We start from the raw sequence: 57,671 nt of genomic DNA, 5'->3' as shown, positions 1-57,671 counted from the left end.
ATCACGACGGCGTCGCGGGCCGAGTTCTTGCCAGGCTTGCGCGAGGGCGCCTGCACCGCCAGTTCGGCGATCAGCCGGGCCTGTGTGGCGATCGTGCCCTGGCGCAGCAAAGACGCGAGCGACAGGGTCTGCCCGAGAGTGGACTCGATCGCGTTGAGCAGCCGCACTGCCATCAGCGAACTGCCGCCAAGGGCGAAGAAATCGTCATCGACGCCCGGCTGTTCGATACCGAGCAGCTCTTCCCACAGCGACGACAGCGCGGCCTCGGTCTCGTCGCGCGGCAGGATCTTCTCCGTGCCCGCGCGCTGCAGCGCGGACGCCTGCTCCTGAAGGACGGCGCGATCGATCTTCCCGTTGGCGGTCACCGGCATCTGGTCGATCTCGACCAGCAGGCCCGGCACCATGTAATGAGGCAGCAGGTCGCCGAGGTGTTGGCGGATCGAGGCTTCGATGGCCGCGCCCTCCTTGGCCGCGAGCGGATCGCGCACGAAGAATGCCAGCAACTGCGGCCGGTTGTGCTCGCCGACGCTCCTCACCAGCGACGCCGCGCTGCGCACGCCGGGGCACCGCTCGAGCATCGCATCGACCTCGCCCAGCTCGATACGGTGCCCGAAAATCTTGACCTGAGTGTCGCTGCGCCCCAGGAATTCGAGACGGCCATCGGCCTGATAGCGGCCGAGATCGCCTGTGCGGTAGAGGCGTTCCCCGGTGGCGGGATGCGTAATGAAGCTGGCACCGGTCCGCTCGGGATCCCTGTAATAGCTCTGCGCGAGGCCGATGCCGCCGATGTACAGGTTTCCGGTGGCCCAGGCGGGCTGCGGCTGCAAGGCGTCGTCCAGCACGTGGAAGCTCTGGTTCGACAGCGGCCAGCCGTAGGGAATGCTGCGCCATTTCGGGTCGACGTGGCCGATGACGAAATAGTTCGACCAGATCGACGCTTCCGTGGCGCCGCCGAGACCGACGAGGGCGGCGCGCGGCGCGACACACGCCACGCGGCCCGGCAAGGACACCGGTATCCAGTCGCCGCTCAGCATGATGAGCCGCAATTTCGACAAGACCTCCGGCGCGCGGGCGACGGAATATTCGAGCTGCATTTCCAGCAGGGCCGGCACGCTGTTCCAGACGGTGACGCCGTGCTGCTCGATACTTTGCGCCCAGTCGGCAGGCGACGGACTGCTGCTGTGAGGCGGCAGTACCAAGGTCGCTCCGCAGCCCAGCGTCGCGAAAATGTCGTAGACGGACAGGTCGAAATTGAACGCGGAGAGGCCGAGGACGCGGTCGCGGTCGTCCAGGCCGAATCGCGCGATGACATCCTGGAGGGTGTTGACCGCCCCGCGATGAGTGATCGCCACCCCCTTGGGCTGGCCGGTCGAACCCGACGTGAAGATGACGTAGGCGAGGTCGTCGGGACCCTGAACGCTGGCCAGGGCGACGGGCATGGCCGGCGCTTCGTCCGGCAACGCGTCCTCGAGCACCCGCAACGGGACGCCCTCGGGCGCGCGCAGGGTCGCGACGGCATCGCGCTCGCACAGCACGACCTTCACGCCGGGCTGGTCGATCAGCCATTGTTTGCGCGACAGTGGCAGGTCGTAGGCCACGGGAAGGTACGCCGCGCCGGCCTGCACGGTGCTCATCGCGGCCGCCACCTGTCGCCAGCCCCGGCGAGCGACAATGGCAACCAGATCGTTGCGAGCCACGCCCCACTGGCGCATTTCGCTCGCCAGCCCCGTGGTCCGGCACAGCAATTCGGCGTAGTCGATGCGCCTGTCGGGCGCGACGATGGCCGTCTGCGCCGGATGCTTGCGGCAGGCTTCGATGAAAAAGTCGTGCAGCAGGCCATCAGGCAATGGTCGCGCGGTGTCGTTCGCCGTGTGACGGGCCGCGAGCGAGGGCGGTTGCAGGGTGGGCGAGCAGGAGGCGGGATCGCCGCACCTTAAAATCTGTTGCAGACAACTCTGGTACGTGGCGAACATGTCCTCGATCACGCCGGGCAGGAAGACGCCATCGACATAGTCCCAGTTCAGGACCATAGCGCCCTCCTCCATGTAGGCCTGATGATCCAGCCAGACCTGTGGCGTGTGCATGCTGCCCTCGCCGCGTAGCCAGCCCAGTTCGGACGGTGCTGCCATCGAGCCTTTCTCCAGGCCGAGGGTGCTGGCGAACACCACAGGCATGGCTGGCAGAACCGACGCCGGCCGGTTCATCTGCCGGATCACGTCGACGCCGGACACGTGGCGGTGCTCGATCTCGCGGAACAACTGCTTTTGCAAGGCGGCAGCCCGTTCGCGAAAACCGCCTTCGGCCGCTGGCACTTCCAGCAGCAAGGTATTGCTGAAGTTGCCGATAACCCGGTCGAATCGAGGGTCGTTGGCCGGACGTCCGGATATCAGCAGGTTGAGCGTGAACGACGGACTGCGCGACCAACGCCGCAGAACGTCCGCGAACACGGTGCACAGCACCGCGTTGAGCGTCGCGCCGAGCATCCTGGCCCGTAGCGCGAACTGCTGGACCTCCCCCGGCTCCAGCCGGACCTGACGACGGCGGAAAATCGATTTGTGGGGAATCTCCCCGTGCTCGCGTATCGGCAGGTCCGGCGCCGGGGGCAGCGTCCCCAGCCGGCGGGTCCAGTAGTCGAGGGATTGCCGGTAGGCGAGGCCGAGCCTGGTCGCGTGCTGCTCCTCGACGTACTCGCGGAAGTCGGCTGCCGGTGCGTCGTGCGGCGCGTCGCCCCGGTAGAGGCGCGTCAAGTCGTGGAAGAACACGGCGAGCGAGCGCCCGTCCAGCGTGAGCAGGCGGAACAGGAAGTGGAGCCGGTAGCCGTCGTGGACATGGTCGACAACACAGACGAACTGGCAACCGCTGTCCATCTCCGGCAGATGCGCGTTGAGCGAGTCCTTCCAGCCGGCCACGCGTGCCTCTTGCTCCGCCACGCCGAGGTGCCGGATGTCGCGCACCGGAACCTGACAACGGGCGGGCATCGGCGCGATGGCCTGCGTGCCGTCCGGGAGGATGCGCGTGCGCAGGGCCGGATGCGTCGCCATCAACTGAAGCAGCGTTTGCTCGAGCTTTTGCAGGTCGAGCAGCGCGGCACGGTAGCCGCGATACAGGCAGGCCGCGGTGCCAAGGAGATAGCCGTTCTGCTCGCCGATCCAGTAGGCCTCCTGCATCGGTGTCAGCGGATACGCTTTGCGCTGGACGCCATCGTTGGAGAGGCACGCGAAATCTTGTCGATACATGGTCAGACCTCCTCCGCAGTATCGATGCTCGACCCCTGAACCTCGCCCGCATCGAGAAAGCGGGACAGTTTTTCCAGACTGGGGTAATGCTCGAAGATTTGCGGCACCGTCAGCTTCACGCCGTGCTGCCGGCTGACAGCGTGCGTGAACTCCATCAGGACGATCGAATCGACACCCAGCTCGATGAACGTCGCCTGGGGATCGACGCGGGCCGCATCGACGTGAATCAGCTTGCCGAGCAGCCGGCTCAGCGCATCCGTGGTGCCGAGACTGGAGTCCGCGGCTGATTCGTGCATCGGGGCTGGCGACGGCGCGCTCAGCGGCGTGAGCGACTCGACCGCCTCCTGTGTGACGACGCTGGAAGCCACGGCGCCGCCCTCCTCTGCACTGCAAGCCAGCAGGAGATGCTGTGGCCACGCCTGCGAAGAGTGGCCCACGCCGGGCACCGCGCTGAAGCCTTCGAAGCCGGCTGCGAGCAAGCAGGCGCGCCACTCGTCGACGGACATGAAAGGCAGATTGCGCGCCTTGCGCCGGTCCTGGTAGTGGCCAAAGCTCTCGATGTGCGCCAGTGTCAGCATCTGGATCGGCGTGTTGACGGTGCCCTCGATGAGCATCAGTGCGCCCCCCGGCACCAGGAGCCTGCGCAACTGATGCAGCGTCTCGTCGATGTGCTTGGCGGCATGAATGGCGTTCGCCGCCAGGATCAGGTCGAAGGAGGCCGGTTCGTAGCCTTGCTCGGCAAAACCCTTGTTGATGTCGAACAAGCCGTACTCGATGAACGGCAAGCCGGCAAAGCGCGCCTTGGCGCGGTCCGTGAAGAAGTGCGAGACATCCGTGAAGTGATAGACCACGCCCGTGGCAGGCAGCACTTTGAGAAGCGCCGCGCTGGTGCCGCCAGTGCCGGCGCCCAGCTCCAGGATGCGCATCGGGCGGCGCTGGCGCGTTGCATGGCGGCCGACCATCGCCCGGAGCGCCTCGACCGCGATGTGGTTCTGCATCCGCGACACCGGGTTGAGCTGGTACAGCGCGTCGGCCACTTTCGATTCGCCGTCCGGGAACAGAAGGTCCAGCGGATTCGTCGTGCCCGTGAGCAGCCCGGCCTGGCTGGTGGCGCACTCCTTTACGTAGTCGACGAGCGGCCGGTAGTCCTCGCTCGTGCTGATTTCCGGGAGAAGGCCGGCAACCTGCGTCTTCAGTTGCATCGCGTCGAAGGGCTCAGGGTTGCGGTACAACCCTTCGCCGACGTTCTGCAAATATCCGGCATTGCCGAGCGCCATCAGCCACTGCCCGAGAAGCGGCAGTCGACTCGCCTTGAGCGCGCACCGCTGAGCGATGTCCTGTGCGCACACGGTCTCTCCCGCCTGGCGGAACACGCCCAGTTCCGCCAGCGTGGCCGCCATGACCAGCGGACAAACCTCCACCATTCGCTTCCAGATGGCCTCGAACTTCGCAAGGGAGGACGACTCGACTGCCATGAAGCTGCCCAAGGCCGCTTCGCCGCATTGAACGACCTGCTCCCAGGCCGGGCGCGCGGCGACCGGCATGCTAGCCGAAGGCGCGGTCGCCGCGCGCTGTTTGAACCAATGAGGGACCTTCTCGAATTCGTAGCCCGGCAAGGACACGACCCTGCGTTCCTTTGCCGCCAGAAGCGGGCGCCAGTCGACCTCGTACCCGGCGCCGGCGATCTGCACGAGGCATTCGACCAGGTCCTCGTGATCGTGGCCGGTTTGGCGGAGCAGAGGCAGCCAGCGCGGCCCTGCGCCGTCCTGGCAAGCCTCGCCGATGCCGCACAGCACTGGCCGCGTGCCGATCTCGATGGCGAGCGCGACGTCCGCGCCGGACAACGCATGCAGCGAGTCGGCGAAGCGGACCGGTTCGCGCAGATGGCGCGCGAAATACTGCCCGGTGAGTTTCCTGCCCGGCGCCCAGATTTCGCCGGTCACGTTGGAAATGAATCCGCTGGAGGGAGTCTGGAATTCGATCGCCTCGGCGGCGTGGACCAAGGCAGGCATCACCGGCTCCATCAGGCGCGAGTGGTAAGGCCGTTCGACGCGAAGCTTGCGGTGCTCGATCGAGTGGCGCTCGTCGAGGTAGGCGCAGAACTGTGTCACCGCTTCGATTGAACCCGCCACCACGCAATGATGCTGGCCGTTGATCGCCGCGAGATCCACCGCGATTCCGCTCTGCAGGATAGTCCGGCTGATTGTCTCCTCGTCGGCGAAAACGGCGGCCATCGCACCCGGGGCGATCTGGTTCCCGCACAGGTCTCCGCGCACCGCGACCAGACCGAGCGCCGCTTCGACACTCATCGCCCCGCTGGTCACGAGCGCGGCGTATTCACCGAGGCTGTGACCGAGCGTTACGTCGGCCCGGATGCCGAGGGACGACAGCGTCTGCCCAAGCGCGTACTGCAGCGCGAAGTGCACGGGCTGCGCAAGCGAAGGGCGCGTGAGGTCGATGTCGGCCCGATGGCCGTAAAGCAAAGTCTCGAGCGTAAAACCGAGCTGGGGCGCGAGGATCGCGTCACAGCGGGCCAACGCTTCGCGGAAGGCCGGCAGCTGCTGGAAGAGTCCCCAGCCCGCGTCTTCCAAGGGAATGCCTTGCCCGGAGTAGACGAAGGCGATTCGCGGCGCGCGGCGGGAACCGTGTTCAGTGACGTTCAGGTCCGAGCCGTCAGCCAAGGCCCGCAGCTTCGCCGCGAGCCCAGCCGCGCTGTCGGCTGCGACAGCGAAGCGGGTGTCCTGCAACGCGCGGCGGCAAGTACTCGTGTAGACGAAATCAAGCCAGTCGCGCTCCGGCAGCGACTCCAGATGTGCAGCAAAACGGGCGGCCAGGCGACGCAACGCCGGTTTGTCCCGTGCGCTCATGACGAAGGGCAGGACGGGCGAAGGTTGCTTCTCCACGAAGGTTTGATCGCTGCCGTGGCTGTCGGGCGGCGCGCATTCGGCATCGCCCACCACCACACACGCGTTCGTGCCAGAAAAGCCGAATGCGTTTACCGATGCGTGACGCCGCGCTCCACGTTGGCGAGGCCACGCCACGCCGGTGCGGGGAATCGCGATTCGAGCTCCGAGATCGATCAGCGGATTGAGGTTCGAGAGGTTCCGCTGCACCGGAATCTGGCCGTGGTGCAGTGCCAACAGCGTCTTGATGATCCCCGCCATGCCGGCGGCCGCTTCGAGGTGGCCAACGTTGGCTTTGGCGGAGCCCAGATGGCACACGCGCTCGTCGCCGCTCCGACCCTGCGCCAGGACGCGCGACAAGGCGCGGCATTCGATGGGGTCGCCAAGCGGGGTGCCCGTGCCGTGCGCCTCGACGTACTGGAGCTCGGACGGGTCGAGTTTCGCTTTTGCGAGCGCGCTGAGCACGAGTGCCTCCTGCGCGCTGCCGCTTGGTGCAGTCAGGCCGTTGCTGCGGCCGTCCTGGTTCAACGTGCTGCCGACGATGGCGCCGTAGATGCGGTCACCGTCGGCGACCGCATCCTGATAGCGCTTGAGCACGAGCGCGCCGCAACCCTCGCTGCGCACGTAGCCGTTCGCCGACGCGTCGAACGTCTTGCATTGTCCGTCGGGCGCCAGCATGCCGGCCTTGATGAGCCCTTCATCCCATTCGCTCGCCAGAAGGACGTTGACCGCCCCGACGATGGCCATGCGGCATTCGGCATCTCGAAGGCTGCGGCAAGCGAGGTGAACGGCGGTAAGCGCCGACGAACAGGCGGTGTCCACGACGAAGGACGGCCCGTGCAAGTCGAGCTGATAGGCGATGCGGTTGGCGATGACCGCCAGCACCGATCCTTGACTGCTGTAGGCATCGAGCTCGGCTTGCGTCAGTTGCAGCAAGCCGTAGTCGAAGGCGGACGCACCGAAGAATACGCCCGTGTCGGTGCCGGCGATGGCATCGGGCTTGATGCCCGCGTCCTCGAGCGCATGCCATGCGACCTGCATTGCAATGCGTTGCTGGGGGTCCATGCAGGCAGCTTCGCGGTTCGTGATCGAGAAGAACGCGTTGTCGAACTCGATCAGGTCGTCGAGGAATCCTCCATGGCGCACCGTGCCGTCGCCATGCCGGCGTGAGGTGATGCCACTGCGGCCTTCCGAGAGCAAGTCCCAGTAGGCGGCGAGATTGCCCGCACCCGGAAAGCGGCACGCCATGCCGACGACCACCACGGAATCCGGGTCGCAGGACGCCAGGGCAGCAGTTTTCGCTTGTGGGCGTTCGCCCTCGATCCTGCGGCTCAGGTAATGAGCAAGTTGCCGGATGCTGGGATGGTCATAGAACTCGGTGGGAGAAACCTCGACGTTGAACCGGCTCGCGAGCTCGGTCGCCAGGCTGGCCGCATCGATCGAGCCCAGCCCGTACTCCGAGAACGGGCGATCGGCACGCACGCTCTGCTGCGATACCTGAGAGATTTCCGCAGCCCGACGCGTCAGGAATGCTTCCACTTCGACTGCGCTCGACGGGCACGCAGCCATCGGGGACTGGACTGGCGCCTTGGCGTCGGGGTCGATTTCCCACTTCGCGACGACCCGCAAGCCGCCCTCGAGAAACGCCCGCTTCGACTGGTTGCGCTGGATCTTGCCGCTCGACGTCTTGGCCGTGGTGCCTGGTTGTATCAAGACTATCGCGTACACCGGCAGGTCGAACGCGGCGCCCACTGCGCGGCGGATGGCGCCGAACATCTCGTCGTACGGTCCGCCCCGGTGGGCACGCGTGAGTTCCTGAACGACAACGATCCGCTCCTCGCCATCGCGCGTGACCGGGAAAACGGCGCAACCGCCTGGTGCAAAGCCAGGGTGCGCGCGCCCGATCTCACGCTCGGCGTCCTGCGGATAGTAATTGTCCCCATGCACGATGATGAGGTCCTTGATTCGGCCGGTTGTGAAGAGGTCGCCTTCGTTGACGAATCCCAAGTCACCGGTTCGCAGGAACTGCTGGCCGCCTCGATCGCCTGCCATGGTCGCGCCCATCGTCCGGGCGGTTTCGTCGGGCCTGTTCCAATAGCCGCTGGAAACGCTCCCGCTATGAACCCAGATCTCGCCGATTTCGTCCGGGGCGCATTCGGTCAGGCGTGCGGGATCGACGATCTTCACCGTGGTGCCGTTCAGCGCCTTGCCGCAGGCCACCATGTCGGCTGCCACTTCGCCCGCCTTGGCGAGCCGGACTTCGTTGCACAACAGCGCTTTGGCCGACAGCGACAGCGCGCGAACAGGCTCGTCCCATGTCTGGCATGTGACGAAGCACGTCGCCTCGGCCAGGCCATACCCCGCAGTCATTGCGTTGGATGGAAAGCCATAGCGGCCGAACTTCTCGTTGAATTTGCTCACGGTTTCGACGCTGACCGGTTCGGCAGCATTGAGTGCCATGCGCCAGGACGAAAGGTCCAGGCCTACGCAGTCATGTTCGGAGATCTTTTGACAGCAGTGCCCGTACATGAAGTTGGGGCCCATGCTGTGCGTGCCCTTGAAATCAGAGATCGCCTTCAGCCAGCGCAGCGGCGTCTGGGCGACGGCGACACCGGGCAACAGGCACGCCGATATCGACCGGTACATCGGGAACAGAATCCCGTAGAGAAGGCCGAGATCATGGAAATGTGGCACCCAGGAGATGATTCGGCTGGCGTCGTCATGGCCAAGCCCGTGGTCCCACTGAATCAGATTGTGCAGAATGTTCTGGTGGGACAGCATTACGCCCTTGGGCATGCCAGTCGAACCCGAGGTGTACTGAAGCACAGCGATCGCAGTCGGCGAAGGCATGTCGATGGCGCGGTCGGGAAAAGCGTCCCACCCTTCGAAAGTGTCGACCTCCAGCCACGTCAGATCACTCCATTTCGGGTTTTGCTCGACGAAGGCGCCCGCATTGCCGATGGTCTTGCCTACGCCAAGCACAATCGACGGCTGACAATCGTCCATGAGAACCGACAGGCGCTTGGCCTTGTTCGTATCGCCTGTCAGCGGGACAGGCGCCACGGGGACCGTCGTCACGTTCGCAATGAGGCACGCCAGGAAGGCCTCAACGAATTCCAGACCGGTGGGAAAAACCAGCAGAGCGCGCTTGCCCGACATGCCTTGCTGCTTCAGCCACTCAGCCAGTCCTTTAGCGCGTTGAAGCAGTTCGTAATGCGTCAATGTACGGTCCACGATCTCGCCATCACGCAAGTACGTGTAGGAAGCGGACGTGTCCGGTGTTGTATTGTCGATGAAAACTTCGAGCAAGGTGCGTCTGGTCATGACTTCTCTCCATACTTCAGCAATTCGTGTACGCGGCGTTTAACAGCTGCACTCGGCCCTTTGCCTTCGGCCCCGAAATCCTGGGCTTGCCGCCGCGGACCGGCGACATTGATCAACTCATTGCCTGGCATTCCCCTAACGCGATTCTGCTAACCATGCTTTTAGTCGGCGAGACCAGCTAGTTTTACTAACTACTCTGGATCGTCATCTTTCTTCGCATGACCGAGTCGCTTGCCAATTAACCAAGGCACAGCACCGAGAGATCATCGATTCGCTTTTGATCGATGCGGCCACGACGCCATGTAAAGGACGACTTGCTTGAAACCGGCGTGGTCGACCTAACCCGTCCGGGCGCATCCCGTCTAGCTGCTCTTTGAGGTCATGCGCTTGCTGTGCCGCCGGACGCTCACACTCAACTCCGAGATAATCTCCGACGCCACTTTTATGATCTGGCTCTGGCTGAATCCTGCTATTGTCATTTCGCGATAAAACGACCTGGCGACGATTCTCGCCATCTCATGCGGGCATTCGCCCAAACCGCCCATTTTGGCGATGCTGGCTATTTCCTTTTGCCAGGGCGAAACATAAATAGTCTGTGTCTCTGATCCCGAATGCCGGCTGTCTGCGCGATGCAAGCCGCTCGTCAAAGTGGCTACAATTTCGAGTAACTCCTCTTCTTCTTTATTTACATCCGGTTTGCGGGCTGCTCTTCCTACTTTCATTACACCCGGCTTACCATCTTCAACCGACATGGGCGAAAGGCTGGTTAGACTCTCCGGTAAAAGCCCAGGACTATTCAAATCCCCGACGCTGCTCCCATTACTGGTATATCCGCGTTGTTTCATCGCTTTAATTTCAAAGCGAAGCTTTTCCATCATGCACGCACTTTCACAAGTGGAATTCAGTCCGGTAATCGCGCGCCCTCTGGATGAGGTCATGTCTGACAAACTCCTAAATGCCGGTGCGCGCCTTTTAGGGCAAGCCTGCGCTAACGCGCAACCGGATTGCTTCGCGAGACTAGCCAGCGATATGCCAAGCGTCGATGATATCGAGCTCGTCTCTCAACATGAGGGACCACCGGTTTGATGGGCAACGCTAAAAGATAAACATAAATCTTTAAGACACTCTCCTTAAAATTAGGAACGCTATCTACGATCCAAGGAGCAACGAGATCGCGTTAGGCTCTCTAAGTGTCTCTTTCTCTGAACTTGAGAACATCATCGAATTACCGGGTAAAACCGTATGTGCGCCGCCCAACGTGCGAGGGCCTTTTCTACAGAGCATAAATTTTGGCATCCATATTTATATAACCGCCATCGATAACGTCAGCATTTAGTCGGATAATCCTATATAAAGTGCTTGCAATTCTCGGTGCCCAACATCGGTGAATAAAACGGGTAACGAAAACGCGAATTTCGATCCGAAAAAATCTGAGTCTGTTCTGTGTCAGTGTGGCGATCAATTTCGTAGTACCTATGCGAAATATGTGCCAGGAGGCGCTCCCTCGGCAAACACATCGTCGTCGCTTGATGCACCGATAATCCCTTCCACTTCTCTTGCGGACCGAGCGCCGCCCGAGGCTTCCACGGCGCGGCTTCGCGAGATGGCTTCCATTCTCCGAGCCATCGAGAGGTCGTTGTCCTGCACGATAGCTGCGCACGAGAGAATGCATGTGAACTGCCATCGAAAGTCAATGTGTTGGCGACCTGCGAACAAATAGCTTGCCGTGTGTTGGATGCAGACAGGTACTCAAGTGCGACATTCGGGGCGATCGTGCTATCGGGCGGTGTCAGGCGCTTCGCTCTTGGGCGCCGCAAGAACGGAAGGCTCGCGGCGCGGCATCTGCTTGATGCGCTCGACGGCAAACGGCCTCCACGCGAATATGAAGTGGTGTTGCAGGCGCGCGCGACAGGTTGGTGCGCATCGCGTTGATTCAGGTCTGGGTCGAGCGCGCCTGCGGTCTTGGCAACTTGAGTTGCGGCGGTTCCAGAACCCGATATGACTCAAGCTCCTCCAAGTCGAGCCGGACATGCACCCGTACTCGCGCTGCTGATTTCCAGCGCAGGGTGATGACCGGGCTGCCATCGGCGGGCGACACGACGCAATCGATATCGAAGCCCAGGTCCGCCTTGAGCCTCGCCTCGGATGACACCAGCTCGTTCGACGCGGCCTGGATAGCCTGCACACGGACAAAGTCGATCGTGCCGGCAATGACGATCTGCGTTTGCAGCTTGTCAATCGTCGTGCCTTCTTTGGCGCGCCACGGGTGGTGCTGAAAGACCGTTGCGGTCGTCGGCTGATCGTGCTCGAAATTTATCGAATCGAACAGCACGCGCTGCATCTGCACGCCGCTGACGGGCGGCGGCAAGCAAAACGACGCGCCCTTCACCGACGCGAGAAGCGTCTCGGCGACAGAGGAAACTTTGCCCTGGAATTCGATCATCTTGCCCCCAGCAGGCTCCGGCGTCGGACTTCACCGCGGCCTTCTATTCAGCATAGTCAATCGCTGTGCGCGTTCAACCCGCAAGATGTATGTCCGCTAAAGGTCCTTCTTCCTCGCAACCGGCGATAACCGAACTAACCTGAGTCCTTTGAACCAAGTTTGATTTGATTTCGAGCTAGTCATGCGGATCGAGAACTTGCGCGATGCCAAAATCAATTTTCATAAGTTGCTGCGGATAAAAAGGGGATGCATCGAATCCCTTTTCCGTCGAACTCGTCGCGTTTGCATGGATTGGTTCTAAGAGACAGCAGCCTGTGGCTACCTGTCCGGCGCAGCCGCCCTTTATCGAAAGGCAGCTTTTCGGGCAACCTCTTTCGGCAAGCATTGGACCGACGCGCCGCATTCCGGCTGTTCGAACCCACGGGCTCGCGAAAATCATCCAACGTCGGCTCTGTACATCCAAGACGACGTTGTCCTGCCCCGCACGTCCACACATTCACGGATCAGGCGCTGTCGCGAGGCACTAGACGCCCGAGCAGGCGACTCCGTCGTTCCCGCTGCCCCAGCCATCGCACGGCCTCGCCCACGACGCCGCGTCGGAACAGCATGACGCACGCCACGAACATCACTCCGGTAACAATGCTGACTGATTCGCCCAGCCGCTCAAACCAACCGAGATGCGTGACGTCCGCGAGCCATGTGCCGAACGCGGCAAGCTTCGTCTCGAGCCCGATGACGATCACCGCGCCGGCCACCGGTCCGAGACGCGTGCCGAGTCCACCCAGCAACGTCATGAGAATGACGGTGCCCGACATCGTCCAGTGCACATCGGAAAGCGTGGCGAAGCCGAGCACGAGCGTCTTCATCGCGCCCGCGAGACCCGCGCAAGCCGCCGAGATGACGAACGCCAGCAGCTTGAAGCGATCGACGTCATAGCCGAGCGAGACCGTGCGCGCCTCGTTCTCCCGCAGCGCGCCAAGGATTCTGCCGAACGGAGAATCGATCACGCGGCCGACGAACGCGAACGCCATCGCACCGACAGCCAGCACGACGTAATAGAGCGTGAGGTCATCGTCGAGCGGAACGGCGCCGAACAGCCGTCCGCGCGGTACGCCCTGCATGCCGTCCTCGCCCCCTGTGAATGGCGCCTGTACGCAAAAGAAGTAGATCATCTGGGCGAGTGCGAGCGTGACCATCGCGAAGTAGATGCCTTTGCGCCGGATCGCGAGCAGCCCCATCCCGAAACCAAGTGCTGCTCCGACGCCCGTGCCGAGCAGCAACGCGAACTCCGGTGGCAGACCATGATCGCGCAACGCGCTGCCTGCAACGTAGGCTGCGACGCCGAAGAAGGCGGCATGACCGAACGACAGCAGGCCCACATAGCCGAGCAGCAGGTTCAGCGACGTGGCGAAGAGCGCGAAGCACATCAGCTTCATCAGAAAGACCGGATAGGCGCCGAGCAACGGCGCGGCGGCTAGCACGGCAAGAACGACGACGAATGCAAAGCGGTTATGCATGTGACACCTCACTTCGATTGACCGAACAGCCCGGCGGGACGCACGAGCAGAACCAAAGCCATGACGGCGAACACGACCGTCGCGGACGCCTCCGGATAGAACAGCTTCGTCACGCTTTCGAGTACGCCGAGCGCAAGGCTCGTCAGCACCGACCCGGCAATCGAGCCCATCCCGCCGATCACCACGATCGCGAACACGGTGATGATCACGCTCTGCCCCATTAATGGCGACACCTGGATGACCGGCGCGGCGAGCACGCCGGCCAAGGCTGCGATCGCGACGCCGAAGCCGTAAGTCAACGAGACCATGCGCGGCACGTCGACGCCGAACGCCGCGACGAGGCGCGGATTCTCGGTCGCCGCGCGCAACAGCGCGCCGAGTTGCGTGCGCTCGATCGCCCACCACGCCGCCCCGCACACGGCGAGCGATGCGATGACGACCCATGCGCGATACGCCGGCAACATCATGAAGCCGAGATCGACGGCCCGCATGAGGCTGTCGGGCGCGGCATACGACATGCCCGACACGCCGTACACCGAGCTCGATAGCCCCTCAAGAATCAGCGTGATGCCGAGCGTGAGCAGCAAGCCGTAAAGATGATCGAGCTTATAGAGGCGACGCAGCATGGAACGCTCGACCAGGACGCCGACGAAACCCACCGTCAGCGGTGCGATGAGGAGCATCAGCCAGTAACTGAAGCCGAAGTAATTCGTGCCCATCCACGCAACGAGCGCGCCAAGCATGAAAAACGCACCGTGCGTGAAATTGATCACATTCAATAAGCCAAAGATGAGGGACAAGCCCAGACTCAGCACCGCATAAAAGCAGCCGTTCATCAAACCGAGCACGAGCTGACCCAATACCGCTGGTAGCGGCATACCGAGGATTTCCATGACGTTTCGCTCCGGTCAGATGTTGAGCAGCGCTTGCAGCGTGGCCGTTTTTTCAGGAAGGCACGCCGACTCGAAGGCGTCGACGATACGTCCGTGTTCCATCACGTAGAAGCGATCGGCGAGCGGTGCGGCGAAGCGGAAGTTCTGCTCGACGAGCAGAATCGTGAAGCCGCGCGATTTGAGCAGCCTGATCACGCGCCCGAGGGTCTGCACGATAACCGGTGCGAGTCCTTCAGAGATTTCATCGAGCAGAAGGATGTCTGCGCCCGTGCGCAGAATCCGCGCGATCGCCAACATCTGCTGCTCGCCGCCCGACAAGCGCGTGCCCTGACTCGCACGACGCTCGGCGAGGTTCGGGAACATCGCGTAGATTTCGTCGAGCGGCATCGGGATGCCCTTCGCATTCGGAAGACGCGGCGGCAACAACAGGTTTTCCTCGCACGACAGCGCCGCGAAGATGCCGCGCTCCTCCGGACAATATCCGACACCGAGCCTCGCCACGCCCTGCGGCTCCTGACCGATCGTCTCGCGGCCGTCGATGCAAACCGAGCCACGGCGCGTATCGGTCAGTCCCATGATCGCCTTCAACGTCGTGCTGCGGCCCGAACCATTGCGGCCGAGGAGCGTGACCACTTCGCCGCGTGCCGCACGCAGGTCGACGCCATGCAGGATGTGCGAATCGCCATACCATGCTTCGAGCCCCGTCACGCGCAGTGCGTCTTCGCATGCCACCGAGTTTTTGTCAGCGTCATCGAGCAGTTCAATGTGCGAGCGATGCATCTTCGGTCCCCATGTACGCTTCCTTAACTTGCGGATTCGCGGAGACAGCCGCGTAGTCCCCTTCGGCCAGGATCTCGCCACGCTGGAGCACCGTGATCGTGTCGGAGATGCTCGACACCATCTTCATGTTGTGCTCAACCATCAGAATCGTTCTTCCTTTCGATACCTTGTCGATGAGCGCCGTCACGCGATCGACATCCTCGTGTCCCATGCCTTGCGTGGGTTCGTCGAGCAGCATCAGCACGGGATCCATCGCGAGCGTCGTCGCGATTTCGAGCGCGCGCTTATGGCCGTACGACAGCTCGACGGTCTTCACATCGGCGTAAGCGGCGAGACCGACGTCTCCCAGCAATTCGAGCGCGCGTTCGCGCAGGCGCTTCACCATCGCGCTGCTCTTCCAGAATCGATACGACACGCCGAGCGGCCGCTGCAACGCGATCGTCACGTTATCTACCGGCGTGAGGTGCGGGAACACCGCGGAAATCTGGAACGACCGGACTACGCCTTGCCGGGCGATCGCCGCGGGCGCTGCACGGGTGATTTCGCGGCCATCGAAGAAAATCTGTCCTGACGTGGGCGTCAGGAATTTCGTCAACAGGTTGAAGCACGTCGTCTTGCCGGCGCCGTTCGGCCCGATCAATGCGTGTATCGTGCCGCGGCGCACCCGCAGATCGATACCATTGACTGCCGTGAAGCCGTTGAACTCCCTGGTTAGACCCCTTGTCTCCAGGATCATGTCTGCATGCGTCATCGCGGATCTCCTTGCCGTCTCCGCGCGTGAGGGCGACGGCCTTATATATTTTGATTGCCGGCCTCAGCCGGCCACCGGCAGCGTCTCTATCTCATAGGCGTGCCGCAGCGCACGCCCGAGGACCGGATCTTCGAGCACCGTCTCGAAGCGCTGCGCCGGGCGAATCCCGCCGATAGCCGCGAGCGTGCCGCATAGCATCGCGGTCCCGTCGACGAACTCGCCGCCGCGTTGCGCGAACTGGCCGAGCAAATCCAGCGGTGAGCGCATCGCGGTCACCTTTCCTTCCTGGTAGAGCACGCGTTCGCCGTCGATCGTCGCGTACGAGCGCAGCAGCAGCTTGTCCCAGTGGCCGGCCACGTCGCTCAAACGCCATAGCGTGTTCGAGCACGGCTTGTCGCACATCTGCTTCGATACCGTGATGCCGTAGGTCTCGACCTGGCGATCCGTATGGTCCGAGGCGACGCCGACATACACTTCGCCGGCGTCCTTCACCAGCACGAATTCCGCTTCGCCGCTGCTCTCCTCGCCCGTGACCTGCATCATTGGCGCGGGACCGAAGCGGTCCACCGCGACGCGGTAGAAAGCTGGTGTATAGGCGGGCCGCCTGATGCCCAGTTCTTCGAGCTCGCGGATGTGCTTTTCCATCGCCTCCAGGTCGCGTCCGGTCCAGCCCGCGATGACGAGCGTATCGATTGAAATAGCGCGCTCGATGCTGCCGTCGCGGTCTTCAATGTTGAATGTGATGGTCTTCATCAACTTCTCCTTTATTTACCGGCGACGATCTTCCCGCTCGCGAGCGGGCAATGGCTCGCGCTGAGCGGCGCATAGGCTTCGTCTGCGGGAATCGTCTGCTTGATCGTGTAGTAATCCCAGGGCTTCTTCGACTGCTCCGGGCTCTTGACCTCGGCGATGTACATGTCGTGCACCATCAGCCCGTCTGCGCGAATCACGCCGTTGGTCGCGAAGAAATCGTTGACGGGCGTCTTGCGCATCTGCGCGAGCACGGCGTCGGATGAATCCGTGTTGCTCGCCTGCACCGCCTTCAGATAGTGCAGCGTCGACGAATAGACGCCCGCCTGGATGAACGTCGGCATGCGGCCAGTCTTCGCGAGGAAGCGCTGCGACCACGCGCGGCTCGCATCGGTCCGGTCCCAGTAGAACGGCGTCGTCAGCATCATTCCCTGCGCGGACTTGAGGCCGAGGCTGTGGACATCGCTGATGAACATCTGCAAGCCAGCGATCTTCTGCTTGCCTGGCGCGTTGATGCCGAACTCGCGGGCGGTCTTGATCGCGTTGACCGTGTCGGCGCCCGCATTGGCGAGCCCGATCACCTTCGCGTGCGACGCCTGCGCCTGCAGCAGGTTCGAAGACAGGTCCGCGGCGTGCATCGGATGCTTCGATTCGCCGATCACCTTGCCTCCCGCCGCATTGAGCGCCGCAGCCGAATCGTTCTTCAGCGATGCGCCGAGCGCGTAGTCGACGGTCAGGAAGTACCACGAGTTATCGCCTGCGCGCGCCATCGCCTTCACGAGACTCGTCGTCAACGCATAGGTGTCGTAGGAGTACTGGATCGTGTACGGCGAGCACGCCTCGTTGCTGAGCTTGGTCGTGCCCGCGCCGCTTGCGATCGCGATCCGGTGCTTCTCCTTCGCCACGTTCGACACCGCGAGCGCGACGGACGACGGCAACAGGTCCTGCACCATATCGACCTGCTGGTTGTCGAACCATTCGCGCGCGACCGTCGCGGCGACATCGGTCTTGTTCTGGTGATCGGCGCTGATCACCTTGACCGGCACACCGAGCACTTTGCCGCCGAAATCGTCGACGGCCATCTGCGCGGCGACGACCGAGCCTTTCCCGCCGATGTCGGAAAAGATCGACGACATGTCGGTGAGCACGCCGATCTTCACCACGCCGTCACTGATGTCGGCGGCGCTGGCCGCTTGAGAGCCGGATGCGCACGCCATCGCAACGGCGGCGGACATTGCGGAGCACGCGAGTTGCCTGAACATGGAAGTCTCCTTGATAGGGTTTAGGAAGAGCGACGGATCACTGCGGACGCACAACCGGCTCGGCACCCATGCTTATTGCGAGCAACTGGCGATCGCTCATGCACCGGCCCATCAACATCAGGCCAACGGGTGCCTGATCCGGTTCGTGACAGGGAATCGACACTGCGCACAGATCGAGCATGTTGGCGATCGACGGATTGCGTAGCAGCAAGCGATTGGTCGCCGTGTAAGCGGGCTCCTCCTCGAGGTCCGCCATGCGCGGCGCGACGATCGGCACGGTCGGGCAGACGATGGCGTCGAAGGGGCGCATTTCGTCGTCGGCTTGCCGGCAAAGCTGGGCCCGCAGCGCACGGTTGCGCAGGTAATCGGCCGTGCTGTGTTCGCTGCCGAGCCGGATGCGAGAGATTACGCGTGGGTCGTATTCGCCGGCATGACGCTTGATCAGTCCGACGTGCCATGCCCATGCTTCAGCCGCGACGAGGCCGCCATGCTGACCGAGGGTCGAAAGGTGCTGCCAACTGTCGAACGACACTTCCCGCACGATCGCGCCCGCCGCCGTCAACCGCGCAATCGCCCGTTCGAACGCGGCTGCTACTCTTACGTCCATGTCGTCGAGCACGATGCTCGTCGGTATGGCCAGCCGTACACCCCGCAGCGAATGCGGCACGAATGCGCCCGGTTCCGTGTCACCAGCCATGATCGAATCGAGCACGGCACAGCTCGCGACGCTCGGAGCGATGGAGCCAATCGAGTCATAACTCGGCGACAGCGGCACCGCGCCTTCTACCGGAATGCGTGCGGCTGTTGGCTTGAAACCGGCGAGGCCGCACAGCGCCGCCGGGATGCGGCACGAACCGCCGGTATCCGAGCCGATCGCGGCAGCGGCCATGCCATCCGTCACCGACACCGCCGCACCCGACGACGAGCCGCCCGGAATGCGCGCCGCGCTTCTGTTGAAAGGGTTCGCGGGCGTGCCGAAGTGCGGATTGATGCCAAGGCCCGAATACGCGAACTCTGTCATGTTGGTGCGGCCGACGAACACCGCGCCCGCCGCGCGCAGTCTGCCGATCGCGACGGCGTCGCGTGTGGCGGCTCGCTCGGGAAGAATCCTGCTGCCGGCCCGTGTGACTTCACCTTGCACGTCGAAGAGATCTTTCACCGAGACCGGGATGCCCGAGAGCGGACCCGCGACGCCATAGCGGCGCAGCGCGTCGCTTGCGGCTGCCTGCGCTGCTGCCGCCGGACTCGGGCCGTGCGGAAAGACGCGCTCACCTTCGCCCGTGCCATCGCCGATACGCTCGACGCACGACGCGAGAAGCGTCGCCGCATGGAGACGGCCGTCGGCGAGTTGGGCGCGCAATGATTCGAGAGCGGGGAGCATGATCAGGCCGGGTCGTAGTAGTGAACTTCGAGGAGCACGCAGCCGCCGTTCGACTTGAACGGGCCATGCCACGCGCCTGGCGGACGCACCGCGTAGGTATAGCCTTCGAATGGCTCGCCGCCCTCGCCTTTCTCGTCGTTGCCGACGGTGAGATCGCCTTCAACGAGAAACACTTCCTCCCAGTAGTCGTGGACGAACGGCTTCGTCGTATGCATCCCTGCGGGCAGGCGCAATAGACGCGTGCGGCTGCCGCGCTTGCTGTCGGTGTCGAGCGCACCGGACAGGATCAGTTCCTGCGCGCCCGAGCCGGGCGCATAGCCTTCCGGCAACTGCCAGCCTTCTGCCATATCGAGTCCATGAAACTCGTCGTGAAGTTTGTTGATAGCCATGCTTCTCTCCTGTGGGGAATGCTGATTTGCGTTCAATCGATGTCAGGCCGCCTGGCGTGTCTTCGCGAGTTCCGCATCGAGCGAATAGGTGGACAGCAGGTTGTCGACGAGACCGGTGGCGCGCCGCCAGTCGTAGCTGCGATACGCGTGACCCTTGGTCACGAACGAAGCGCCCGCATAGAACAGTTCGTACTGGTTGTGCCGCGAGGCGAACTCCGAGCCCACCGCGTCCCATGCAAGCTTGAAGAACTTCACGCGTTCCTCGGCGCTGCAAACGGGCGACTTCTGGGTTTTCTCGATGATGCGGGCGAGGTCCGGATTCTCGAAGTCGTGCAGGCTGGACGGCAGCATGATCATTCCGCCGCCCGCGAGTTCGCGCAGCGTGTTGAGAATCTTCGAATAGAGTTGCTGAGTGAGCACCTGCGAGCTGTAGAGCATGTTGCGGTCGGGTACGTAGTAACCGTTGACCACGCTGCCCTTTGCCTCCATGCCATAGACATACGCCTCGACCATCGACGCTTCCGATGCCAGCTGGCCCAGCGTCTCGCGAACCTGTGGGAACGCGTTGGTGCCGTTGATTTCCGACGTCTTGAGACCGAGACCGACGAGGAAACGCAGTTTCGTCATCAGCCGCACCTGACACTGATAGTTCTGGTAGACGTGCGCCGGCGTCGCATGGAACTGCTTCGCGCACATCGCTACATCGCCGGCGACGAAGATCCGTTCCCACGGCACCTTGACGTCGTCGAAATACAGCACCGCGTCGTTCTCGTCGTAGCGGCTCGACAGCGGATTATCGAACACCGATTGCGCGTGCGCCTCGTAGGACTTGCGCGACATCACCTTCATGCCCCTGGCGTTCATCGGAATTGCAAACGAAAGCGCGTACATCTCGTCGCCTTCACGCAGCGGCTGAATGCAACTGCAGAAGACCTCGTTCGCCATGATGCCGCTCGTCGCGAGCATTTTCGCGCCGCGCACCGTGATGCCTTCCGCATCCTGGTCGACGATGCCCACCGCGAGATACTTGTCCTCCTGCTCATGCGCCGACTTCGACTGATTGGCCTGCGGATTGACGATCACGTATGTCAGGAAGAGATCGTTGTCGCGGGCATATTTGTAGTAGTCGCGCAGCGCGCCTGCGCGGGCCGGATCGTACTGTTCGAACAGGTCGATCCCCATGAACATGCCCGAGATGCACGACGCGACGTGATCCGGCGAGCGGCCCATGAAGCCGAAGTGCAACTCGGTCCACGCCTCGAGTGCGGCGCGCCGCTCGACCAGTTGCTCATAGGACGTCGGCAGTTCCCAGATGCGGCTCACGCGATTGCCGGAATCCGGCGAGACGAAAGTCATCTTCTCGACGTTCTCCGGACGCGCCTGATAGTCGTAGAGACTTGCGTAACTGCGGATCGAATTGCGGAATGCGGGATGCGCGGTGACGTCGCCGACCGCCTTTCCGTCCAGATAGACCTGACGTCCGTCGCGCAATGACGCAATGTGTTGAGTGCCGTTTTTGATCATGATGTTCTCCAGGAATGAATTCGTCTGCCGTTTCAGGCCGACGCTGCGTGAACGCCGTTGAGCGTGTGGTAGCGGCCGCCGAAGAAAATGAGCGGACGTCCTTGCGAGCGTGTCCGATGACGGGTCACGCGGCCGACGAAGATCACGTGGTCGCCGCCGTCGTATTGCGCATACGGTTCGCATTCGAAGGTCGCGAGTGTGTCGGGAAGCAGGACGGGGGTGTCGCATTGGTCCGTCGTGTTGTCGCGCCAGCCCCACTTGTCGCCGTTGCCCTTCGCGAACCGGTTCGACATGTCTTGTTGCGACTCTTCGAGCACGTTGACGGCGTAGCTGTCGGATGCACACAGATCGCCGAGACTCAAGCTGCGGCGGTCTACCGAGAATAGAATCAGCGGCGGATCGAGCGACACCGAATTGAACGAAGCGACGGTCATGCCGATTGGCAGCCCTTCGCGCCTCGGCGCCGTGATAACCGCGACACCCGTCGCGAACATGGATAACGCGCCACGGAACTCGCGCTGCACTTCCGGATCGCCGCTCGGCCGTACGATGCTGACTTTCATCTCGCTCTCCTTCGCGCCGCTCTGCCGGCGACGCCTCCGTCCCGAAAACACAAAGCATCTTTTTTTAGCTTTGTTACATAGCTTTTATTAAATTCCAAACGATGCGGCTGTTCAAGCTATCGTTAACCCTCGGCAAAAAAGCTTTGCATGAAAGACATCCCTACTCGGCGAGTGGGTGTTCCCCCGAACGCGCAAACGTCCGGGCTACACTGCGGGCGACCTTGCAACCCAGTCTTTCACGTCAGGAAAGACACTGCGCTGGAGCACGAACGATGCAATCCGGATCATCCTCACGCCCCATTTACATGGACTACAGCGCGACGACGCCAGTCGATCCGCGCGTGGTCGAGAAAATGGTTCCGTTTCTGTACGAGCACTTCGGCAACCCCGCATCGCGCAGCCACAGCTACGGCTGGAAAGCGGAGGAAGCGGTTGAGACCGCGCGCGGGCACGTGGCCGATCTGCTGCACGCGGACCCGCGTGAAATCATCTGGACGTCGGGCGCGACCGAAGGCAACAACCTCGCGATCAAAGGGGCGGCAAACTTTTACAAGGCGCGCGGCCGTCACATCGTGACGGTGAAAGCCGAGCACAAGGCTGTGCTGGACACCTGCCGCGAGCTGGAGCGACAAGGATTCGAAGTCACGTATCTGGACGTCGGGCAAGACGGACTGCTCGACCTCTCGACGGTCCGCGCGGCACTGCGCGCCGACACCGTCCTCGTGTCCGTCATGATGGTCAACAACGAAACCGGCGTGATACAGCCAATCGCCGCAATCGGGGCGATGTGCGGCGAGAAAGGCATCGTGTTCCATTGCGACGCGGTGCAGGCGGCCGGCAAGATCGTCATCGACGTCGATGATCTCGGTGTCGATTTGCTGACGGTGACCGCGCACAAGGTCTATGGCCCGAAAGGCATCGGCGCGCTGTATGTGCGGCGCAAGCCGCGCGTGCGCATCGAAGCGCAGATGCACGGTGGCGGACACGAACGCGGCATGCGCTCGGGCACGCTGCCGACGCATCAGATCGTCGGGATGGGCGAAGCGTTTCGTCTTGCGAAGGAAGAGATGGAAGTGGAACGCCGGCGCGTCGGCGCATTGCGTGACCGGCTGCTTGCGGGCCTTCTGGAACTGGACGAGGTCTATGTCAACGGCGACCCGACGCGCCGCATTGCGCACAATCTGAACGTCAGCTTCAACTTCGTCGAAGGTGAATCGCTCATCATGGGCATCAAGGGAGTCGCGGTGTCATCGGGGTCGGCATGCACCTCGGCATCGCTGGAACCTTCGTACGTGTTGCGCGCGCTCGGGCGCAGCGATGAACTGGCGCACAGCTCGATTCGCTTCACGCTCGGCCGCTTTACCACCGAGGCGGAAGTCGACGAGGTGATCCTTCAGGTGAAAGAGACGGTGGTCAGGCTGCGTGCGTTGAGTCCGCTGTGGGACATGCACCTCGAAGGCATCGATCTGAACACGATCCAGTGGGCCGCGCACTGATCATGCAGTCGGCCACGGACCTACCCTTTTTCCTGACGTGCGATCAGATGAGACAGATCGAGCGTTGCGCGATCGCCGTTCGCGACGAGCCGGTCGACAACCGAGCACAGCGCCTTGAATTCGGCCTTCGTGACGCCTTCGAACAGCACGTTGTTGATGCGCTGTTGCGTGGCGGCCAGTTCACGGAGCAGCTTTACTCCATTCGATGTCATCGTCAGGCGCATCTTTCGTTTGTCGTCTGGGTCCGACCGCTTGTCGATCAGGCCGAGCTTCTTGAGCTTTCCCGTCTCGATCGTGACGAACGCGCCGCTCAAATGCAGATGGTCCGCGAGCCGGTTCACCGTCACCGACTCGCCGTGCGAAAGATGTGCGACCGAGACGAGCAACGAATACTGGATGCCGGTCAGGCCGATGATTGTCCCAAAGCCGTCGCGCACGGACAGCAGCCGCGCGGCGAACGGAAGAAGACCGTTGATCAGATGGCGGAACTCCTTGTCCGTCCCATCGACGAGGCACGCTGGGTTCGTGATTGTAAGAGCGGATTCATCGACCTGCTTCGGCATGACGCGCAAACTCCCGGATGCTAATGTAGTTACCTTTTAAAACTAATTATACGGCAAAGCCCAGAATCGTCATGCTCGCGCGCGGCGACCTTGAGATTGTCGTCTACTTTATATCCGCCATGTCGTCATCTTCTGTTCAGTCTCTTCTGGAATGCTATATCCGCGCGAAGGATCAGAACCAGCCCGATCTGATCCATGATTGTTTCGCAGCCGACGCCGAAGTGACATTTTCGATTGCGACCGATGCAATCGACTTTCCCCATCGCGTAATCGGCGCCTCCGCGATCGCCAGGACACTGGTAACCGACTTCGGCGAGCGGTTCGACCGATGCCGCACCTACTACGTATGCGCGGCGCCGGAAGCGAATGAGGAAGGCATCTGCACGATGCCGTGGGTCGTGGCGATGCGTCAGAAGGACAACGAGTCTCTGCGGCTCGGCAAGGGGACGTACGCGTGGCGAATCAGCAGCGTGCCTGGGGAAGTGGACAGGATCATCGGGCTGCATATCGCCATCGAGCGCATGGACTTGATCGATGATCCCGGTGCCGTGAAGCTTCGAACGTTGCAGGAATCGCTGACCTATCCCTGGCTACCGCCGACCGCGCTAGCGGAGTGTATGGAACTGTTTCTGGCCAATCATCCGGACCCCGCTGTCCTCGCGTTTTGGCAACCGTCCCGGTATTGAATCAGATACAAACAAGCACGCTTCGCACCCGGCGCGATCGATCACTTTAATGGAATCGCGGCCGTGGTGGACGACCCTTACACATAAAACCACCCCTTTATTCCCGGCTCGCCCGGAAATAAATTTCTCCGTCTGCACGGAAGAAAACGCCATCGCGCGTTGTTCAAGTAAGCATGGACTGCGCGGGAAACTGCACCGCGCGCAACAAGGCTCGACGCGCACAGCGGCTCGGGCAGCGAGGAGAGACCATGCACCGCGCAATCTACGTCATGCAGCAAAGCTTCTTCAATCTCGGCTGCTTCTATCGAGTCGATATCCGCAGCCGCAGCGGCCGGCTGATCGAAAGCCACTACGTCGAGCTTCGCGACATCGCCTGGTGCTAGACACGCGGGTGCAGCAAATCAAATCACCAGAATCAAAGGCGCAAGGAGACCTCCGATGCCGTTCAGCAACAGCCAGCTACCCACTATCGTCCCTTACGACGAATGGCTCAGGGGAACATCGTCGCTCGTGCAGCCGCGCGGCGCAATGCTCAATGCGCTCGACACGCAGATACTCATGTATCAGCGCAATCGCACCATGTATCAGTTTCACCAGCTGTCGACTGCGTTCAAGCATTGGAAGGAAAGCGTCGGGCCCGGTTGCGAGTGGGAGAGGCACCCACGTAATGAATCGCGACTCTTCACGCTGCTCGATCAGGAGTTGCGCGGTCAGGGCGACACCGATGCCGCCTCGGGCGCACAGGACTTCATGACGCCAGCGCTGATCAATTCGCGGCTCGGCGTGCTGTACCTCTTCGGCAACATGACGATCGAGGACAACATTTTTCAGGTTCTGCTCGAAGGCGCTTTCGACGTGACCGTCGGCGGTCTGGGATTCGCGCCGGATTCGAACGAAGCCGCCTCGCGCGCCTCCGATGCATTGGAAAACAGCATCGTGCGAAAGTCCGCGGCAACGGCACTCGATCAAGTGCAGAACCGGATCAGGAAGCACAAGGGCAGCACACTCGTGAACGCCAACCAGCTCACGACGGGAAACGCGCCGCCGCCTTCCGAGGGCGCCGCGCGACGCCTGTATGAATCCATTCACACAAAGATCGAGGAAGCCGCGCGGAAGCTGTGGGACTTGATCCGCGAAAAGATGGTGGACTTCCGTAACGACCCGGGTGGCGTAGCGCTTGACGTGATGCCCGGTTTGATCCGCAAGCTTGTCGACTTCCTGTGCAAGAAGCTGCTCGCGGCGGTCGCGCCGCTGATCGGCGCGGGTCTCGACATTGCGAAGGGTATCGCCAATACCGTCGATAGCAGCATCACGAAGTATCGCGAATGGGTTGCGGGACGCGACGTCCAGTTGCTTGCGGGACACCCCGCGACGATCATCGAGGCCATCAAGCGCGCCATGAAGCTGAGCATCGGCCAGGGCGTGTACGACATGGTCAAGGGCGGCGCGGACCTCGGCCTGCAGATCGCGAGTTCGGGCGCATCGACCATTGTCGGAGCGATCGTGTCGATCCTCGAAACGCTCGCCAAGACGATCTGGAAGATCGTCGAGATCCTGCGCATCCAGCGGTTTTTCAAGCAGGCGGAAGGGCATTGGCACGCGCGTATGCAACGCGACGCGCTGCATACGCAGCCGATCGCCTTCAACAACTGGTTCAAGCGCTATGCAATCCCGATCCCCGTGCTTTCGGTGCTTGCGCTGAACTCGGGCATCTGCGGGGACAAGATGCATTTTCTTGCGATGTTCAAAGACAACGAAGCGGTGATCGGCGAGGCCGAGTTCCAGGCGGGCTGCAAGTACGTCGACGACCTGAAGGTCTGGGGCTCGAATTACCTCGGCGACGCCGGATTCAGCTTCGGTTCCGAGGACAATCTGATCAAGGGACTGCTGGAGTTTGCCGGCAATCACAAGCGGGAACCGACGTGGGATCTGAAAGTACGGCAGGCTGTGCTGGGATTCCTGAACGGCTGAGGCACGGTAGCTCGATTCATCCAGCGCCTTCACCATCGTGAAGGCGCCTGAAGCTGTTCTGGCTGCAGATACGACGCACGTTTCAACGCGCATCGTCCTGTTGCGATTCGGGTTCTACCGTCCCGGCTTGAGCAGCACCGAAAAGCTGACCGGCGCGGCGCTGGCGAGCACATCGAGGTTCATCACCGCGCGCAGCGCTTCGACGCCGTCCTGCAACCCATAATCTTTCAGGTTCACGACGAGCGGCACGCGCGTGCCGACGAGCAGCGCACCGGAGGCGAGTTTCACGACGCGCACGCTCGGCGTCAGCGGCCGGCTCTGCCCGTTAAGGGTGAGCTGACCGATCACGTCCATATCGACGCTTGAGCCGGCGGGCAACGCGTTCAGGCGCCGCGCATCGACTATGCCGGTGAAAACGGCCTTCGGGTTGTCCGCGACCTTGAACAGTATCTCCTTGATCCGCTCGTTCCTGAGGCCGATGTTCGTTTCGACGCTCGCCAGTTCAACGTCGAACACGAGCTTGCCGTCATCGCCGACCGAACCATCGATCTGCCTGAAAGTCTGCACTTCTTCTATCGCCGAGGTGCCGGGCGTGCCCGCCTTGGCCGTCATGAAGGAAAACGTCGACTGGCCGCTGTCGACGTGCCACGCGGCGTGGCTGGACGAGGCGGCCAGCGCGATCGTCAAGGCGACTGCAAGCGAAGTGGGTTTGCGCATCGTGGATACTCCCTGGGTTCAATGGAAATGGATCGGTCGTCGGATCGGACGGGTTCGCGGAACGCTCCGTGATCCCGTCTTGCCGACAACAGCGGGGAACGCGGATTTGTTCCATCGCCCGGAAAATAACTTTCATGGAATAGAAGCCGGGGCACGGCTGTTCTCGTCGCAATCCCCTTCACTTTCGAGGCAGGCGGCGATGAACATCCACCCATCAACGCGATCCGTTCTTGCACGATGGCTGCGCGGCGCGCTGGGCGTCGGCATCAGTGCCGCGTGCCTGTGCGCCGCACCACTCGCGCAGGCTGCCCAGGCGGTGCTGTTGCCCGAAGGACCCGTCACGCTGATTCGTGCCACGTCGGTCTTCGTGGTCGATGCACCGCTTCTCGTCGAACCCGGCGACATCTTCACGACCGGCGTTCATGGAGCCGCGCAACTCGAGGACGGCAGCGGCACGATCGCGCTGCTCGGGTCCCAGACGCGCATCACGGTCGATGCAGCGCCGAGCGGCGCGAAAACCAATATGCTCGACGCGCTTTCGCTGCTCGCGGGCTGGCTCAAGGTTGAACGCGGCACTGCCGCTGCGCCCGGCCAGCTCACGGTCGACACGGTCGTGTTGCGCGCCGCCCTCTCCCACGGAGCGGCCGTGATCCACGCGAACGCGAATGCGGCTTCGCTTTTCGTCGAGACGGGCAGCATCACGCTCGCTCTGCCCGGCATTGCCGACGCGCCGCAGCCGCTGAACGCCGAACGCTACGCACAGCGCGAAAGCGACAAACCACTCGAAACACGAGCGCGTCCCACGCCCGCGTTCGTCGGCGAGATGCCGCTCGCATTTCGCGATCCGCTTGCCTCGATCGCGGCGCGTCCGCAAGTGAAAGCCGCCGCGCCGGTCCAGGGCCGCGTGGTGGCCTACGCGGATATCGCCGACTGGCTCGCCTCGCCGCTCGCCGTGCGCAGCACGTTCGTCGCGCGCTTCCGGCCGCTCGCACGCGCCGAACCGTTCCGCACGCAGATCAGGCGGAATCTGCGCAATCTTCCCGAATGGCGGGCCGTGCTGTGTCCGCCACGGCCCGCGCCGCCGCGCCGGCCGGGCACGCCGCAATGGTCCGAGGTGGCCTCATGAGACTGTCGCTCAGCGTCAAATTCAACCTGGTGTTCCTCGCGATCTTTCTGATCGGCTTTGCGTCGGCCGGCCTCGCCGCGCGAAGTCTTCTGCGACGCTCGGCGGTCGATGAAACGGTGCAGAACGCGCGTGTCCTCATGGAGGCCGCGAGCGCGGCGCAGAACTACACCGCAACCCAGGTCACGCCGCTTCTGCAGACGCAGCTCAAGTACAGCTTCGTGCCGCAGTCGGTGCCGGCGTTCTCCGCCGTCGAGACGCTGATGACGCTGGAAAAGCATCTCGCGGGCTACTCGTATCGCTCGACGATGCTCAATCCGACCAATCCGCGCGACCGCCCCACTGACTGGGAAGCCGACGTCATCCGCCGGCTGCACGACAGGCCCGAGCTAAAGGAAGTGGTCGGCGTGCGCGATACGCCATCGGGTCCGAACCTGTACATCGCTCGCCCGAACCGCATCAACGATGTGGCATGCATGGAATGTCACAGCGTGCCGTCCGCTGCACCGAAGACGCTGATCGACAAATACGGTCCCAACAACGGCTTCAACTGGGCGCTGCACGAAGTGATCGGTGCGGACTTCGTCTCGGTGCCGATGGCGCTTCCCGTCGCGCGCAGCGACGCAGTGCTGCGCACGTTCCTCGTTTCGCTCCTCGTCGTGTTCGTGGCCTTGCTGTTCGCGCTGAATGCAATGGTCCACCTGCTCGTCACGAGGCGCATCCGCGCGCTCTCGCAGGCCGCCGACGAAGTGAGTCTCGGCAAGCTCGACGGCGACGCGTTCGTCGAGCGCGGCCGCGACGAGATCGCCTCGCTCGCGGCCTCGTTCGCGCGCATGAAGACGAGTCTCGTGGAAGCGTTCAAGATGATCGAGGCCTGAAGGAGCGCCCGCGATGGAGCCGCTGCCCGTCACGTCCATCGGCAAGTACCGCATCGACGGCAGGCTCGGCGCCGGCGCAATGGGCGTCGTGTATCGCGCGTTCGATCCGCATATCGAACGGCGGGTCGCGCTCAAGACCATTCGCCGCGAACTGTTCGAAGACGGCGAGCGCGCGAGCCTGATGGCGCGCTTTCGCAACGAGGCGCAGGCGGCAGGACGGCTCGCGCATCCGAATATCGTTAGCGTGTACGACTATGGCGAGACCGACGGCACCGCGTATATCGCGATGGAACTCGTCGAAGGGCGCGGGCTCAGCGGCCTGCTCGAAGCGGGCCGCCCGCTCGACCTCCCTGCTGCGCTCGGCTGGTTCGAGCAGTTGCTTGCCGCGCTCGGCTTTGCGCACGAGCACGGCGTCGTGCATCGCGACATCAAGCCGGCGAACCTGCTTCTTAACGCACACGGCCAGTTGAAGGTCACCGACTTCGGCATCGCGCACATCGAATCGTCGTCGATGACGATGGTGGGTTCCATCGTCGGCACGCCGAGCTACATGTCGCCGGAACAGATAGCGGGTGAACCGGTCGATGGCCGGTCCGATCTTTTTTCCGCCGCAGTCGTGCTGTATCAGATGCTGACAGGACACCGGCCGTTCGTCGGCGCGTCACAGGCCGCGGTGATGCAGCAGGTGCTGCGCGATACGCCGCGCGCGCCATCAGCATGCAACCCGGCGCTGCCCGCCGCGCTCGACGGCGTGATGTTCCGCGCGCTGTCAAAGGATCGCGCGGCGCGTTTTCCGTGCACGGCCGCGTTGCGACAGGCGCTGTTCCGGGCGGTGCATAAAACCGGGACGAGCCATCAGAGCGACGACGATCGCACGGTGCTGATCGCGGTTGCGCCGGAAGCCTCCGAAACCTGCAACGCGCCAGATCCAGCCGCGCTGGCGTCAGGCTCATTGCGCGGCAACGGCGCGCCGCTCGCAGCGTGGCCGGCCGCCGCGCTCGCCAATGTCGAAGCGCGGCTCGCCGCTCAGGTCGGTCCTGTCGCGCGCCTGCTGGTCGCGCGCTGCGCCGCGCGCACGGAGAACTTGCCCGCGCTCGTCGCGCTGCTCGTGCCACATATCCCTTCCGACAAGGGACGCAGGCAGTTCACCGAAGCCTTCGCCGAGGGCACTCGCGCACCCGCCGCGAATCACACAACGTCGGCGGACGTGTCGCGCAGCGGACAGCAGTTGACGGCGGAACAGGTGCAATCCGCCGCGCTGAAACTGGCGGTGTACCTCGGCCCGATCGCGCACATCGTCGCGAAACGGGAAGCGCCGCGCGCAGCCAGCCTGCGCGGGCTGCACGAACGCCTCGCCGACGCCATCCCCGACGAGCACGACCGCGTCCGGTTCCGGCGCGACGTCGGCTTGCAATGACCGGCTGCGAGCAAGCCGCCGCATCGATGGAGACCCGCATGAACTCGAACGTGCCGCCATTGCCCGCACCGACCCGCTTCAGCACCTGCACGGCGATTGGCCTGTCCGATCCGGGGCGCGTGCGCCGCGCGAACGAAGACAGCTTCCTGATCGACACGCGCCGAAGTCTCATCGCCATCGCCGATGGCATGGGCGGTCACGCGTTCGGTGCGCGAGCCAGTTCCACCGCCCTCGAACGCATCGCGGCGAAGCTGGCACTGCCGCGCATGCGCCGCGATGCGACGCTTGCCGGCGATCCGGACGCGACCGTCCACGACGACACGCTCGCGGCGATCCGCGCCGTCATCGATGCACTCGATGACGCGAACACCGTGCTCCACACGCTGAACAGGCGCGAACACATCGCGCCGCATCGTTCGATGGGAACGACCGTGACGGGCCTCTGGCGGCCGCCGGGCGCGGGCCTGCTGATCGCGTTCCAGATAGGCGACAGCCGCCTGTACCGATATCGCGATGGTGCGCTGCTGCAACTGTCGCGTGACCAGACGCTCTATCAGCAGGCACTCGATCTCGGCAGCATCGATCACTTGCCGCCTCGCAACGTCCTGTTGCAGGCGCTCGGGCCGCTGCCTTCGATTGCGCCCGTCGTGGAGGCGCATGCGTGCATGCCCGGCGACCGCTATCTGCTGTGCAGCGACGGGCTGCACGGCGAAGTGCCGCATCACGAGATCGAGGCGGTGCTCGCGCAAATGGGTGCCTCGAACACCGAAGCCGCGATGCACGCGGGATGCAGGCGCCTGATCGATCTGGCGCTCGACGCGGGCGGCAAGGACAACGTCACGGCGGTGATCGCCTGTTTCGACGACGCCTAGATTCCAGCGCCCGGCGACAGCGGGCGATGCCAAGGCCAGCCGTCTGCGCGGCCGTCGAAGAGACCGGCGGCCAATGCCGCGCCCGGCAGGCCGGGACAGCCACGCATCGACGGCAGGAGCGTGTCCGAACCCTCTGTCCACCACACGCTCGTTCCCTGCGCGCAGGCATCGCATGATGTGCTGACGCCGCGTATCGTCGAAACCTCCGGAAGCGCCAGCAAGCCCGCATCGAGACCGGCGAGGCACGACCCTTCATGGAGTGTCGAGAGCGCGAGTTCGACGCACCGCGCGAACCAGTCGCCAGCGGCCGGCAGCCAGGAAGGCAGCGCGCGCGCATCGACCGGGGCGGCGATCGTCAGCGGAAAGTGGCGCCCTACGCTGTCCACACTCGGCATCAGCACGCCTGCCCAGCCGCTCTCCCCCGCTACGCCGCCGCCCAGTGCGAAGCACCACAGCGGCGCCCTCGAATACACGCCGGCCCATTCGCTGCCGAGCGCCGCGCGGCTTGCCAGCATCCCGGCTTGCAGCATCGCGTCCCACGGTTCGACGAACGACGGCGGCAGGCGCCTCACGACGAAATCGCCGTTGCCTCGCAGCTTGCCGAAGCATCCGGCGGTCGAGGACGCTCGCATCAGAGATGATCCGGGCAGCGGAACTGCTCGAGCGGCGCGCGCCGGAACGGATTGACGACGCTGTTCGCATCGAGTTCGAGCACTGCCTTGCGGCCGGCGGAATCGAGCGTAAGTCTGAAGCGGTCCGCCTGTGCGGTCGGCTCCAGACGCCCCGCGTCGATCAGATGGAACAGCGCCCACGGACCGCTCGCCTCGAACGATGCGGCCTGCCCGGCCGCCGCCGGAGTGAACTCCGCGCGCGCCCGGCCGGTGTTCTTGCCGCTCGGCCACTGAAAGAGCGCGGCTGACAGCGCGTCCTGCGTGACGATGAGCGGCTGCCCGTCAAAATCGAGCGTCAGCCGGACGATCGACGGATCGATCGCCAGCGGCTTCACGCCGAAGCGAATCGACATGTCGCGGCTGCCATCGCGGAAGAACGCGTCGCGGATCTGCGCGGCGCGCTGAAACTGCGCCAGCACGTCGCGCGGCATGCCGGCGGGAGCGGCGCCCGCGCGCCATTGCCAGACCGCCGCGCTCGTATCGACCAGGGGCGCGAGGTTCTTCTGAAAGAAGTCGTCGATCAGGCCGCCCGGGCTGAAGAGCTTGCTGAAATCGTCGGCGGCGACGTCGCGCGTGGAAGCCCGCACGAGCGGATAGCGGCCGTCGAGCGCCTTGTGGCACAACTGGCCGGCGCCCGCGCTCCACTGCGCGTTCAGGCGGGCGCGCTCGCCGCCTTCGAGCAACGCGCCGCCCGTCACTGCGAGCGATGCGGCCACCGGCGTGAGCGGCGCGGGCTGCGTCTGGCTCGCGAGCCTGAGCTTGCCGAGCGCGTCACCGGCGGGCGCCGGCTGTCCCATGCGGCGCGCGGCGTCGGCGGCATCGAGGAAGACGGCGGCGTCCTTGAGCGGTGCGAACGCCTGATCGAGCGGTGCGGAATCGCCCGGCTTGCCGGCCAGTTCGTGCAAGGCCTGGAAGTGGATATCGACGGGCGTCACCGGCGCTGCCGCGTCGGCCGTCCTGGCGGGCGCGGCCGGCTGCTCGCTGCCGAGCGCGGCGGCAAGGCGTTTCTTCGCCGCATCGACTGGTCCGGTGCGCGTCGCGGGGCTCTCGTTTACCGGATGATCGACGCTCACATCGGCAAGCGTCGTCTCGCGCGCCGCCGCAACGATCAGTTTTTGCAACGGCGAATCATGCGCGGACAACTGGTTCGCGATGCGCGCGCCATCGGTCAGGCCGGCGAACGGCACGACGCTCACGTCCGCGAGCAGGCCATCCCACGCATGGACATAGTCAGCGAAATAGCGCGCATCGAGTGCAGCGCGCAATTCGGCGATTCCCTCCGGCGTCGGCGCGACGTCATCGCGGCCGAGCACCCATGCGTCTCGTGCGACGTCGGCCAGCGCGGCATCGCGGAACCGGAGGTATTGCGCGTAGCCCGCGCGCGTATAGGCGCCGGCCACGCCAGCCGTGAGCGCGGCACCGCTCGCGCGCGTGAGCAGCAGCGGCGCGTTCGGGCCGGCTGCGGCGCTCACGCTGAACGCGGCCACGTTCGCCTGAGTCAGTTCGCGGTCCACGCGATTGCCGATCCGCTGCGCGAGCGGCAATTCACCGAGGTTCGCGCGCGCCGCCGCGATCAACTCGCGATCGAGCGGCAACGACGGGTCGAAGCGGGATTTATCGAAGAGCGCGGCGAGATGGCCGTCGAGCGCGCGTTTCTGTTCTGCATGGGCATCGCGCTCCAGGTCGCGCGCGGCCCATGCGCGCACGGCGCCGGCGTCGTAGTGCTGCGGATCGCCGAGCATCAGGTAGGTGCGCAACGCCTCGTAACGGTATGCAGGCGCGGTCGCCTCATTGTCCGCACCGCGCCGCAGCGCATCCGTGAGCCGCGCGACGACGAGCGGCAGCAACGCGTCATCGAGCAGCCGCCGATACGTCACCTGCGCCTGCTGGCCGAGCTTGTCGCCCTGATACAGCCACAGCCGCGTGAGCCACGGCACGGGCTTGCCCGCGTCCGCATCGCCGCCCGGCAGCGCGCGCGCCGCGTCGAGCATCGGCAGGAGCGCGCGCGGATCGCCCAGCGCATCGGCGTGGGCCGTGAGCTGTTGCAGATGGCGCATCTGCTGGTCGAACGTCACGACATACGCGCGGTTGCGCTGATAGCTCACCGCCATGCCGGTCAACGCCAGTGCGAGCGTTACGCCGATCAGCGCGAGCGCGCCGCGCTGCAGCCACGCCCGGCAGCGCTCGAGCCGCGGATTCAAACCGGCCAGCCCCGCCTCGCCGATCACCACGTCCTTCAGCAACCGGTTGATGAAGTACGCGCGCCCCGCCGCGTCGCGGTTGAAGGCCACATCGCGGCGCAGCCCGAACGACTGGGCGATCGAGCTGATGGCGCGATCGATCGGCCGGCCGTGCTGCGTGCCGCTCGTAAAGTACACGCCGCGCAAAAGCGGCGCCGTTTCGTAGCGCGTGCCGCGAAACGTATCGTCGAGAAAGCGGCGCAGCGCCGGCTGAAGTCCCGCGAATTGCTGTGGAAACCCGTAGATCAGCGCGCGGCGGTGTACATCGGTCTCGCGCTGCATGCGATGCAGCACGCGTGCCTGCAGCCGGGCGCCGAGCGCATCGAATTCACCGGGGAACACGCCGAGCGCCCGCTCCGCATTCGCCAATTCGTCGAGCGGAAACGTCATGCCCCACACCTGCGTGCGCTCTTCGTGGCCGAGGTCGTCGAAGAATTCGGTGAAGCCCGCGAGCAGGTCACACTTTGTCACCACCAGATAGACCGGAAGGCGCATGCCGAGCCGCTCGGCGAGTTCATCCAGACGCGCGCGGACTACGCGCACGTGCGCATCGCGCGCGGCGTCGTCCTGTCGCACGAGATCGGCCGCCGACAGCGTGACGATGATCCCGTTCAGCGGACGGCGCGGCCGGTACTTGCGCAGCAGGTGCAGGAAGCCCGTCCACGCGGATTCGTCGGCCTGTGCGTCGCTGTCCTGCGTCGTGTAGCGGCCGGCTGTATCGACGAGAACGGCGTCGTCGGTGAACCACCAGTCGCAGTGACGCGTCCCGCCGACGCCGCCGATCGCATCGCCACCCAGCTTGTCGCGCAGCGGAAAGCGCAGTCCTGAGTGCGCGAGCGCCGTCGTCTTGCCCGTGCCCGGCGCGCCGATGAACATGTACCACGGCAACTGATACAGCCACTGGCGGCCGAAGCTGCCTTTCACGCGCGCCCGGCGGAGCATCGCGAGCGCCTGTTCGAAGCGCTCGCGCAAGAGCGCGATCTCGGCGCCGCCCGCGGACTGCGACGGCGCCTGCCCCGCCACCCCGCTCACGAAGCGCAGATTGACGAGCCGCGCGGCCAGCAGGCGGCCCGTCCACACGAGTGCCCAAGTGAGCAGCAGGAAGCCGATCGCGAACCAGCGGCTCGCCTGCGTTTCGAGCGGCGCGCGGCCGTCGAAGGCGAAGAGCGGACCTTCGAACCACAGCGCGAGCGCGAGGGCCGTCACGCCCGCGAGCGTCAGGCCTTGCGGCGTCTTGAACCATCCAGCGATCTTTTTCATGCGAGTTCTCCCCGTCGGGTGATGTGTTCGGAGCGACGCGTCACGACGACGCTCCTGGTGCCAGCAGCGTGATCTCCACGCGACGATTCTTCGCGCGGCCCGCCGGCGTATCGTTGGAGGCGAGCGGCTCGGCGTCGCCGCGACCTTCGGCCCTGAAGCGATCCGCCGTGCCGGTGTTCGCCGCGAGCAGCGCGCGCACGCTCTCGGCGCGCGCCTGCGAGAGATGCCAGTTCGACGGGAAGCGGGCCGAGAGGAGCCGCTGGCCATCGGTGTGGCCGGTCACGACGACCTTGCCCGGCACGGCCTCGAGGGCCTCGGCGATGCGTGTCATCAGCGGTGCATACGCCGGGTCGAGCGTCGCGCTGCCGGAGCCGAAGAGCCCGTCGCCGTTGATCGCGACGACCGTGCGGTCCGCGCCCTCGCGCACGCTCACCCGCCCTTGCGCGATTTCGGGAGCGAGGAACGTCGCGAGTTTCACGGTCGCGGCGGGCATCGGGGCCGCAACCGCTGGGGCGGCAGCAGCCGGATGCGCGCTCACGCGAATCCGGTTCAGCGCATCGAAAACCGGGTCCGACGCGCGATTCAGGCTCACACCGAGGGCGACATGCGTCCCGGCCAGCACGACCCCGGCGAGCGCGGCCGCGACCCACAGCGGCACGAGTTGCGACATCGGCCGGCGGGTACGCTGCACGGGCTGCCAGTGCGGCGACAGTTCCGTCTCGAACGCGCCTCGCTGCACGCGAATCATCCGTTCGAGCCGCTCGCGCACGGAGTCGAGTTGCGTGCGTCCGCCATCGATCAGGCGATAGCGTCCCTCGAATCCGAGCGACAGCATCACGTAAATCAGTTCGAGCACATCGACGTTGCCCGCCGGGTCCTGCGCGAGCCGCTGCAGGATCAGGAAGAAGCGTTCGCCGCCGGATGCCTCATTGTGGAAGGTGACGAGCAGACTTCGGCTCGCCCACACGCCGCTGCCCCACGGCGTGCCGGAGATCGCCTCGTCGATGCAGGTGCACAGGCAATAGCGCGCGGCCGCGAGCCGTTCGGTATCGATGCCGCTCGCCCGTGCGTCGTGCTCGAAGGTCTTCACCATCTGCACGAGTTGTGCGCGCAGTCCGTCGACATCGGCGATCCACGGTCGCATGCGCAACGGCAGCGCCAGTTCGAGCAGCGGGTTCGCGGCGCGCACGAGCGGGTTCAAACCGCTCGCAACCGGAATCACCGGTACCTGCGCCGACGGCGCCGCGCTGTGCGTTCCGCTCGGCGGCTGCGCGCCGCGCCGCCCGCCCGGTTGCGGGATCAGGAGGGTTTCATCCCAGTCGGCGCTGGCCGCCGGCAGTGTCTGGTCGTTCACGGTCTGGTCCTTTGCATGAGGTCGTGCGTGCGTCGCTGGTTTCGTCGCTGGTTTTTCGTCGCTTAAGGACGGATCGCCCAGAACTCGAAGGCAAGCCCGGGGAAATCGCCGGCGACATGCAACGCCACCCCGGCCGAGGTCGCGAACTGCTTCCACAACTCGCTCGTCCGGTCGAGTTCGAAGTAGGTGAAGCCCGCGTGGAACGGCAACTGGCGCGGTGCCACGGGCAGCGCCCGCAACCCGATGCCCGGCAACTGGAGGTTCACCAGGTCGCGAATACGTTCGACGGGACCGAGCTTCGCCTGCGGCGGGAAGCCATTCAGCAGCGCGGCGGGCGCGAGGTCAGCCTTCACCGCGAGCACGAAACTCGCCGAGCGGAACAGGTCGCGATCCGGCACGACCGCGACGCGCAGCCCGTACTTGCGCTCTTCCAGCGCGATCGGCACCGCGTGCGGGTCCATCACCGTGCTGAGCGCGGCGCGCAACGCATCGACGAGCGGCGTGAAGGTTTCGTCGAGCCGCTCGTGCCGGTACGCCGGAAACGCGCCCGGCCGCTTGCCCGGCTGGCAGAAGGTCGCGAGCTCGCCCGCCAGTTGCAGCGCGTGGTGATGCAGGTCGTGCGGATGCAAGCCGGTCGTCGAGGCGAGTCCCGCGAACAGCGGCTCCGCGCGGTTGAGCACTTGCAGCAGCAGAAAGTCGGCGATCTCGGCGGCGCCCGTCGTCGCAGGCTGCGCGAGGCGTGCGGCGAGCGCATCCGCGCGCTGGTGCAACAGGCCGACGAGTTCGTCGACGAACGACGACAGCCTGCGCGTCACGCGGTAGTCGAGGCAGGGCGGCGCGTATTCGGTATCGAGCACGACGCGGTTGTCGGCGCGACGCTCGACGATGCGCGCGATGCCGAGCGTCACATGCGCATGAGCGACGTCCTGCTCGAACGCGAGCCGCAACTGCAGCTTGCCGACCTGCACGAGAGCGGCGCCGGTCGCGCCTTCGTTGCTGTCGAGCACTTCGGTTTCCGCGATGCGGTGACGCGCGAAGCCGTCGTGACGGGTATCGCCCGCTGCGCGCGTCGCCTGCGCGGCCTGTGCGGCTTCCGGGACGCCGTGACGCGCCACCGGCAGCGCGAGCACCACGGTGAGGCCGCGTGCGTCTTCGGGGACGGCGAGCGGCAGCGGCAATTCGTCGTCCGACGGCAGGCGAAAGGGGCTGCCGTCCGGCAGGACGCCCGCGCACGCGGTCAGCGCGATGCGGCCGAGTTTCAGCTGCTCGGCGTCGATCGTCAGTTCCGAGAAGCCAAATGCATAGGGACGCAGCGCCGCGCAGCGCGCATCGATCTGCGCGCGCAACCAGCGGTCGTGCTGCTGGAGATGCTGCGGCTGCAGGAGCATTCCTTCTGACCAGATCACCTTGTTATTCCAGGACATTGCCGTCTCGCTGAGAGTGAGTGAAGGTGTGCGGCTGGCTGCCGGGCCGAAGGCCCGCTTGCCGCTCGTAGGCGTCGTTGAAGGCGCTGCCGCAAAGCGCCTGGAGATCGTCGGCGCTGGCGCGCGCAAGCTCGGTATGCAGCGCGACGAAGCGGTCCCACTGCTTCGCCTTGCGGCGCGCGGACAGCCGGTCGAGCCAGCCGCCGTGCGCCTCGGGTTGGCCAAGGGCTTGCGGATCGAAGCGGCCGAGCAAATGCTGCAGCGCTGCGCGCATGCCCGCGAGGACGGCGAGTTCGTGCCGGCGAATGTCGTCGAATGCGCCTTCCAGCGCGGCCTGCGCCGGCAGGTAACCCGCGCTGCTGCGGCCGTTGAGCATCTGCTGCAGCGCGCTGTCGCCATCGGGGAAAAACTTGAGCGGGTTGTTGTCCCGCTGAAGCAGCAGCGTCGTGTCGACACGAATCTCCCGCTTGAGCACCGAGCGCGACAGCAGCACATCGACGGCGCCGCGCACCGCCGTGCGCAGCATCGCGCCGGCCAGACGCGCGAGGTCCGCCGCGTTGCGCTCGCGCAGCGCGGCTGCGTCGAGGTGGACGCCGAGTCCGTCGAGCAAGGCGGCAAGCGTCGGATCGGCGCAGGCGGCGGGCTGAGGAACCGGCGCGGCTTCGGGCGCCGTGGCGAATGCGATGAGCGGCGCCTGCGGCTGCTGCGGTGAAGTCTGGAGCAGGTCATGCATGGCGGCCGCGACCTCCGCTTGCCGACGCGGCAGCGCCAGCGCCTCGTCGCGCAGCGGATCGTAGTCGTCGGGAATGCCGCCAGCCGGACTGCGTGCGTCCGGCACGAACGCGAACTGCTCCGGAGAAACATGATCGTTCTCCGATCCGATGAACGCGGCGCGTCCATCCGGCTGGCGCGGGTGGCGCGAGCCTTGCCCGAGTGGCGCGCCAAGCGGATCGAACAGTGCGCCGGGCAACGGCGAGCCGGCCAGCACGGCCGCATTCGCGAGCGGATCGCCGGACAACGCGGCTGGCAAGGCACCATCCAACGGATCGAACGCGCGCCCGTCATGGACGCCCGGCGGCGCTTCGAAGCCTGTCTCCACCGGGCGCTCGATGGTCGCGACCTCGATCGCGTACCCGCCGATCTCCAGCCGGTCTCCGTTTGCGATCCGCGCGGGCCGTCCGTTCGCAATCGGCCGGCCGTTGAGCCGGCTCGGATTGCTGCCGAGGTCGGCGAGCCGCCAGCCGTCCTCGCTCCAGTCGACTCGCGCATGCACGCGCGACACTGTTTTCAGCGCGTCCGGCAGCACCATCGTGTTGTCCTGCCCGCGTCCGATCGTGCCGCCCGCGGTATCAAAACCGCACGCGAGCGGCGCGTCAGGCGCGGCTCCCTGGTAAGTCCTGACCGCGAGCGTCATGCGCATCATGTGTCCCTCGTGTGCGCAGGCGCGGGCGCCCGGCGCGTGGTGATTGGCGGGCGTGTTCATCGCGTACCGTCGTCGGCGGGTTGCGGATCGACGGGCGCATCGGGCGACGCGCTGATCGCGCCGGACCCCGCTCCCGCCCCGCCGCAGTTGATCTTCACGAGCGCGCCGTCGATTGTCACCGGCCCCGCCGCGTTGATCGCAATGCCGGCCGGTCCGAGCACGATCGTGTTGCCGCCCGCCTTGAGCGTGAGCAGGGTTCCCGCTTCGATCGTCACGTTGACCGCTCCCTTGATGTCGACGTTCGCGCCAGCCGTGAGCACGAGGTTCGTGCCGGACTTGTGCTGGGTGTCCTGTGCGACATCGAGCGACAGCTTCCCGCCGATGCGTCCGCTGTGATTGCCCGCGAGCGCATCGCTGCGATCGCCGCCGCAGCGGGCGAAATCGTTCTTTTCGACGAGCACGTGCCGTTCATGGCCGACTCGCATCAGCGCGTCGTACTTGACCCATGCGTCGAGGTTGCGCTCGGCATGGAAGAAGAGTTGCTCGGAACCCTTGGTGTCGTCGAAGCGCATTTCGTTGAAGCCGTTGCCGCCTTTCGTCGAATTGCTCTTAAGCGTCGTGCGCGCGCTCTTCGCGGGCAGGTCGAGCGGCGGCATCTGCGCGGCGTTATGGACGCTTCCTGTCACGAGCGGCTGGTCCGGGTCGCCTTCGATGAAATCGACCAGCACTTCCTGACCGATGCGCGGCAGGAAAAACGCGCCCCAGCCCTTGCCTGCCCACGGCTGCGCGACGCGCACCCAGCATCGTTGCAGCGTCCCGCGCGAGCCGGGCGCCGCGAGCTGCTCCCAATGAAACTGCACCTTGATGCGGCCGTATTTGTCGGTATGGATCTCCTCGCCGGACGGACCTACGACCACGGCCGTCTGCGGCCCGGCGACGCGCGCGCGCGGCGTGATCCGTGCGGCGCGAAACGCCGTGGCGCGGCGCTGCGCCGTGAACGCGCAATCGAATACGACGGGCTGAGCGGTGGCGTCGGGCGTCGACAAATACGTGTCCGCGTTCAGTTCGTACTCCGCCGATACGACGAGGTATTCGCCGTTCTGCTCGCGCACCGGATGCTCGGTCAACTGGATCAGTCCGCCCGGCCAGATGCAGCGCGCAGTCGTGCGGCCGCTCACGCGGACGTTGGCGGCCTCGTACGCCTGCACGTGAGCTTTCGCATAACGATCGGCATCGTCGTGGCGCGAGTAGCCGAGCCCGTGTTCCTGCATCGCGAACACGGGCCGATCGAAGGGCTGCGGCCGCAGCGCGCGCGCGACGAGGCCTTGCTGCTCGCTCTGCGTCGGATTTTCGAAGTCGTAGTCGTTCGTTTCGACGATGCCCGTCTGGACCTCGCCGCCCGTCGACCAGGCGTAGACGCATTCGTGCTCGCCGGGCGCCGCGGCGAGCGGCCGGAACGGGAGCGGCCGGCCGTGCGGCGTCGCTGCATGAACCTGCGACGAATCCGTCAGCACCAGCTTGTGCTTGCCGTTCGAGTGTTCCAGGTAGTAATAGATGCCTTCGCGCTCGGCGAGCCGGCTCACGAAGTCGAAGTCGGACTCGCGATACTGCGCGCAGTGTTCGAGGCTCGGATACTGGGCCGCGCACTTGTTCTCGAAGTCGATGTGATAGCCGCTCAGCACCTCGCTTATGATGCCGGGCACCGTCTTCTGATAGAAGAAGCGGCAATGCGACGCGCGCGTGAGGAGCCAGAGGCGGGGCCGCACGGTCGCGCGGTAGAGCGCCGGACGGTTCGGCTTCGTGCTCGCGGGGCGCGCCAGTTCGAACGCCGCGACGATGCCGTTAAACTCGCGCTCGCCGCCTGCCGGCAGTTCGAGAGCGAGCGACAGATCGCTGCCGAGCATCGTCGCGATGTCGAGATCCGAGCGTTCGGCGAGCAGTTCGAGATCCCACTGCGCGAGACGGCCCAGTTCCTCGCGGCCGTGCATCCGGTGCAGCACGAGCGCGTCGGGTCCGAGCGCGCAGGCAATGCGCGCGATGCGGTGGGTGTCGGTCAGCATCATCGCTCGTCTCTCTTCAGGGAATCTGCGTCACGCGCGTGGCGGGATTCGCGATCGCGACCACGCCGCCCCACGAGCACATGCAGGTGGACACGTTGTCGAGCGACGGCTCGTTGCCAAGGAGCACGGCGATCGCGCCGGGCGTCCACGGCGATGCGGTCACGGGCACGCACGGCGCAGGCGACGGCACGCCGAGCGCCGCGGCGGTCGCGGCGGCCACCTGGGGATTCGCGGGCGACGTGCACGCGCCGAACGGCATGATGTTCACGAGCGGGACGTGATCCATGATGTTCGCGGCGAGCGGCCCTTCGCAGAGCAGCCGGTTCGCCGGAAGCACGACCAAAGTCGATGGCGCCGCGCCGAACGAACACTGCAGCGTCGCGCCCATGCAGACTTGTTGCGGCATCGCAAGCTCCTTTGTGTATGGTTTGCGCTCAGTCGAACGCGTAGGTGAATGCGCCGTCGCGCGCGCTGACTTCTACCTTCACGACTTCCCGTCCATCGATCAGGCGCGTCAGGAACTCGGCGCTGATGCGCGGCAGGAGCGTGTTGGTCAGGATCGCGTCGATCATCCGGCCGCCGCTTTCGAACTCGGTGCAGCGGCTCGCGATCTGGCGGACCATCGCGTCGTCGTAGCTGAACGCCACGCGATGCCGTTCGGCGATGCGCCGCTCGATGCGCGCGAGCTGCAGTCGGATCACGGCGTCGAGCATCGCGTCGTCGAGCGGGTAGTACGGAATCACCGCGACGCGTCCGAGCAGCGCCGGCGGGAACACATCGACGAGAGGCGAGCGCAACGCCCGGGCGATCTCCTCGGGCTGCGGGACTGCGTGCGCGCCGTTGCACAGGCGCGTGATGAGTTCGGTGCCGACGTTGGTCGTGAGCAGGATCAGCGTGTTGCGAAAGTCGATCTGGCGGCCTTCGCCGTCTTCCATGCGGCCCTTGTCGAAGACCTGGAAGAAGAGTTCGTGCACGTCCGGATGCGCCTTCTCGAACTCGTCGAGCAACACGACGCTGTAGGGACGCCGCCGCACCGCCTCGGTCAGCACGCCGCCCTCGCCGTAGCCGACATAGCCCGGCGGCGCGCCTTTCAGCGACGACACCGTGTGCGCTTCCTGGTATTCGCTCATGTTCACGGTGATGACGTTTTGCTCGCCGCCGTAGAGCGCCTCGGCGAGGGCGAGCGCGGTTTCGGTCTTGCCGACACCCGAGGTCCCCGCGAGCATGAAGACGCCGACCGGCTTCGCGGGATCGTCGAGACCGGCGCGCGAAGTCTGCACGCGGCGCGCGATCATCTCCATCGCGTGGCGCTGACCGACGATGCGCCGGTTCAGCGTATCGGCGAGCTTCAGCACGCCGGCGATGTCGTCGCGCACCATCCGGCCGACCGGGATGCCCGTCCAGTCCTGCACGACCGAGGCGACGGCGTGACGGTCGACGCCCGGCAGAATCAGCGAGTTCTCGCCTTGTCGCGCGGCGAGTTCGTGCTGGAGCGCGCGAAGCTCGGCAAGATGGCCGCTGCGAGGCGCATCGGCGCAGTCCGCTGCCGGTTCGGCGGCGCCGCATGCGCCCTCCTCCAGGTCGCAACGCAATGCCAGGATCCTCGCAACCAGCGCCCGCTCCGCTTCCCAGCGTGCGGTGAGTTCGGCCAGCCGCGCACGCTCCGCATCGAGCCGCGCAGCTACATCGGCGGCGCGCGCGGCCGTGTCGATGCCGAGCGCCGCTTCCCGCGCGACGATGTCGCCTTCCGTCTGCCACGCTTCGATGCGCCTTCTCGCGTCGTCGAGGGCGGGCGGCAGCGCGTGCTGGCTGACCGCGACGCGTGCGCAGGCGGTATCGAGGAGGCTCACGGCCTTGTCGGGCAACTGGCGCGCCGGAATATAACGATGCGACAGCGTGACTGCCGCTTCGAGCGCTTCGTCGAGCACCTGCACGCCGTGGTGCGCCTGCATCTTGCGTGCGATGCCGCGCATCATCGTGATCGCGCACGCTTCCGACGGCTCCGGCACCTGCACCACCTGAAAGCGCCGCGTGAGCGCCGGGTCCTTCTCGATGTGCTTTTTGTATTCGACCCACGTCGTCGCGGCGATGGTGCGCAGCGTGCCGCGCGCGAGCGCAGGCTTGAGCAGGTTCGCGGCGTCACCCGTGCCGGCCGCGCCCCCCGCGCCGACGAGCGTGTGCGCTTCGTCGATGAAGAGGATCACCGGTTTCTCCGACCCCTGCACTTCCTCGATCACCTGCTTGAGCCGGTTCTCGAACTCGCCCTTCATGCTTGCGCCCGCCTGAAGCAGACCGACGTCGAGCGTGCGCACGACGGCATCGCGCAAGGAAGGCGGCACGTCGCCCGCGACGATCCGCTGCGCAAAACCCTCGACGACCGCTGTTTTTCCGACGCCCGCCTCGCCGGTCAGGATCGGGTTGTTCTGGCGCCGGCGCATCAGGATGTCGATGACCTGGCGGATCTCGTCATCGCGGCCGACGATCGGGTCGAGCTCGCCGGCGCGCGCTTGCGCGGTCAGGTCGATGGTGTAACGGACGAGCGCTTCCTGACGGCCGGGCGATACGGCGTCCGCGTCCTGCGCCGGGTATTCGGCAGGTGCGACAGCCAACGCTTCCGCCGACCCGCCGAGCAGCGCATCGAAACGGCCGGTCAGCGTGTCGAGGCCGATCTTCGCAAACTGGCTTGAGATGGCGATGAGCGCGTTGCGCAGGTTCGGCGTGCGCAGGATGCCGATCATCAGATGCCCGGTGCGCACTTTCGATGCGCCGAACATCAGCGAGCCGAACACCCAGCCGCGTTCGACCGCTTCATCGACTTGCGCGGAGATATCCGAGACCGAGGTCGAACCGCGGGGAAGCCGGTCGAGCGCGGCGGTGATATCTCGGGCAAGGGCCGCCTGATCGAGATCGAAGTGGCGCACGAGGCATTGCAGGTCGGAGTCTTGCGCGAGCAGGATCTGGTGAAACCAGTGCGCGAGCTCGACATAAGGATTGCCGCGCAGCTTGCAGAACACGGTGCCGCTTTCGATCGCGTGGTACGCGAGCGGGTCGAGCTTGCCGAACAGCGCGTGGCGACTGATATCAGCCATGAGAGGTCTCCTTTTGACGGGACGTCTTTGCGCCCTGCGCAATCACGACCCGATGGTTGTCATGAACCGGCGTGCCGCTCGTGAGCCACGTCGACCAGCCAAGACGCGCGCCGGATTCCGATCCGGTGCCTAGGCGCAATGCAGGCACCTCGTCGCGCTTCAGGTGCAGCGCCACGTCCCAGTCGAGCGGATCGCGCACGTAGTTGCGCACCCAGTCGGCGAGTTTCGCGAGGCTCGCGCCACCGGGCAGGAAGCGCTCGAAGTCGCGATAGCCGAGCGGCCCGAGCACGATCCGGAACTTGTGCTGGCAGTCCCACACCCGCGTGCCAACCACGGCCGATACCCCGAGGCGCGCGCCGCCGAGCCGCGTTTGCGCATCGCCGGGAACCGGCATCCAGTAGCCCCGCCAAGGCTCGATCGCCACGTCCACGCGGAAAAACTGCGCGAGGATCAGCCGCAGTCCGCCTGCATGTCGCGTCGGCGCCGCGAGCACGCCCGCGAAGTGCAGCTTGGCGGCGTCCGGCACCGCGTCGCGCTCGTGCAGAGCCGGTGAGCCAATGCCGAACAGGCTGCCGACGTAGTCCGCGAAACGGTCTTCAGCCGGGCGATCGGCGCTGACGACCGGCTGCGCGTCGGCCCATGCGCGGTAGAAGAGCGACAGCATCCGGTGATGGAACAGGTCGAGAAACCGCGCGAGAGTCGGGTCGTTCGCGTTGCGTGCGCGTTCGCGGACGTAAGCGGTCAGATGCGTCGGCAACGGACCGTTCGGGCCGAGCAGCCCGAGGAAATTCACGGAGAGGCGCCCGGGCTGGCCGTCCTCGCCCGGCGTGTAGTCGCCGAGTGTGGACGGGTGGAAAATCAGCTCCGGGTCCTGCGCCAGGCGCACGGCGTCCTCGCGTGCGCCCAGCGAACGGCCGAGGCGCGGCTGTCCCGGATGGGCCTTTTCGATCAAACGCAGCGCCTGAAAAAAATCGAAGCGGCGTGCGTCGCGTTCGAGCGCGCGATCGATGTCTAGAGCGTTGCGCATCGTCCCGTCCTCGCCGGCCACTGCATGATCGGACCGCGCGCGAGCGTCGCGACGACGGTCTCGGCGAACGAATTGATCGACACGTACTGCGCCAGGAACCGGGCAAGCACCGCGCCGAGCAGGAAGGCGCCCGCGCCTTCGAAGGCCGCGTCGTCGAACTGCAGTGTCACCTTCAACCCGCGTCCGAAAACGATCGGCCCCGGCGACGGCATCCGCCGCACAACCGGCGCGGATGCCACGGAGCGCAGGCCCTCGATCTGCCGGTGCGCGGCCGTATCGCCTGCGGGGCAGTACAGCGCCAGCAACTCGCGCAGCGCACGGGCGCCTTGCTGCGGGTCGCTATCGACGAGCGACGCATAGTTCAGCGACAAATGATTCAGGAGCCGCCACGCGGCCGGCCCTTGCGCGAACGACGGCAGCGGGCGGCTCGGGCCCGCCACGCAGCGTACGGCCGAGACGGGCGCCTCGGCGTCGATCGTGAAGTCGGTCGAGCCCATGCCCACCGGCATCGACAGCGGCAAGTCGCGGTTCGTGCACCACGCGGCGACGCCAAGCTGGCGCAGTTCGCCGTGCACCGGCGCGCTCTTCGCATCGACCAGCGCGATGAAGGTCTCGCTGCCGAGGTAGCTGCTGCGCGCGCCGTTTTGCTGCTGCCGCACGGACGGCCGGCGCGCTTCGCGCCGCAACTGGTAGAACGCCCCGCCTTGTTGCGGTGTGTCGAGGTCCTTCGCGCAATGGAACGGGCGGAAAGGCTGCTCGCCAACGGCGCCCGCGCCGTAGCCCGTCACTTCGTCGATCTGATGGATCTCGTAGTCCATCGGCCGGGTCCGGTCGACCACGACGTGATACTCGAACTCGGTCTCGGCGAGCGGGATGCGGTCGGTGCGGCGGCGAAACAGATTGACGGCCGGCGTGCAGTCGAGCGCGAAATGCGATGCATCGACGGATCGTTCGAGCGACGCGTCCGCGCCGTCGAGCAGCACGATCACATCGGCTTCGCGATCGCGGCAGTCACGCAAGGCTTCGCGCAATCCGCCGATCTCGACGAACATGAAGCGCGGCGCGAACGCGAAATATTCCTGCAGGAGTCGGTAGCCGTCGAACGACTGCTGGCCGATGGGCAGCAATGCCTCGTCTTCGCCGAAGCCGAGCGGCTGCAGCGCGGTCTTCGGCAGCACGGCACCCGTCGATGCGCCCTTCGCGCCATGCAGCACTGCCACGCCGACGCAGCCCGCCAGCAGCCGCTCGTGAATCCGTGCGGCCAGGCCGTCGGCGCCGCGCAGATGGAGCGCGAGGCGATCGAATGCAAAGCGGTCGAACGTCAGCGTGCCGGTCGTGCGCAGGCGCAGCCGCAAACCCGCCTTGACGCCGGCAGGCAGTGCGAGGCCCGCGCCGTCGAGCGACCCCGTATGCGTGAAGAACTTCGCTTGCGTGATCTCGATCGGCCAGAGCGTCACAGCGTGGGCCGTGCGGTACTCGCAACGCGTCGAACCCGACTTGTCGAGCATGCTGCGCAACGCTGTGTGACGCGGCACGACGACGCCATCCGCACTCACCGCAAGCTGCGGATTCGAATGGTCGGCCTGCAACTGGACGACCGCCATCGACGGCGTCGGCGCGAGATAGTGCGGATACGCCAGCTCCGTCAGGTGCTGCGTGAAGCGCGGAAACTCGGCGTCGAGCTTCATCTGCACGCGCGCGGCGAGGAAGCTGAAGCCTTCCAGCAGGCGCTCGACATACGGGTCCGCGCAATCGATGCCGTCGAGTCCGAGCCGTCCCGCGATCTTCGGGAACGCAGCCGCGAATTCGCCGCCCATCTCGCGCAGATGCTGCAGCTCCTGGCTGTAGTACTTGAGGAGCGCCGGGTTCATGCTGGCTGCTCCGCGACGTCGGCAACGCGCACTTCGCCCGCTTCGAGGTCCAGCTCCGTGCGCAGGTAGAGCCGCTCCGGGTACGGCTGCGACCACATCTCGGCTTCGATTTCGAAGCGGATCACGTGGCCGCGCGGCGCGCCCTTCGTATCGTCGAGCGCGGTGACGCGCACGGTGTCGCGTGCGAGACGCGGCTCGAAGGCCCAGAGCGCGTCGCGAATCAGCCGCTCGACCGCCGCCGGCGTCAGCGCCGCGACGTTGCGCCCCGCCAGATCCGGCAGACCGTAGTTGAGCACCGATGTCGCGACGTGCGGATAGCCCGACAGGTCCTGCACCGCGTCGAGACCGCTCGCGTTCAGCAGCCAGCCGATATCGCGCTGCACGCTGTCGCGCAATGCGCGCGGCGAGAGCACGCGCCGCTCGCGCGTTTCGTGGCGCGCGTCGGGATCGAGATCGGTGAGCCGGTCCAGCAACGACGGTTGCAGGCGGTCACGCGCGGTGAGTTCGGACATGGGATGCTCCCTTGCAATTGGACTCAGGCGGTCTTGGCGGTCGGCAGCTTCGACACGAGGCGCAACGACACGGTCAGCCCTTCGAGCTGGTAGTGCGGCCGCAGGAAAAACTTCGACGTGTAGTAGCCAGGGTTGCCCTCCACCTCTTCGACGACGACCTGCGCGTCCGCGAGCGGCTTGCGTGCCTTTGTGTCGTCGGAGGAATGGACTGGATCGCCGTCGACGTACTGAAGGATCCAGTTCTGCAGCCAGCGCTGCATGTCCTCGCGCTCCTTGAACGAGCCGAGCTTGTCGCGCACGATGCACTTCAGGTAGTGCGCGAAGCGGCAGCACGCGAAGAGATACGGCAGGCGCGCGGCGAGGTTCGCGTTGGCGGTGGCGTCGGCGTCTTCGTATTCGGCCGGCTTGTGCAGCGACTGCGCACCGATGAATGCGGCGAAATCCGAGTTCTTCTTGTGTACGAGCGGCATGAAACCGCTCTTGGCGAGTTCGGCTTCGCGGCGGTCGCTGATGGCGATTTCGGTCGGACACTTCATGTCGACGCCGCCGTCGTCGGTCGGGAAGGCATGCACCGGCAGCCCTTCCACCGCTCCACCGGACTCGACGCCGCGTATGCGCGAGCACCAGCCGAACGTCTTGAAGGAGCGCGTGATGTTGGTCGCCATCGCGTAGGACGCGTTTGCCCACGCGTACTTGCTGCTGTTCGCGCCTGCCGTGTCTTCCTCGAAATCGAATTCTTCGACCGGGTCGGTTTTCGCGCCGTAGGGAGCGCGTGCGAGAAAGCGCGGCATCGCGAGGCCGATGTAGCGCGAGTCCTCCGATTCGCGCAGCGAACGCCAGGCGGCGTGCTCGGGCGTCTGGAAAATTTTGGTCAGGTCGCGCGGATTGGCGAGTTCCTGCCACGACTCCATCAGGAGCGCGGCCGGATCGGCGCCCGCGATGAACGGCGCGTGCGCGGCCGCCGCGATCTTGCCGATCTGCGTGAGCAGGTCGGTGTCCGGCCCGCTGTGGTCGAAGTAGTAGTCGGCGACCAGCGCGCCGTAGGGCTCGCCGCCGAACTGGCCGTACTCCTCCTCGTAGAGCTTCTTGAAGAGCGGGCTCTGGTCCCACGCGACGCCCTTGTACTTCTTCAGCGTCCTGTGCAGTTCCGCTTTCGACATGTTGAGCACGCGGATCTTCAGGGACTCGTCGGTCTCGGTGTTGTTCACGAGGTAGTGCAGACCGCGCCATGCGCTCTCGACCTTCTGGAACGGCTCGCTGTGCAGGATCAGATTGATCTGCGCGGTGAGCGTCTGGTCGATCTGGGCGATCAAGGCTTCGATCGTCGCGAGGACGTCGCCGCCGATCACGCCGGTGTCGCGCAGCGCCTGCTCGGCAAGCGTGCGAACGGCGTTCTCGACCGCTTCGCGGGCGCGCTCGGATTTCGGCTTGAATTCCTTTTGCAGCAGCGCCGAAAAATCGCTGATAGCGGGTGTGTCCTGTGTGTCGTGCGGGGCGGCGGCGGTGGCCAATTGCTGGATGCTGAGATCGTTCATCGCGTCATGCTCCAGAGGCGGGCGGCTGGTTGTCGATGGCGTCTGCCTGAGGACGCGGTTGCGCCGACAGCGCCTGCATGAGCGCCGGCTCTTCGAGCAGGCGTGCGATCAGCGCTTCGGCGCCGCTCTTGCCGTCCATGTAGGTGAGGAGGTTCGCGAGCTGCGTGCGCGCTTCGAGCAGGCGCCTGAGCGGCTCCACCTTGCGGGCGATGGCGGCCGGCGCGAAGTCGTCCATGCTTTCGAAGGTCAGGTCGACCGCCACGTTGCCTTCGCCCGTCAGGGTGTTCGGCACCTGCACCGCGACGCGCGGGCGGATCGACTTGAGGCGTTCGTCGAAGTTGTCGACATCGATCTCCAGAAACTTGCGCTCGACCGCAGGGGCGAGCGGCTCGGCCGGCTGTCCCGACAAGTCCGCGAGCACGCCCATCACGAAGGGCAGATGCACTTTTTTCTCGGAGCCGTAGACTTCGACGTCGTATTCGATCTGCACCCGCGGCGCACGATTGCGCGCGATGAACTTCTGACTGCTTTCCTTTGCCATCATGTTTCTCCTTTCGGTCCGGAGCTGGCCGCTCGGCCTTGCCCTGATCCCATGTCAATGGGCCGCTGTATCGACCCGGATGCTCCGTGCATCGCCCTACTCGACGCCGCCCAGATGCCTGAATTGACCGGCGCCGTCGGGCGCCACGTCTTCGATGATTTCGATGAAACTCTTGCCGACCAGCCGCCGCGCGCGCTGCAGCAACACCGGCAGCGGGCTCGACGGTTCATGCTCGGCGTAGTACGCGCAGATCGTGTCGAGCGCGTCGGTTACGTCCCGCGCGCTCGCTATCCGTGCCGGGCTTGCAGTACCGGGAATGGCGGCGCGATGCGTCGCCGAACCGGTGACTGCGTCCTCTTCATTCGCACTGACCTGCCCGCTCCCCATTCCTCCCCATGCCGCCACGCGCGCTTCGACGAATTCGGCGATGCGCACGAGCATCCGTGCGAGCGGCCCGAAGTCGAGCGCGCGCGCCGGGCCGACGCGTTCGGTCAGAAGTGCCTCGATTCGTGCCGCCGACGCGATCGATGCATGCAACGCGGCGCGCGTCGCTTCGGCGTCGGCGGCGCCCGATTGCGCGAACGCGGCGTCGATGCCTGCGAGCGTCGGCAGGTCGGCGCCGTCAGACGGCGGCGCCTCGCCCGCGAGCACCTCGATGTCGCGCAGTGCGTAGCCGCGCTGGCCGCGCGGCGCGACGAACGGCACGTCGCGCAGATCGCCCGGCAGGCCGCATCCGTCGACGAGCCCCGAAAGCGCGTTGACGCGCGCGGTCGGGTCGTCCCCGTCGTTTTCATCGAGTTGCGGGTGAACGCTGTCCCAATGCATCTCGACGAGCCCTTCCAGCAGCGCGAGGCCGCTTTCAAGCCCGCTGTACCCCTCGCGAATCAGGCTGGCTCGCGTGTAATGCACGGCCACCCGCAGATCGCGGCTTCGCGCGAGAAGCGTCATCGAGATCGATTGCGCGAGCGCCCAGTCGGGCGGCGTCGCGGCGATCACGGTGCCGCCGTACTGCGCATCGGGCTTGCCCGCTACCGCCTCCTCGAGCGCGCGGAACTCGGCGCTGTACTCCTCGTCTTCTCCGCATGGCAGTTCCGGCGTGATGCTGGTCAGCCAGTGGGCGATGTCGGCTCGATTCATGGCGATGTCCGCAGGTCGTTATCAAGGGCTCGGGTTCGTCGGATGCGTCGCTCACTCCGCGACGTTCTTCGGGATGTTCCATTTGCCGGTGACCGCCCCGCCCTTCTTCGCGCCGTTGTTGTCCTGCGGCTGGTATTCCATGTTGAATTGCGCGAAGTTGAGCGTGATGTTCTCCACCGCCTGATCGCCTCCGCTGAAGCTCACCGAATGGCTGCTGATGAGCACTTCCTTGAGCGTGAGCTTCAGGTATTCCACCGGCTCCTTGCCGCCCGCCTTGCGCAGCGTGAGCACCGAGTCCGCCATGTGCGTGCCCTGGCAGCAGGACTGCAAGATGGTGGGCGAGCTCTTGTCGACGTATTTGCTGATCGTCAAATCTTGGACCGACGCGGTGCCCGTGCCGCCGCCCGTGCCGCTGTGCGTGGTGCCCGTCTGCGAACAGCCCCACGACCAGCTCAGGACCTCGATCTCTTCCGTGTGGCCTGTCGCCAGTGATTCGCCCTTGATGTCGCCCAGCTTGAGAAACATATCTACGGCCATGTCAATCTCCCTAAAAAGCGTGCGTCTCGACGCACAGTTGATTCGCGCCATTCAGATCGCGAAGCTTGTTTGCTCGTTTGCCCGGAGCGCAGGTCGCCCTCCGAGCAATCGGATTTCGAAACAGGTGATGAAATCGGGCCGCGCGGAAGCGGCTTGCTTCAGGCGGTATTCAAGCGCCGGGCCGAGGAATGAGGCGCATCGTGCTCCGGCCCCTTTCCTTGCGCTCCGTGCGGAGCATGGGCGTCTTACAGTCCGCAAGGGATGCTCCACGGAGCCGCATGGATCGTTGGAGGCTTGAGTCCGGACCGTCTATGCTTTGAAAAGGTTCGCGTCCGTTGCACGGCATCCGCCTGAGCACCAAGCCCGCTTCCCGGGCTTTGTCGAGGATGGTCTCCATGATCTCTCTCCCTTTTGGTCGTTTGCGTCGCTTTCGTTTCGCATCCAGTGACCCGAAAACAGCCGGGCGAGCCCGCTTATTCCGCAAAAAAACTCTAAAAAACTTTGGAATAAAGGCGCGACCTGGCTGTTATGTTTTATGAGCGCGCCCATTTCAGGAGCTGCCCCGATGAACGACGACGACCTGCCTGCCGTCCTGCCGACGTTGTTGCCGCGGCTCTGGCGCTTCGCGTTGCGCCTGACGCAGAATCAGCACGACGCCGAGGATCTGGTGCAGCGCGCTTGCGTGCGGGCGCTCGAGCGGCGTGCGCAGTTGCAGCCGGGCACGTCCACACTGAGCTGGCTTTTTTCGATCGCGCATTCGACTTGGATGAACGAACTCCGCGCCCGCTCCATTCGAAACCGCGGCAGCATGGACTGGCAGGACGAGGAAATCGAATCGTTCGCCGATCCCGCAGCGCACAACCCGGAGATAGATTTGCTGCATCGCCAGGTGATCAATGCAGTCGAAGCGCTGCCGGACGCGCAGCGCGTCGTGATGGTGCTCGTCGCGATCGAGGGGCTGAGCTACCGGGAAGCCGCCGATGTGCTCGATGTGCCCATCGGCACCGTCATGAGCCGGCTGTCGCGTGCGCGGTTGACGATCGGCCAGCAATTCAGCGTGCAGTCTTCACCTGCGGCTCGCAAGGGAGAATCAATATGATCAATGTCGATGACGCGCTGCTGATGTCGTACGTCGACGGCGAGCTTCCGCCGGAGCAACGCACGGAAGTCGAAGCCGCGATCGCGCACTCGGACGAACTGTCCGCGAAGGTGGCGCTGCTGCGTGCGTCCTGCCTTCCGTATCGCGCTGCCTACGAGCGGCAAGCGGTTCCGCCTGTGCCGGAAAGCCTCACGCGCCGCATCGAGGAGCTCGTCAGCGTGACGACGCCGCGCCAGCGCGGCAGCGAGCGCAGCATTCGCCGCTGGCCGATGCAATGGGCCGCGGCCGCGTTCGTCGCCGGCGCAATCTGCTCGGGCGTGCTGACGGGGTATCTCAGTGGCGCGAATCCGTTCAGGCCGGGTGTCGATCCGTGGGTGCGCAGCGTCGCGGATTATCAGGTGCTGTACGGTCGTGACACGGTCGCGAACATTAGGGAAGACAAGCTCAGCACGGAGCAGGTGCTCGCGGATATCCGTCAGCGCGACGGCATGCCTGTCAATGTGCCGGATCTGCGTCAGGCGGGGCTGAAGTTCAAGCGTGTGCAGCGGCTCAACTATCATGACCGACCGCTCGTGCAGATGGTTTATCTGCCCGATCGCGGCGATCCCGTTGCGCTCTGCGTGATCGAGGACGGCCAGGGCGATGCGCCCGTGCGTTCACAGCAAGTCGGCGAGATGAAGACGGTGACGTGGCGGGCGAACCGCCTCGCATACGTGCTGCTGGCCAAGGACACGTCGGTCGATCTGCAGAAAATGGCGCAGGGCATTGCGAGCGGCAAGACCTCGCAACTCTACGGCAGACTGCCCGAGGAGGATTCGCGCAGTAGCTGACTGACGGTCCAGGTTCGTGAAATCGTTGAGGCTTGCAATGACCTCCACGAGCGACCGCGATTGATGTGCTGGCACACTTGCGCTGTGCTGGGCCTCCCCCAAGGGCCGAACGCACTGACAGGAGCGCATCTGACACCCCATGCACGAGCGGATGTCAGATGCCGCTTTATCGCAGCGGCGCCTCAGCCGAACGTGCCTGCAAGCTTGTTCCCGTCCGGGCGTCCCAGACCCGTGCACGCATCCCATCCGGCCGACGCGACAAAGTCGCCATTGTTGCCTTGCGTGATATCCGTCAGGCCCGCGGCGGTCTTGTAGAGCTTCGGGTTGAGATATCCCGCTGGACTGTTCTTGCCGGCATTGATACGCGCAACGAGGCCTGCCCACAACGGCGCCACGGCGCTGGTTCCTCCGATCACCATGTCGCTGCCGTCGACGCGCACGTCGTATCCCGTCGCGGGGTCCGCATTTCCCGCGACATCCGGGACGCCCCTCATCTGCAACGCGCCGGTCCCGCCCTTGGCTCGGGCCGCTTGCAGACCCTCTTGCCAGGCAGGCAGCGCGAAGAAGCTGCTCACCCCACCGCCGCTCGCACCGCCATTCGCGCCATCGTTCCAGACCGTCTCCTTGGCGATGGCGCCCTTGCCCGCCTGCACGCTGGTGCCCCCGCATGCGAGCGCATAAGGACTCGAGGCAGGAAAATCGACGTGATCCGCGCCGTCATTGACGCCATCCCCCGAGCCGTTGTCGCCCGACGCGACGCACACCGTGATCCCTAGCGCCGCAGCCGCCTGGAAGGCCTGGTCGAACGCCGTCATCGCCTGCTCCGTCCATGCCGATTCCGGACCGCCCCAACTGATCGAAATCACCGAGGGCTTGCGGATCGTGTCGTGGATCGCGGTGGTCACGGCGTCGAGAAATCCCGCGTCGGTATTGGGCGCGAAATAGACGGCGATATGCGCGCCAGGTGCGATAGCCCCGGCGATCTCGATGTCGAGCATCACCTCGCCGTCCGGTCCGTTCGCGTCGCCAGTTGGGTGATTCTTTCCGTGATCGACGGACACGGTCGTCACCTTCGGCGAAGCGATGCCGAGTTTGGAAAAGTATGCTTTGAGATCGGCGGGCCGGTAGCCTCCGCCAAGTTCGATGATCGCGATGCACTGACCCTGGCCGGTCCCCGCCGGGAAGTCGTACAGCGAAGCGAGTTGAAGCGGTGTAGAGGACGTCGTGCCCGTCCTCGATGATTGCCAATGCACGTTGCCCTGTGGCGGTCGACTGCGAAAATGCGGTCGCGCCTGCGGACGATTGTCGAGTCCGAGCACGGCGTCGACCACTCCGCTCAACTCGTCCGGCAAATGGACGGGCCCCGTGCGGCCGCGGTACGATCCGCCAGCGTGCTCGAACTGCTGCAGATCGACGTCGAATGCGTCATTGAACTGGGCCACAGTGCCCGAGAGAATCACGGTGCGGCGCGCCGCGTGTTCCTCGACGACCGACAGGCCATGCTGACTCGCGAAATTCCGGACGGCGCTCATGTCGTTCGGAGCAGCGCCGAATTGCTGCGCGAAGTCTTCGCGCTGGATGTGTCCATCCGATGCGTTTCCGGCCACGAGTTTGCTTACGCGCGTCCTGAGCGCATCGCTCGAACCACGTCGGACCAGCACGGTGACTTCGAGCCTTTCAGCCGGATCGGCTTTGCCGACGGATTGTGCACCGTCAAACGGCGCTCGCTCGCTACCCATGAGTGGATGTTTGGACATCGCTGAAACCCTCCTGTAAGAGGCCGCCCGGTCAGACCGAATGCCGATGGTTCGTCGGCGGCGAACGTGCATCGGTTACGACAGGCTTGGATCGTTTGATTACGGCCGCCCTTCATCGAAGTGCATCTTCTGGCCGGACGTGACGTTTTATTTCTGATTGAAAGGCTTGGGTCCTTGGAAGAACTGGCGCCTGTTGCCGGCATTGTCAGAAGTCCGCGCTTTCTTTGCCACCCCTCATCGGTGGGCCAGCCTATGTGGGACGCCAGCGCCCCACTGCGCATTGCGATGAAACGTAATTGACCTGGCCAGAACTAGCCGGTATTGGCAACGTCGTGTCGTTGCGCCTGTCGCCAAGGACTTCAGGATTACGCACTTCTCGATCATAGGGCGATATCGATCTTCCCAGAAGGAGCAAGAGATGGTTCGCGAGCGTAGCCGACGAAACGCTTTCGGATCGCACCCTCGTCGCAAGCCGGTCGCCGTCACTACGCGTGCGCATCGTCTGCCTTGACGATGCGCATCCATGGCTTGGGCGAGGCCGCTGCGTTCGCCTGCCCTTACATCGATGACGTCGCTTTCTCCGCCGCCTTCTTCGCCAACAGGTGTTGCGCCTGAAGGTCGCCGCCTCCGGCTTCCTTGGCCGTCTGGGCTGCGGTTTCCGTAGCTTCCGCCAGAGCCTGCCGTGCCGCGCTACTGATGGTTACGGTGGTCGACGATCTTGCCTGTGACACGAGATTGCTCGCCGGTGCGGTGGGCGTGGCGGAGGTCGCGACGCCCTTCGATGGACTGGTGTCCTGCACGGCCATGGTCGGGGTTTGGGTCAATCCTGATACGTTCATGGAAATCCTCATACGCGGTTGATGGCTTGAACTGCATTCGTTCTAACGGCGTATGAGTTTCCGTCTTGAACACTTTAATTTTTGTATATTTGCAGGCGCTTAAGCGTCACATAAGGTATTCGCACGCTGTACGTGATGGCGCGTGGCATGCGATAGCGACGCTAGCCACCAAGTAACGATCGCACGCGCTTGGCCGCTCGAGAAACCCGCGAGAAATGGTCAATACCTCGATGCATGCTGAAGGGCTCGACATGCGCACCCAGGTCTTCGACCACCTCTCTCAGGCCCATTCAGGTCGATGGTCTCGAACGGCCCCATGAATGACCACCGCCAGCCGAGCCCGTTCCGCACGGTCTTGTCGATGTCCTCGCAACTCGCTACGCCGTCCCGCTGCAAAGCCCACGCTTCTCGGAGCAGCGCTGACTGAAGCCGGTTGAGATCGAAGCCTTCGATCTCCTTGCACGCGTGCACACGCTCCGCCCGACTCCGGCCATCAGCTTGTCCACGAATTCGACGGTCTCAGCCGATGTTTGCGTGGACACTAGTTCCAATACAGGCACGAGACAAGGCGGTTTGATCGGATGAGCAATGATCACGCGCGGCGAGATCGTCTATCGCTTTAAAACGCCGACGCCGGAATGCCCGAACTCTAATGCCGATACGTTCATGGAAGTCCTCATAGGCGGTTGATGGTTTGAACAGCGCCGAAATCTTCGGTGCCCTTCAAGCCCCAGCGGCTCGTGACGAGATCATTGCTCGTCATCTGATACGCCTTGCTGCCGCCGGCGTTGTACGTGAAGTTCAATTCTTCGTCGAGCAGGCCGAACAGCGTGATGCTGCTTTGCGCGCACGCCGGCTGACGCGCATAGCAGCGCCGGCCGGGCGTGTCTCGCCCGGCACACTGAGCTTCATTCGTCGCTTCTGCTCGTGGAGCAAGCGAGCATAGGTATAGAAACGCAAAAACCCCACTTTTGGGGTGGGGTTTTTGTTTGAGGCATGAGGAGCCTGACGATTACCTACTTTCAC

Annotated in this window: 46 protein-coding genes and 1 pseudogene (1 of these 47 running past the window's edge); 10 read left to right on the top strand and 37 right to left on the bottom strand. The window is 64.8% G+C overall.

The features are described from left to right. The 14 genes from AWB65_RS20255 to AWB65_RS20190 form a co-directional block, all read right to left on the bottom strand. Positions 1 to 3,236: the 5' portion of a non-ribosomal peptide synthetase gene (locus AWB65_RS20255; RefSeq protein ID WP_087668841.1), read on the bottom strand. The gene continues 790 nt to the left of window position 1, outside the view; only the first 3,236 of its 4,026 coding nucleotides appear in the window; the start codon lies at positions 3,234 to 3,236; the stop codon falls past the left edge of the window. A 2-nt stretch (positions 3,237 to 3,238) separates the two neighbouring features. Then, entirely contained in the window at positions 3,239 to 9,463 is a 6,225-nt protein-coding gene (locus AWB65_RS20250) for a type I polyketide synthase (protein ID WP_087668840.1), read from the bottom strand. 362 nt (positions 9,464 to 9,825) lie between these two features. Further along, on the bottom strand, positions 9,826 to 10,401 hold the full coding sequence (locus tag AWB65_RS35685) for a hypothetical protein (protein ID WP_125474160.1): 576 nt from the start codon (positions 10,399 to 10,401) through the stop codon (positions 9,826 to 9,828). Positions 10,402 to 11,396: 995 nt separating this feature from the next. After that, positions 11,397 to 11,906, bottom strand: a complete 510-nt coding sequence (locus tag AWB65_RS20240) for a hypothetical protein (protein ID WP_087668838.1) — start codon at positions 11,904 to 11,906, stop codon at positions 11,397 to 11,399. 503 nt (positions 11,907 to 12,409) lie between these two features. After that, entirely contained in the window at positions 12,410 to 13,423 is a 1,014-nt protein-coding gene (locus tag AWB65_RS20235) for a branched-chain amino acid ABC transporter permease (protein WP_087668837.1), read from the bottom strand. A gap of 8 nt (positions 13,424 to 13,431) precedes the next feature. Next, positions 13,432 to 14,316, bottom strand: coding sequence for a branched-chain amino acid ABC transporter permease (locus AWB65_RS20230; protein WP_087668836.1), 885 nt, complete (start codon positions 14,314 to 14,316; stop codon positions 13,432 to 13,434). A 15-nt stretch (positions 14,317 to 14,331) separates the two neighbouring features. Further along, positions 14,332 to 15,096, bottom strand: coding sequence for an ABC transporter ATP-binding protein (locus AWB65_RS20225; RefSeq protein WP_125474159.1), 765 nt, complete (start codon positions 15,094 to 15,096; stop codon positions 14,332 to 14,334). Further along, positions 15,077 to 15,847 carry an ABC transporter ATP-binding protein gene (locus AWB65_RS20220; protein ID WP_087668835.1) on the bottom strand — a complete coding sequence of 257 codons (771 nt, stop codon included), beginning with the start codon at positions 15,845 to 15,847 and terminating at the stop codon, positions 15,077 to 15,079. Before AWB65_RS20220 ends, AWB65_RS20225 begins: the two co-directional genes overlap by 20 nt. A gap of 63 nt (positions 15,848 to 15,910) precedes the next feature. Next, positions 15,911 to 16,600, bottom strand: a complete 690-nt coding sequence (locus AWB65_RS20215) for a DUF2848 domain-containing protein (protein ID WP_087668834.1) — start codon at positions 16,598 to 16,600, stop codon at positions 15,911 to 15,913. Between the two features lie 11 nt (positions 16,601 to 16,611). After that, positions 16,612 to 17,859, bottom strand: coding sequence for an ABC transporter substrate-binding protein (locus AWB65_RS20210; protein WP_125474158.1), 1,248 nt, complete (start codon positions 17,857 to 17,859; stop codon positions 16,612 to 16,614). Between the two features lie 37 nt (positions 17,860 to 17,896). Next, positions 17,897 to 19,240 (bottom strand): amidase, encoded by a 1,344-nt coding sequence (locus tag AWB65_RS20205; protein WP_087668832.1) that lies wholly within the window; start codon positions 19,238 to 19,240, stop codon positions 17,897 to 17,899. 2 nt (positions 19,241 to 19,242) lie between these two features. Continuing rightward, positions 19,243 to 19,629 (bottom strand): cupin, encoded by a 387-nt coding sequence (locus tag AWB65_RS20200; protein WP_087668831.1) that lies wholly within the window; start codon positions 19,627 to 19,629, stop codon positions 19,243 to 19,245. A gap of 42 nt (positions 19,630 to 19,671) precedes the next feature. Next, positions 19,672 to 21,153 carry a 4-hydroxyphenylacetate 3-hydroxylase family protein gene (locus AWB65_RS20195; RefSeq protein WP_087668830.1) on the bottom strand — a complete coding sequence of 494 codons (1,482 nt, stop codon included), beginning with the start codon at positions 21,151 to 21,153 and terminating at the stop codon, positions 19,672 to 19,674. Between the two features lie 32 nt (positions 21,154 to 21,185). Next, entirely contained in the window at positions 21,186 to 21,716 is a 531-nt protein-coding gene (locus tag AWB65_RS20190) for a flavin reductase family protein (RefSeq protein ID WP_087668829.1), read from the bottom strand. Between the two features lie 272 nt (positions 21,717 to 21,988). On the opposite strand from AWB65_RS20190, the gene AWB65_RS20185 reads away from it, so the two are divergent. Beyond that, positions 21,989 to 23,212 carry an IscS subfamily cysteine desulfurase gene (locus AWB65_RS20185; RefSeq protein WP_087668828.1) on the top strand — a complete coding sequence of 408 codons (1,224 nt, stop codon included), beginning with the start codon at positions 21,989 to 21,991 and terminating at the stop codon, positions 23,210 to 23,212. 20 nt (positions 23,213 to 23,232) lie between these two features. Here the strand turns inward: AWB65_RS20185 and AWB65_RS20180 are convergent, their stop codons facing one another. Beyond that, positions 23,233 to 23,775, bottom strand: a complete 543-nt coding sequence (locus AWB65_RS20180) for a MarR family winged helix-turn-helix transcriptional regulator (RefSeq protein ID WP_087668827.1) — start codon at positions 23,773 to 23,775, stop codon at positions 23,233 to 23,235. A gap of 71 nt (positions 23,776 to 23,846) precedes the next feature. Here AWB65_RS20180 and AWB65_RS20175 point away from each other — a divergent pair, with 71 nt between their 5' ends. The 3 genes from AWB65_RS20175 (at position 23,847) to AWB65_RS20170 (ending at position 26,432) form a co-directional block, all read left to right on the top strand. Further along, positions 23,847 to 24,461, top strand: coding sequence for a hypothetical protein (locus tag AWB65_RS20175; RefSeq protein ID WP_235007701.1), 615 nt, complete (start codon positions 23,847 to 23,849; stop codon positions 24,459 to 24,461). A gap of 248 nt (positions 24,462 to 24,709) precedes the next feature. After that, positions 24,710 to 24,844 carry a hypothetical protein gene (locus AWB65_RS37640; protein ID WP_268808255.1) on the top strand — a complete coding sequence of 45 codons (135 nt, stop codon included), beginning with the start codon at positions 24,710 to 24,712 and terminating at the stop codon, positions 24,842 to 24,844. A gap of 55 nt (positions 24,845 to 24,899) precedes the next feature. Continuing rightward, entirely contained in the window at positions 24,900 to 26,432 is a 1,533-nt protein-coding gene (locus AWB65_RS20170) for a phage tail family protein (protein WP_087668826.1), read from the top strand. 114 nt (positions 26,433 to 26,546) lie between these two features. Here AWB65_RS20170 and AWB65_RS20165 read toward each other — a convergent pair whose 3' ends face one another. Continuing rightward, positions 26,547 to 27,149 (bottom strand): YceI family protein, encoded by a 603-nt coding sequence (locus AWB65_RS20165; RefSeq protein ID WP_087668825.1) that lies wholly within the window; start codon positions 27,147 to 27,149, stop codon positions 26,547 to 26,549. Between the two features lie 199 nt (positions 27,150 to 27,348). On the opposite strand from AWB65_RS20165, the gene AWB65_RS20160 reads away from it, so the two are divergent. From AWB65_RS20160 to AWB65_RS20145, 4 genes are read left to right on the top strand one after another with little or no spacing between them, the layout of a single operon-like run. Further along, the gene (locus tag AWB65_RS20160) at positions 27,349 to 28,275 is read left to right on the top strand and encodes a hypothetical protein (RefSeq protein WP_087668824.1); all 927 of its coding nucleotides are present in this window, start codon (positions 27,349 to 27,351) and stop codon (positions 28,273 to 28,275) included. After that, the gene (locus tag AWB65_RS20155; protein WP_087668823.1) at positions 28,272 to 29,150 is read left to right on the top strand and encodes a Tll0287-like domain-containing protein; all 879 of its coding nucleotides are present in this window, start codon (positions 28,272 to 28,274) and stop codon (positions 29,148 to 29,150) included. Before AWB65_RS20160 ends, AWB65_RS20155 begins: the two co-directional genes overlap by 4 nt. 13 nt (positions 29,151 to 29,163) lie before the next feature. Beyond that, a complete protein-coding gene (locus AWB65_RS20150; RefSeq protein ID WP_087668822.1) occupies positions 29,164 to 30,567 on the top strand; it encodes a serine/threonine-protein kinase in 1,404 nt (467 codons plus the stop codon). Positions 30,568 to 30,605: 38 nt separating this feature from the next. Beyond that, positions 30,606 to 31,439 (top strand): PP2C family protein-serine/threonine phosphatase, encoded by an 834-nt coding sequence (locus tag AWB65_RS20145; RefSeq protein ID WP_159907713.1) that lies wholly within the window; start codon positions 30,606 to 30,608, stop codon positions 31,437 to 31,439. Here AWB65_RS20145 and tagF read toward each other — a convergent pair. From tagF to AWB65_RS20070, 15 genes are all read right to left on the bottom strand, one after another. Beyond that, on the bottom strand, positions 31,436 to 32,071 hold the full coding sequence (gene tagF, locus AWB65_RS20140) for a type VI secretion system-associated protein TagF (protein ID WP_087668820.1): 636 nt from the start codon (positions 32,069 to 32,071) through the stop codon (positions 31,436 to 31,438). The two genes, AWB65_RS20145 and tagF, sit on opposite strands and share 4 nt — an antisense overlap. Beyond that, the gene (gene tssM, locus AWB65_RS20135) at positions 32,071 to 35,610 is read right to left on the bottom strand and encodes a type VI secretion system membrane subunit TssM (protein WP_087668819.1); all 3,540 of its coding nucleotides are present in this window, start codon (positions 35,608 to 35,610) and stop codon (positions 32,071 to 32,073) included. Before tssM ends, tagF begins: the two co-directional genes overlap by 1 nt. A gap of 40 nt (positions 35,611 to 35,650) precedes the next feature. Continuing rightward, entirely contained in the window at positions 35,651 to 36,964 is a 1,314-nt protein-coding gene (gene tssL / locus AWB65_RS20130) for a type VI secretion system protein TssL, long form (RefSeq protein ID WP_087668818.1), read from the bottom strand. A gap of 62 nt (positions 36,965 to 37,026) precedes the next feature. Next, a complete protein-coding gene (gene tssK, locus AWB65_RS20125; protein ID WP_087668817.1) occupies positions 37,027 to 38,388 on the bottom strand; it encodes a type VI secretion system baseplate subunit TssK in 1,362 nt (453 codons plus the stop codon). Next, the gene (tagH, locus tag AWB65_RS20120; RefSeq protein WP_235007700.1) at positions 38,375 to 39,871 is read right to left on the bottom strand and encodes a type VI secretion system-associated FHA domain protein TagH; all 1,497 of its coding nucleotides are present in this window, start codon (positions 39,869 to 39,871) and stop codon (positions 38,375 to 38,377) included. The genes tssK and tagH overlap by 14 nt, the downstream gene beginning before the upstream one ends. Then, the gene (locus AWB65_RS20115; RefSeq protein WP_235007699.1) at positions 39,868 to 41,871 is read right to left on the bottom strand and encodes a type VI secretion system Vgr family protein; all 2,004 of its coding nucleotides are present in this window, start codon (positions 41,869 to 41,871) and stop codon (positions 39,868 to 39,870) included. Before AWB65_RS20115 ends, tagH begins: the two co-directional genes overlap by 4 nt. Positions 41,872 to 41,887: 16 nt before the next feature. Next, a complete protein-coding gene (locus AWB65_RS20110) occupies positions 41,888 to 42,277 on the bottom strand; it encodes a DUF4280 domain-containing protein (protein WP_087668814.1) in 390 nt (129 codons plus the stop codon). A gap of 28 nt (positions 42,278 to 42,305) precedes the next feature. Beyond that, positions 42,306 to 44,960, bottom strand: a complete 2,655-nt coding sequence (gene tssH, locus AWB65_RS20105) for a type VI secretion system ATPase TssH (RefSeq protein WP_087668813.1) — start codon at positions 44,958 to 44,960, stop codon at positions 42,306 to 42,308. Continuing rightward, positions 44,953 to 45,987, bottom strand: coding sequence for a type VI secretion system baseplate subunit TssG (gene tssG / locus AWB65_RS20100; protein WP_087668873.1), 1,035 nt, complete (start codon positions 45,985 to 45,987; stop codon positions 44,953 to 44,955). Before tssG ends, tssH begins: the two co-directional genes overlap by 8 nt. Continuing rightward, the gene (tssF, locus tag AWB65_RS20095; RefSeq protein ID WP_087668812.1) at positions 45,972 to 47,858 is read right to left on the bottom strand and encodes a type VI secretion system baseplate subunit TssF; all 1,887 of its coding nucleotides are present in this window, start codon (positions 47,856 to 47,858) and stop codon (positions 45,972 to 45,974) included. Before tssF ends, tssG begins: the two co-directional genes overlap by 16 nt. Further along, entirely contained in the window at positions 47,855 to 48,370 is a 516-nt protein-coding gene (gene tssE / locus AWB65_RS20090; protein WP_087668811.1) for a type VI secretion system baseplate subunit TssE, read from the bottom strand. The genes tssF and tssE overlap by 4 nt, the downstream gene beginning before the upstream one ends. Positions 48,371 to 48,393: 23 nt before the next feature. Further along, positions 48,394 to 49,905, bottom strand: a complete 1,512-nt coding sequence (gene tssC / locus AWB65_RS20085) for a type VI secretion system contractile sheath large subunit (RefSeq protein WP_235007698.1) — start codon at positions 49,903 to 49,905, stop codon at positions 48,394 to 48,396. A gap of 4 nt (positions 49,906 to 49,909) precedes the next feature. After that, positions 49,910 to 50,446 carry a type VI secretion system contractile sheath small subunit gene (tssB, locus tag AWB65_RS20080; RefSeq protein WP_087668810.1) on the bottom strand — a complete coding sequence of 179 codons (537 nt, stop codon included), beginning with the start codon at positions 50,444 to 50,446 and terminating at the stop codon, positions 49,910 to 49,912. A 96-nt stretch (positions 50,447 to 50,542) separates the two neighbouring features. Then, positions 50,543 to 51,583, bottom strand: a complete 1,041-nt coding sequence (gene tssA / locus AWB65_RS20075; RefSeq protein WP_087668809.1) for a type VI secretion system protein TssA — start codon at positions 51,581 to 51,583, stop codon at positions 50,543 to 50,545. Between the two features lie 51 nt (positions 51,584 to 51,634). Next, positions 51,635 to 52,120 carry an Hcp family type VI secretion system effector gene (locus tag AWB65_RS20070; protein ID WP_087668808.1) on the bottom strand — a complete coding sequence of 162 codons (486 nt, stop codon included), beginning with the start codon at positions 52,118 to 52,120 and terminating at the stop codon, positions 51,635 to 51,637. Positions 52,121 to 52,685: 565 nt separating this feature from the next. On the opposite strand from AWB65_RS20070, the gene AWB65_RS20060 reads away from it, so the two are divergent. Both AWB65_RS20060 and AWB65_RS20055 read left to right on the top strand, forming a co-directional pair. After that, positions 52,686 to 53,219 (top strand): RNA polymerase sigma factor, encoded by a 534-nt coding sequence (locus AWB65_RS20060; RefSeq protein ID WP_087668806.1) that lies wholly within the window; start codon positions 52,686 to 52,688, stop codon positions 53,217 to 53,219. Then, positions 53,216 to 54,049, top strand: a complete 834-nt coding sequence (locus AWB65_RS20055; protein WP_049809307.1) for an anti-sigma factor family protein — start codon at positions 53,216 to 53,218, stop codon at positions 54,047 to 54,049. The genes AWB65_RS20060 and AWB65_RS20055 overlap by 4 nt, the downstream gene beginning before the upstream one ends. 182 nt (positions 54,050 to 54,231) lie before the next feature. On the opposite strand, the gene AWB65_RS20050 is transcribed toward AWB65_RS20055, so the two are convergent. From AWB65_RS20050 to AWB65_RS37005, 6 genes and pseudogenes are all read right to left on the bottom strand, one after another. Next, positions 54,232 to 55,806, bottom strand: a complete 1,575-nt coding sequence (locus tag AWB65_RS20050) for a S53 family peptidase (protein WP_087668805.1) — start codon at positions 55,804 to 55,806, stop codon at positions 54,232 to 54,234. 557 nt (positions 55,807 to 56,363) lie between these two features. Then, positions 56,364 to 56,645, bottom strand: coding sequence for a hypothetical protein (locus AWB65_RS20045; RefSeq protein ID WP_125474157.1), 282 nt, complete (start codon positions 56,643 to 56,645; stop codon positions 56,364 to 56,366). A gap of 219 nt (positions 56,646 to 56,864) precedes the next feature. Continuing rightward, entirely contained in the window at positions 56,865 to 57,116 is a 252-nt protein-coding gene (locus AWB65_RS37020) for a 3-hydroxyacyl-CoA dehydrogenase family protein (protein ID WP_327358499.1), read from the bottom strand. Then, complete coding sequence (locus AWB65_RS37015; protein WP_327358497.1) at positions 57,023 to 57,241, bottom strand: hypothetical protein; 219 nt, start codon at positions 57,239 to 57,241, stop codon at positions 57,023 to 57,025. The genes AWB65_RS37020 and AWB65_RS37015 overlap by 94 nt, the downstream gene beginning before the upstream one ends. Positions 57,242 to 57,348: 107 nt before the next feature. Then, positions 57,349 to 57,498, bottom strand: a pseudogene (locus AWB65_RS37010) (porin); the annotation flags it as partial. After that, positions 57,447 to 57,671, bottom strand: a 225-nt coding sequence (locus AWB65_RS37005; RefSeq protein ID WP_235007695.1) for a hypothetical protein, incomplete at its 5' end; no start/stop codon positions are given. The pseudogene AWB65_RS37010 and the gene AWB65_RS37005, both read right to left, overlap by 52 nt.

Origin of the sequence: Caballeronia humi (assembly GCF_001544475.1) — a bacterium.
In the GTDB taxonomy this organism is placed as follows: domain Bacteria; phylum Pseudomonadota; class Gammaproteobacteria; order Burkholderiales; family Burkholderiaceae; genus Caballeronia; species Caballeronia humi.
Note: the sequence above shows the minus strand (reverse complement) of the source record. Positions and strands in the feature narration are given on the sequence as shown.

Bases quoted from the DNA above. Each gene is read 5' to 3' on its own strand.
- AWB65_RS20070 (WP_087668808.1), bottom strand. From the start codon at position 52,120: ATGGCCGTAGATATGTTTCTCAAGCTGGGCGACATCAAGGGCGAATCA.
- AWB65_RS20230 (WP_087668836.1), bottom strand. From the start codon at position 14,316: ATGGAAATCCTCGGTATGCCGCTACCAGCGGTATTGGGTCAGCTCGTG.
- tssF (WP_087668812.1), bottom strand. From the start codon at position 47,858: ATGAACCCGGCGCTCCTCAAGTACTACAGCCAGGAGCTGCAGCATCTG.
- tssG (WP_087668873.1), bottom strand. From the start codon at position 45,987: ATGCGCAACGCTCTAGACATCGATCGCGCGCTCGAACGCGACGCACGC.
- AWB65_RS20145 (WP_159907713.1), top strand. From the start codon at position 30,606: ATGAACTCGAACGTGCCGCCATTGCCCGCACCGACCCGCTTCAGCACC.
- AWB65_RS20215 (WP_087668834.1), bottom strand. From the start codon at position 16,600: ATGAAGACCATCACATTCAACATTGAAGACCGCGACGGCAGCATCGAG.
- AWB65_RS20045 (WP_125474157.1), bottom strand. From the start codon at position 56,645: ATGAACGTATCAGGATTGACCCAAACCCCGACCATGGCCGTGCAGGAC.
- AWB65_RS20160 (WP_087668824.1), top strand. From the start codon at position 27,349: ATGAACATCCACCCATCAACGCGATCCGTTCTTGCACGATGGCTGCGC.
- tssC (WP_235007698.1), bottom strand. From the start codon at position 49,905: ATGAACGATCTCAGCATCCAGCAATTGGCCACCGCCGCCGCCCCGCAC.
- tssB (WP_087668810.1), bottom strand. From the start codon at position 50,446: ATGGCAAAGGAAAGCAGTCAGAAGTTCATCGCGCGCAATCGTGCGCCG.
- tssA (WP_087668809.1), bottom strand. From the start codon at position 51,583: ATGAATCGAGCCGACATCGCCCACTGGCTGACCAGCATCACGCCGGAA.
- AWB65_RS20250 (WP_087668840.1), bottom strand. From the start codon at position 9,463: ATGACCAGACGCACCTTGCTCGAAGTTTTCATCGACAATACAACACCG.
- AWB65_RS20195 (WP_087668830.1), bottom strand. From the start codon at position 21,153: ATGATCAAAAACGGCACTCAACACATTGCGTCATTGCGCGACGGACGT.
- AWB65_RS20175 (WP_235007701.1), top strand. From the start codon at position 23,847: ATGCTCGCGCGCGGCGACCTTGAGATTGTCGTCTACTTTATATCCGCC.
- tssK (WP_087668817.1), bottom strand. From the start codon at position 38,388: ATGTCCTGGAATAACAAGGTGATCTGGTCAGAAGGAATGCTCCTGCAG.
- AWB65_RS20225 (WP_125474159.1), bottom strand. From the start codon at position 15,096: ATGCATCGCTCGCACATTGAACTGCTCGATGACGCTGACAAAAACTCG.
- AWB65_RS20220 (WP_087668835.1), bottom strand. From the start codon at position 15,847: ATGACGCATGCAGACATGATCCTGGAGACAAGGGGTCTAACCAGGGAG.
- AWB65_RS20240 (WP_087668838.1), bottom strand. From the start codon at position 11,906: ATGATCGAATTCCAGGGCAAAGTTTCCTCTGTCGCCGAGACGCTTCTC.
- AWB65_RS20180 (WP_087668827.1), bottom strand. From the start codon at position 23,775: ATGCCGAAGCAGGTCGATGAATCCGCTCTTACAATCACGAACCCAGCG.
- tagH (WP_235007700.1), bottom strand. From the start codon at position 39,871: ATGAACACGCCCGCCAATCACCACGCGCCGGGCGCCCGCGCCTGCGCA.
- AWB65_RS20170 (WP_087668826.1), top strand. From the start codon at position 24,900: ATGCCGTTCAGCAACAGCCAGCTACCCACTATCGTCCCTTACGACGAA.
- AWB65_RS20235 (WP_087668837.1), bottom strand. From the start codon at position 13,423: ATGCATAACCGCTTTGCATTCGTCGTCGTTCTTGCCGTGCTAGCCGCC.
- AWB65_RS37640 (WP_268808255.1), top strand. From the start codon at position 24,710: ATGCACCGCGCAATCTACGTCATGCAGCAAAGCTTCTTCAATCTCGGC.
- tssE (WP_087668811.1), bottom strand. From the start codon at position 48,370: ATGTCCGAACTCACCGCGCGTGACCGCCTGCAACCGTCGTTGCTGGAC.
- AWB65_RS20050 (WP_087668805.1), bottom strand. From the start codon at position 55,806: ATGTCCAAACATCCACTCATGGGTAGCGAGCGAGCGCCGTTTGACGGT.
- AWB65_RS20200 (WP_087668831.1), bottom strand. From the start codon at position 19,629: ATGGCTATCAACAAACTTCACGACGAGTTTCATGGACTCGATATGGCA.
- tssH (WP_087668813.1), bottom strand. From the start codon at position 44,960: ATGGCTGATATCAGTCGCCACGCGCTGTTCGGCAAGCTCGACCCGCTC.
- AWB65_RS20115 (WP_235007699.1), bottom strand. From the start codon at position 41,871: ATGCTGACCGACACCCACCGCATCGCGCGCATTGCCTGCGCGCTCGGA.
- AWB65_RS35685 (WP_125474160.1), bottom strand. From the start codon at position 10,401: ATGACCTCATCCAGAGGGCGCGCGATTACCGGACTGAATTCCACTTGT.
- AWB65_RS20150 (WP_087668822.1), top strand. From the start codon at position 29,164: ATGGAGCCGCTGCCCGTCACGTCCATCGGCAAGTACCGCATCGACGGC.
- AWB65_RS20185 (WP_087668828.1), top strand. From the start codon at position 21,989: ATGCAATCCGGATCATCCTCACGCCCCATTTACATGGACTACAGCGCG.
- AWB65_RS20055 (WP_049809307.1), top strand. From the start codon at position 53,216: ATGATCAATGTCGATGACGCGCTGCTGATGTCGTACGTCGACGGCGAG.
- AWB65_RS20110 (WP_087668814.1), bottom strand. From the start codon at position 42,277: ATGCCGCAACAAGTCTGCATGGGCGCGACGCTGCAGTGTTCGTTCGGC.
- AWB65_RS20060 (WP_087668806.1), top strand. From the start codon at position 52,686: ATGAACGACGACGACCTGCCTGCCGTCCTGCCGACGTTGTTGCCGCGG.
- AWB65_RS20205 (WP_087668832.1), bottom strand. From the start codon at position 19,240: ATGCTCCCCGCTCTCGAATCATTGCGCGCCCAACTCGCCGACGGCCGT.
- AWB65_RS20155 (WP_087668823.1), top strand. From the start codon at position 28,272: ATGAGACTGTCGCTCAGCGTCAAATTCAACCTGGTGTTCCTCGCGATC.
- tagF (WP_087668820.1), bottom strand. From the start codon at position 32,071: ATGCGAGCGTCCTCGACCGCCGGATGCTTCGGCAAGCTGCGAGGCAAC.
- tssM (WP_087668819.1), bottom strand. From the start codon at position 35,610: ATGAAAAAGATCGCTGGATGGTTCAAGACGCCGCAAGGCCTGACGCTC.
- AWB65_RS20165 (WP_087668825.1), bottom strand. From the start codon at position 27,149: ATGCGCAAACCCACTTCGCTTGCAGTCGCCTTGACGATCGCGCTGGCC.
- AWB65_RS20210 (WP_125474158.1), bottom strand. From the start codon at position 17,859: ATGTTCAGGCAACTCGCGTGCTCCGCAATGTCCGCCGCCGTTGCGATG.
- AWB65_RS20190 (WP_087668829.1), bottom strand. From the start codon at position 21,716: ATGAAAGTCAGCATCGTACGGCCGAGCGGCGATCCGGAAGTGCAGCGC.